The 57,671-nt window shown below is 39.1% G+C and carries 66 protein-coding genes and 2 pseudogenes (1 of these 68 running past the window's edge); 19 read left to right on the forward strand and 49 right to left on the reverse strand.

The features are described from left to right. On the forward strand, window positions 1-91 hold a 91-nt coding region (locus GK047_RS30560), incomplete at its 5' end, for an IS3 family transposase (RefSeq protein WP_163943857.1). A 60-nt stretch (window positions 92-151) separates the two neighbouring features. Here GK047_RS30560 and GK047_RS07860 read toward each other — a convergent pair. Both GK047_RS07860 and GK047_RS07865 read right to left on the reverse strand, forming a co-directional pair. After that, a complete protein-coding gene (locus GK047_RS07860) occupies window positions 152-382 on the reverse strand; it encodes a hypothetical protein (protein ID WP_163943860.1) in 231 nt (76 codons plus the stop codon). Window positions 383-436: 54 nt separating this feature from the next. Next, entirely contained in the window at window positions 437-889 is a 453-nt protein-coding gene (locus GK047_RS07865) for an ArpU family phage packaging/lysis transcriptional regulator (protein WP_240343854.1), read from the reverse strand. Window positions 890-988: 99 nt separating this feature from the next. On the opposite strand from GK047_RS07865, the gene GK047_RS07870 reads away from it, so the two are divergent. Next, window positions 989-1,507, forward strand: coding sequence for a DUF3231 family protein (locus tag GK047_RS07870; protein WP_163943865.1), 519 nt, complete (start codon window positions 989-991; stop codon window positions 1,505-1,507). A gap of 78 nt (window positions 1,508-1,585) precedes the next feature. Here the strand turns inward: GK047_RS07870 and GK047_RS07875 are convergent, their stop codons facing one another. Then, a complete protein-coding gene (locus GK047_RS07875; protein WP_163943868.1) occupies window positions 1,586-1,885 on the reverse strand; it encodes a hypothetical protein in 300 nt (99 codons plus the stop codon). Window positions 1,886-2,131: 246 nt separating this feature from the next. On the opposite strand from GK047_RS07875, the gene GK047_RS29175 reads away from it, so the two are divergent. Beyond that, window positions 2,132-2,896, forward strand: a complete 765-nt coding sequence (locus tag GK047_RS29175; protein ID WP_205516556.1) for a hypothetical protein — start codon at window positions 2,132-2,134, stop codon at window positions 2,894-2,896. Between the two features lie 109 nt (window positions 2,897-3,005). On the opposite strand, the gene GK047_RS07890 is transcribed toward GK047_RS29175, so the two are convergent. The 11 genes and pseudogenes from GK047_RS07890 to GK047_RS07940 form a co-directional block, all read right to left on the reverse strand. Then, a complete protein-coding gene (locus GK047_RS07890; protein WP_240343855.1) occupies window positions 3,006-3,236 on the reverse strand; it encodes a hypothetical protein in 231 nt (76 codons plus the stop codon). 39 nt (window positions 3,237-3,275) lie between these two features. Then, window positions 3,276-3,650: a hypothetical protein gene (locus GK047_RS07895; protein ID WP_163943871.1), complete on the reverse strand. Its 375-nt coding sequence runs from the start codon at window positions 3,648-3,650 to the stop codon at window positions 3,276-3,278. Window positions 3,651-3,759: 109 nt separating this feature from the next. Then, the gene (gene ltrA, locus GK047_RS07900; protein ID WP_163943875.1) at window positions 3,760-5,529 is read right to left on the reverse strand and encodes a group II intron reverse transcriptase/maturase; all 1,770 of its coding nucleotides are present in this window, start codon (window positions 5,527-5,529) and stop codon (window positions 3,760-3,762) included. Between the two features lie 750 nt (window positions 5,530-6,279). After that, a complete protein-coding gene (locus tag GK047_RS07905) occupies window positions 6,280-6,876 on the reverse strand; it encodes a DNA methyltransferase (protein ID WP_163943879.1) in 597 nt (198 codons plus the stop codon). Window positions 6,877-6,888: 12 nt separating this feature from the next. Then, window positions 6,889-7,431, reverse strand: coding sequence for a tyrosine-type recombinase/integrase (locus tag GK047_RS07910; RefSeq protein ID WP_163945214.1), 543 nt, complete (start codon window positions 7,429-7,431; stop codon window positions 6,889-6,891). A gap of 105 nt (window positions 7,432-7,536) precedes the next feature. Beyond that, a complete protein-coding gene (locus tag GK047_RS07915) occupies window positions 7,537-7,689 on the reverse strand; it encodes a hypothetical protein (RefSeq protein WP_163943882.1) in 153 nt (50 codons plus the stop codon). A 144-nt stretch (window positions 7,690-7,833) separates the two neighbouring features. Further along, window positions 7,834-8,142: a hypothetical protein gene (locus tag GK047_RS07920; RefSeq protein ID WP_163943885.1), complete on the reverse strand. Its 309-nt coding sequence runs from the start codon at window positions 8,140-8,142 to the stop codon at window positions 7,834-7,836. A 15-nt stretch (window positions 8,143-8,157) separates the two neighbouring features. Further along, a pseudogene (locus GK047_RS07925) lies at window positions 8,158-8,455 on the reverse strand (HNH endonuclease signature motif containing protein). A gap of 655 nt (window positions 8,456-9,110) precedes the next feature. Beyond that, window positions 9,111-9,461: a hypothetical protein gene (locus GK047_RS07930; RefSeq protein ID WP_163943887.1), complete on the reverse strand. Its 351-nt coding sequence runs from the start codon at window positions 9,459-9,461 to the stop codon at window positions 9,111-9,113. A 10-nt stretch (window positions 9,462-9,471) separates the two neighbouring features. Further along, the gene (locus GK047_RS07935) at window positions 9,472-9,711 is read right to left on the reverse strand and encodes a hypothetical protein (RefSeq protein WP_205516702.1); all 240 of its coding nucleotides are present in this window, start codon (window positions 9,709-9,711) and stop codon (window positions 9,472-9,474) included. A gap of 410 nt (window positions 9,712-10,121) precedes the next feature. After that, window positions 10,122-10,802: an RES family NAD+ phosphorylase gene (locus tag GK047_RS07940; RefSeq protein WP_163943891.1), complete on the reverse strand. Its 681-nt coding sequence runs from the start codon at window positions 10,800-10,802 to the stop codon at window positions 10,122-10,124. 374 nt (window positions 10,803-11,176) lie between these two features. On the opposite strand from GK047_RS07940, the gene GK047_RS07945 reads away from it, so the two are divergent. After that, window positions 11,177-11,449: a hypothetical protein gene (locus GK047_RS07945; RefSeq protein ID WP_205516564.1), complete on the forward strand. Its 273-nt coding sequence runs from the start codon at window positions 11,177-11,179 to the stop codon at window positions 11,447-11,449. 94 nt (window positions 11,450-11,543) lie between these two features. Here the strand turns inward: GK047_RS07945 and GK047_RS07950 are convergent, their stop codons facing one another. After that, the gene (locus tag GK047_RS07950) at window positions 11,544-11,708 is read right to left on the reverse strand and encodes a DUF255 domain-containing protein (protein ID WP_163943897.1); all 165 of its coding nucleotides are present in this window, start codon (window positions 11,706-11,708) and stop codon (window positions 11,544-11,546) included. 57 nt (window positions 11,709-11,765) lie between these two features. Further along, on the reverse strand, window positions 11,766-12,701 hold the full coding sequence (locus tag GK047_RS07955) for a CapA family protein (protein WP_163943901.1): 936 nt from the start codon (window positions 12,699-12,701) through the stop codon (window positions 11,766-11,768). A 903-nt stretch (window positions 12,702-13,604) separates the two neighbouring features. Between GK047_RS07955 and GK047_RS07960 the strand changes: the two genes are divergently transcribed. The 3 genes from GK047_RS07960 (at window position 13,605) to GK047_RS07970 (ending at window position 15,174) form a co-directional block, all read left to right on the forward strand. Continuing rightward, on the forward strand, window positions 13,605-13,802 hold the full coding sequence (locus GK047_RS07960; protein ID WP_163943904.1) for a hypothetical protein: 198 nt from the start codon (window positions 13,605-13,607) through the stop codon (window positions 13,800-13,802). 223 nt (window positions 13,803-14,025) lie between these two features. After that, window positions 14,026-14,418, forward strand: coding sequence for a hypothetical protein (locus tag GK047_RS07965; protein ID WP_163943907.1), 393 nt, complete (start codon window positions 14,026-14,028; stop codon window positions 14,416-14,418). Between the two features lie 27 nt (window positions 14,419-14,445). Then, window positions 14,446-15,174, forward strand: coding sequence for a YheC/YheD family protein (locus GK047_RS07970; protein ID WP_163943910.1), 729 nt, complete (start codon window positions 14,446-14,448; stop codon window positions 15,172-15,174). Between the two features lie 882 nt (window positions 15,175-16,056). Here GK047_RS07970 and GK047_RS07975 read toward each other — a convergent pair. The 9 genes from GK047_RS07975 to GK047_RS08015 all read right to left on the reverse strand — a co-directional run bounded on the left by GK047_RS07975 (window position 16,057) and on the right by GK047_RS08015 (window position 21,329). After that, complete coding sequence (locus GK047_RS07975; RefSeq protein ID WP_163943913.1) at window positions 16,057-16,218, reverse strand: DUF255 domain-containing protein; 162 nt, start codon at window positions 16,216-16,218, stop codon at window positions 16,057-16,059. Between the two features lie 154 nt (window positions 16,219-16,372). Then, entirely contained in the window at window positions 16,373-16,894 is a 522-nt protein-coding gene (locus GK047_RS07980) for a hypothetical protein (protein WP_163943916.1), read from the reverse strand. Between the two features lie 12 nt (window positions 16,895-16,906). Next, window positions 16,907-17,023 carry a DUF255 domain-containing protein gene (locus tag GK047_RS07985; protein WP_163943918.1) on the reverse strand — a complete coding sequence of 39 codons (117 nt, stop codon included), beginning with the start codon at window positions 17,021-17,023 and terminating at the stop codon, window positions 16,907-16,909. Between the two features lie 220 nt (window positions 17,024-17,243). Beyond that, complete coding sequence (locus GK047_RS07990; protein WP_205516653.1) at window positions 17,244-17,888, reverse strand: formylglycine-generating enzyme family protein; 645 nt, start codon at window positions 17,886-17,888, stop codon at window positions 17,244-17,246. 63 nt (window positions 17,889-17,951) lie between these two features. Then, window positions 17,952-18,317, reverse strand: coding sequence for a DUF4180 domain-containing protein (locus tag GK047_RS07995; protein ID WP_163943924.1), 366 nt, complete (start codon window positions 18,315-18,317; stop codon window positions 17,952-17,954). A gap of 20 nt (window positions 18,318-18,337) precedes the next feature. Continuing rightward, window positions 18,338-18,991, reverse strand: a complete 654-nt coding sequence (locus tag GK047_RS08000) for a TetR/AcrR family transcriptional regulator (RefSeq protein WP_163943927.1) — start codon at window positions 18,989-18,991, stop codon at window positions 18,338-18,340. A 411-nt stretch (window positions 18,992-19,402) separates the two neighbouring features. Continuing rightward, complete coding sequence (locus GK047_RS08005) at window positions 19,403-20,191, reverse strand: ABC transporter permease subunit (protein ID WP_163943931.1); 789 nt, start codon at window positions 20,189-20,191, stop codon at window positions 19,403-19,405. Continuing rightward, window positions 20,188-21,093 carry an ABC transporter ATP-binding protein gene (locus GK047_RS08010; protein ID WP_163943934.1) on the reverse strand — a complete coding sequence of 302 codons (906 nt, stop codon included), beginning with the start codon at window positions 21,091-21,093 and terminating at the stop codon, window positions 20,188-20,190. Before GK047_RS08010 ends, GK047_RS08005 begins: the two co-directional genes overlap by 4 nt. Beyond that, window positions 21,090-21,329 (reverse strand): PLD nuclease N-terminal domain-containing protein, encoded by a 240-nt coding sequence (locus tag GK047_RS08015; RefSeq protein WP_163945220.1) that lies wholly within the window; start codon window positions 21,327-21,329, stop codon window positions 21,090-21,092. Before GK047_RS08015 ends, GK047_RS08010 begins: the two co-directional genes overlap by 4 nt. Window positions 21,330-21,512: 183 nt before the next feature. On the opposite strand from GK047_RS08015, the gene GK047_RS08020 reads away from it, so the two are divergent. Further along, on the forward strand, window positions 21,513-22,058 hold the full coding sequence (locus tag GK047_RS08020; protein ID WP_163943939.1) for a helix-turn-helix domain-containing protein: 546 nt from the start codon (window positions 21,513-21,515) through the stop codon (window positions 22,056-22,058). A 266-nt stretch (window positions 22,059-22,324) separates the two neighbouring features. After that, complete coding sequence (locus GK047_RS08025; RefSeq protein ID WP_163943941.1) at window positions 22,325-22,951, forward strand: LysE family translocator; 627 nt, start codon at window positions 22,325-22,327, stop codon at window positions 22,949-22,951. Between the two features lie 467 nt (window positions 22,952-23,418). On the opposite strand, the gene GK047_RS08030 is transcribed toward GK047_RS08025, so the two are convergent. Further along, window positions 23,419-23,943 carry a stalk domain-containing protein gene (locus tag GK047_RS08030; protein WP_163943944.1) on the reverse strand — a complete coding sequence of 175 codons (525 nt, stop codon included), beginning with the start codon at window positions 23,941-23,943 and terminating at the stop codon, window positions 23,419-23,421. A gap of 674 nt (window positions 23,944-24,617) precedes the next feature. On the opposite strand from GK047_RS08030, the gene GK047_RS08035 reads away from it, so the two are divergent. Then, entirely contained in the window at window positions 24,618-25,892 is a 1,275-nt protein-coding gene (locus GK047_RS08035) for a chitinase (protein WP_163943947.1), read from the forward strand. Window positions 25,893-26,244: 352 nt separating this feature from the next. On the opposite strand, the gene GK047_RS08040 is transcribed toward GK047_RS08035, so the two are convergent. Next, window positions 26,245-26,820 (reverse strand): TetR/AcrR family transcriptional regulator, encoded by a 576-nt coding sequence (locus tag GK047_RS08040; RefSeq protein WP_163943950.1) that lies wholly within the window; start codon window positions 26,818-26,820, stop codon window positions 26,245-26,247. Window positions 26,821-26,966: 146 nt separating this feature from the next. Here GK047_RS08040 and GK047_RS08045 point away from each other — a divergent pair, with 146 nt between their 5' ends. Beyond that, complete coding sequence (locus GK047_RS08045) at window positions 26,967-28,079, forward strand: alpha/beta fold hydrolase (RefSeq protein ID WP_163943953.1); 1,113 nt, start codon at window positions 26,967-26,969, stop codon at window positions 28,077-28,079. A 26-nt stretch (window positions 28,080-28,105) separates the two neighbouring features. On the opposite strand, the pseudogene GK047_RS08050 reads toward GK047_RS08045, so the two are convergent. Continuing rightward, window positions 28,106-28,258: pseudogene (locus tag GK047_RS08050) on the reverse strand (transposase); the annotation flags it as partial. Between the two features lie 5 nt (window positions 28,259-28,263). Continuing rightward, window positions 28,264-28,419, reverse strand: a complete 156-nt coding sequence (locus GK047_RS30565; protein ID WP_481855948.1) for a DUF255 domain-containing protein — start codon at window positions 28,417-28,419, stop codon at window positions 28,264-28,266. 186 nt (window positions 28,420-28,605) lie between these two features. On the opposite strand from GK047_RS30565, the gene GK047_RS08060 reads away from it, so the two are divergent. Together GK047_RS08060 and GK047_RS08065 are read left to right on the forward strand one after the other, a co-directional pair. Then, window positions 28,606-28,770, forward strand: a complete 165-nt coding sequence (locus GK047_RS08060) for a hypothetical protein (protein WP_163943956.1) — start codon at window positions 28,606-28,608, stop codon at window positions 28,768-28,770. A gap of 1,529 nt (window positions 28,771-30,299) precedes the next feature. Further along, window positions 30,300-30,728 (forward strand): VOC family protein, encoded by a 429-nt coding sequence (locus GK047_RS08065; protein WP_163943959.1) that lies wholly within the window; start codon window positions 30,300-30,302, stop codon window positions 30,726-30,728. Between the two features lie 432 nt (window positions 30,729-31,160). On the opposite strand, the gene GK047_RS08070 is transcribed toward GK047_RS08065, so the two are convergent. Continuing rightward, a complete protein-coding gene (locus tag GK047_RS08070) occupies window positions 31,161-31,394 on the reverse strand; it encodes a sensor histidine kinase (RefSeq protein ID WP_346010316.1) in 234 nt (77 codons plus the stop codon). A 364-nt stretch (window positions 31,395-31,758) separates the two neighbouring features. Between GK047_RS08070 and GK047_RS08075 the strand changes: the two genes are divergently transcribed. Then, window positions 31,759-32,493 (forward strand): class I SAM-dependent methyltransferase, encoded by a 735-nt coding sequence (locus GK047_RS08075; protein ID WP_163943965.1) that lies wholly within the window; start codon window positions 31,759-31,761, stop codon window positions 32,491-32,493. A gap of 151 nt (window positions 32,494-32,644) precedes the next feature. Here the strand turns inward: GK047_RS08075 and GK047_RS08080 are convergent, their stop codons facing one another. From GK047_RS08080 to GK047_RS08105, 6 genes are all read right to left on the reverse strand, one after another. Next, window positions 32,645-33,082, reverse strand: a complete 438-nt coding sequence (locus GK047_RS08080) for a NucA/NucB deoxyribonuclease domain-containing protein (RefSeq protein ID WP_163943969.1) — start codon at window positions 33,080-33,082, stop codon at window positions 32,645-32,647. Between the two features lie 353 nt (window positions 33,083-33,435). After that, window positions 33,436-34,119: a DUF7002 family protein gene (locus GK047_RS08085; protein ID WP_163943971.1), complete on the reverse strand. Its 684-nt coding sequence runs from the start codon at window positions 34,117-34,119 to the stop codon at window positions 33,436-33,438. Between the two features lie 765 nt (window positions 34,120-34,884). Further along, on the reverse strand, window positions 34,885-36,558 hold the full coding sequence (locus GK047_RS08090; protein ID WP_163943976.1) for a methyl-accepting chemotaxis protein: 1,674 nt from the start codon (window positions 36,556-36,558) through the stop codon (window positions 34,885-34,887). 552 nt (window positions 36,559-37,110) lie between these two features. Continuing rightward, entirely contained in the window at window positions 37,111-37,242 is a 132-nt protein-coding gene (locus GK047_RS30125) for a cyclic lactone autoinducer peptide (RefSeq protein WP_346010304.1), read from the reverse strand. A gap of 8 nt (window positions 37,243-37,250) precedes the next feature. Beyond that, window positions 37,251-37,793, reverse strand: coding sequence for an accessory gene regulator B family protein (locus tag GK047_RS08100; protein WP_163943981.1), 543 nt, complete (start codon window positions 37,791-37,793; stop codon window positions 37,251-37,253). Window positions 37,794-38,479: 686 nt separating this feature from the next. Continuing rightward, on the reverse strand, window positions 38,480-38,671 hold the full coding sequence (locus tag GK047_RS08105) for a hypothetical protein (protein ID WP_163943984.1): 192 nt from the start codon (window positions 38,669-38,671) through the stop codon (window positions 38,480-38,482). A 356-nt stretch (window positions 38,672-39,027) separates the two neighbouring features. Between GK047_RS08105 and GK047_RS08110 the strand changes: the two genes are divergently transcribed. Beyond that, window positions 39,028-39,489 carry a CPBP family intramembrane glutamic endopeptidase gene (locus tag GK047_RS08110; RefSeq protein ID WP_163943987.1) on the forward strand — a complete coding sequence of 154 codons (462 nt, stop codon included), beginning with the start codon at window positions 39,028-39,030 and terminating at the stop codon, window positions 39,487-39,489. Window positions 39,490-39,869: 380 nt separating this feature from the next. On the opposite strand, the gene GK047_RS08115 is transcribed toward GK047_RS08110, so the two are convergent. Beyond that, a complete protein-coding gene (locus tag GK047_RS08115; RefSeq protein WP_163943991.1) occupies window positions 39,870-40,910 on the reverse strand; it encodes a YeiH family protein in 1,041 nt (346 codons plus the stop codon). 177 nt (window positions 40,911-41,087) lie between these two features. On the opposite strand from GK047_RS08115, the gene GK047_RS08120 reads away from it, so the two are divergent. Continuing rightward, a complete protein-coding gene (locus GK047_RS08120) occupies window positions 41,088-41,972 on the forward strand; it encodes a LysR family transcriptional regulator (protein ID WP_163943994.1) in 885 nt (294 codons plus the stop codon). Window positions 41,973-42,065: 93 nt separating this feature from the next. On the opposite strand, the gene GK047_RS08125 is transcribed toward GK047_RS08120, so the two are convergent. From GK047_RS08125 to GK047_RS08135, 3 genes are all read right to left on the reverse strand, one after another. Then, window positions 42,066-42,941, reverse strand: coding sequence for a hypothetical protein (locus GK047_RS08125; RefSeq protein ID WP_163943997.1), 876 nt, complete (start codon window positions 42,939-42,941; stop codon window positions 42,066-42,068). A gap of 71 nt (window positions 42,942-43,012) precedes the next feature. Continuing rightward, complete coding sequence (locus GK047_RS08130) at window positions 43,013-44,086, reverse strand: sensor histidine kinase (RefSeq protein ID WP_163944000.1); 1,074 nt, start codon at window positions 44,084-44,086, stop codon at window positions 43,013-43,015. After that, window positions 44,083-44,778, reverse strand: coding sequence for a response regulator transcription factor (locus GK047_RS08135; protein WP_163944003.1), 696 nt, complete (start codon window positions 44,776-44,778; stop codon window positions 44,083-44,085). The genes GK047_RS08130 and GK047_RS08135 overlap by 4 nt, the downstream gene beginning before the upstream one ends. 249 nt (window positions 44,779-45,027) lie before the next feature. Between GK047_RS08135 and GK047_RS08140 the strand changes: the two genes are divergently transcribed. The 3 genes from GK047_RS08140 to GK047_RS08150 all read left to right on the forward strand — a co-directional run bounded on the left by GK047_RS08140 (window position 45,028) and on the right by GK047_RS08150 (window position 48,229). Then, window positions 45,028-46,029 (forward strand): ABC transporter substrate-binding protein, encoded by a 1,002-nt coding sequence (locus tag GK047_RS08140; protein ID WP_163944005.1) that lies wholly within the window; start codon window positions 45,028-45,030, stop codon window positions 46,027-46,029. Between the two features lie 124 nt (window positions 46,030-46,153). Next, window positions 46,154-47,818 carry a helix-turn-helix domain-containing protein gene (locus tag GK047_RS08145; RefSeq protein WP_163944008.1) on the forward strand — a complete coding sequence of 555 codons (1,665 nt, stop codon included), beginning with the start codon at window positions 46,154-46,156 and terminating at the stop codon, window positions 47,816-47,818. Window positions 47,819-48,007: 189 nt separating this feature from the next. Then, on the forward strand, window positions 48,008-48,229 hold the full coding sequence (locus GK047_RS08150; RefSeq protein WP_163944011.1) for a hypothetical protein: 222 nt from the start codon (window positions 48,008-48,010) through the stop codon (window positions 48,227-48,229). A gap of 298 nt (window positions 48,230-48,527) precedes the next feature. On the opposite strand, the gene GK047_RS08155 is transcribed toward GK047_RS08150, so the two are convergent. The 9 genes from GK047_RS08155 to glgB all read right to left on the reverse strand — a co-directional run. Next, window positions 48,528-48,971: a NucA/NucB deoxyribonuclease domain-containing protein gene (locus GK047_RS08155; RefSeq protein WP_163944014.1), complete on the reverse strand. Its 444-nt coding sequence runs from the start codon at window positions 48,969-48,971 to the stop codon at window positions 48,528-48,530. 616 nt (window positions 48,972-49,587) lie between these two features. After that, window positions 49,588-50,649 (reverse strand): glycoside hydrolase family 113, encoded by a 1,062-nt coding sequence (locus GK047_RS08160; RefSeq protein WP_205516567.1) that lies wholly within the window; start codon window positions 50,647-50,649, stop codon window positions 49,588-49,590. A gap of 200 nt (window positions 50,650-50,849) precedes the next feature. Further along, window positions 50,850-51,503 (reverse strand): hypothetical protein, encoded by a 654-nt coding sequence (locus tag GK047_RS08165; RefSeq protein ID WP_163944017.1) that lies wholly within the window; start codon window positions 51,501-51,503, stop codon window positions 50,850-50,852. Between the two features lie 127 nt (window positions 51,504-51,630). Then, on the reverse strand, window positions 51,631-53,085 hold the full coding sequence (gene cls, locus GK047_RS08170; protein ID WP_163944020.1) for a cardiolipin synthase: 1,455 nt from the start codon (window positions 53,083-53,085) through the stop codon (window positions 51,631-51,633). Between the two features lie 78 nt (window positions 53,086-53,163). Beyond that, window positions 53,164-53,361 (reverse strand): hypothetical protein, encoded by a 198-nt coding sequence (locus tag GK047_RS08175; protein WP_163944023.1) that lies wholly within the window; start codon window positions 53,359-53,361, stop codon window positions 53,164-53,166. A 124-nt stretch (window positions 53,362-53,485) separates the two neighbouring features. After that, window positions 53,486-54,919 (reverse strand): glycogen synthase GlgA, encoded by a 1,434-nt coding sequence (glgA, locus tag GK047_RS08180; RefSeq protein ID WP_163945228.1) that lies wholly within the window; start codon window positions 54,917-54,919, stop codon window positions 53,486-53,488. Between the two features lie 180 nt (window positions 54,920-55,099). Beyond that, window positions 55,100-56,209, reverse strand: a complete 1,110-nt coding sequence (gene glgD / locus GK047_RS08185) for a glucose-1-phosphate adenylyltransferase subunit GlgD (RefSeq protein ID WP_163944026.1) — start codon at window positions 56,207-56,209, stop codon at window positions 55,100-55,102. After that, a complete protein-coding gene (locus tag GK047_RS08190) occupies window positions 56,206-57,363 on the reverse strand; it encodes a glucose-1-phosphate adenylyltransferase (RefSeq protein WP_163944029.1) in 1,158 nt (385 codons plus the stop codon). Before GK047_RS08190 ends, glgD begins: the two co-directional genes overlap by 4 nt. Continuing rightward, window positions 57,306-57,671, reverse strand: partial view of a 1,4-alpha-glucan branching protein GlgB gene (gene glgB / locus GK047_RS08195; protein ID WP_346010305.1) — the 3' portion only. It continues 1,638 nt past the right edge of the window; the window shows 366 of its 2,004 coding nt (coding positions 1,639-2,004); its start codon lies off the right edge, out of view — the gene reads right to left on this strand; the stop codon is at window positions 57,306-57,308. Before glgB ends, GK047_RS08190 begins: the two co-directional genes overlap by 58 nt.

Here is a 57,671-nt window from a genome sequence, read left to right on the forward strand (position 1 = left end):
AGATTATATTTACTTTTATAACTACCAGCGGTTTCAATCCAAACTGAAACAGCGCGCACCGATTGAGTATCGGTGCGCGCTGGCAGCGTAGCTTTTTTCATCTGTCTACTTGACAGGGGTATGACCAGAGCTTACTCTCGGCTGGTCTTTTTCATTTATTAAAATCATGGAAATATCTATTATATGTTTGATTGCATTTGTCTAAAACTGACTCTGATGGTTCATTCAAATATGTCGCGGTAATGTTAAGTTTTCCTAACCGAAGTTTCCACACTCTATGCCCTTCATTATCAATAAAGCGATCAATAGTTTCTGGTTTGCCAGTACTATCTATATCATCGGATATTATTTCATTTGTCTCATCTTCTTCTATCCGAATCACCACCCCGTTTTGTCGCCACTTTATTTAAAACACACTTACTAGCTTGTATAATTGCTATTCTTTCTCCACCCCAATACCCAACGCCCGCGCAAGCTTCTCTATCGCCTTCCACCTAATCTTGTCATACGTCTTAGAGCTGATCGGATTATCAAACGTTAGGTCATACGCTATGTTGTCGTACTCGAAATGATCTCTATTTAGATACCTTTTTTCCATAAGCGTCTTTTCTTTTGGCTTCATCCGGCTCACAATGCCGTCGATCCTGTCTACGTAGGTTTTCATTGCAGCAGGCCGATCAACGTTGTACGTGGCAATGTCGGCCGTTTGGTCACTTGTTACATTCGTCGGGCTGCTACGTGGCATATCAGAATACACTGCCGTTATCCTGGCTTCTTTCTCTTCGAATACAAGAAACTTGTACATCCGATAGGTTTCCAACGCTTCCTCGACCGCTTTTTTTGTCTCCCATTTATCAAGATCGGGCAGGATTTTAAAGCTCAGCTGCATCAATGATCACTCCTTTACTCGGAGCATTTTGTTGAATAAATCTACAATTTCAGGGAATCTTAACAAACGGTAAAAATCTAACTAACAGGAGATGAGACTATGGGTATATTAAGTGGTAATCCAAAAGATGAACCGATGCACTATGGTGAAATTCATGCCGTGTGGATGGCCTCAACGGTAGCAAAAGGAGCAATATCCTTCTATCAAGCATACTTAAACCATTGTGGTGACAAGGACCTTAAAAAGGTATTGAACGATCTAATTGATCAAGCAAAGCTGGAGAGCAAAGAATGCGATATTCTACTCACCGATAACGGAATTGCACCTGCTCCTACGATGCCCGAAAGACCACCAGTAAAACTCGAAGATATTCCTGCCGGTGCTAGATTTGCAGATCCTGAGATAGCTGCTAAAATTTCAGCAGATACATCGATCGGACTGGTTTCTTGTAGCCAGGCAATGGGCCAATCAATTAGAGTGGATATTGGGGCTTTATTTGCTAAATACCATCTTACTAAAACAGCTTTTGGACTTCGCTTACTCAACTTGAGCAAGGAAAAGGGGTGGCTCATCCCTCCTCCACTTCAAATCAAAAGACCAGAACTTGTTGAAGCGTAGAAACCTTACTTTTATGGAGCCCTGCAATGATGCGGGGCTTTCTTTTTCTTTTATGAACTCCTTTGCTGGAGCTTTCCGTTAAGTTTCTTTACTCTCAAATTCCTCTTGCTTCAAACCCTGTCCCATTACAGCTAACTCCACGTCCACAAGTCGATATTTTAGGACTTCCGTTTCGTCAATCCCACAGCATATACAAGAAACAACCGGAACTAATTTACCGTGTAGCACTTCTGTTCTCGGAATCTTCACCGGTATGTCTACATAGCAGTTGGACTCAAAACGGCCAATCACTTTATGCAGATACATTTCATTCGGGACGCCGAATCTCTTTTGCTCGATTTTCACATAGCTACCGAAATTGATTTCATCTCTGGTCATCTCTCTACTTCCTTCCCTTGTAAGATCTGGTTCGGCCTCCGCTGCGTTAAACGATTTCGGTCGTTTCGGTGGCCTTCGGCGCAGCCCCTGAAGTCACATTGCAGCATGTACATTCCTCCCGTTTATTTCTGTATATTTCTGGTTGCTGGGAAAATATTTTTTAATACTTTGATTTTGAATAATAAATCAAGCCCTCCATTAATATAATGAGAGTGTTAAAATTAACCATGAAAGAGGTGCTATATTATGTCAGACGAAAAACCAGAAAACAATAACGATTCTTTTACCCCAAAAAGTGGTGCGTTACGTCCAGTAGAAGGATTTTTTGATGTTAGGAATAACAATGGTTCCGTACATGCTTCTCTCGAAGGTGTTCCAAAATTAATTTCTGTCTCCGATTCAATTCCTTTAACAACTATTTCGAATCAAGAACCAGTAAATCCAAATGATGAGCAGGTAATTGACGGGAATAACCAAGACATAGAAGGGGTGCAAATTCATATAGAATATCCTCCTTACAACCCCGGTGATAGAATAGAAATTTTTTGGAGAGGTCCAGTGATGACTGAAGAAGAGTATAAAGCACACAGAGAGTGGATAAAAAATGGATGCACTAGGAATACGACGAGCATCTCAGGGGCACCTTCTATAGGTGCCCCTATTTCAGACGAAAAACCAAACTATAGGGAAGGATATGACCCAATAGCCGACCAGTTTAGTACATTAAGGGTACAATTTGATACTAAGAATACTGATGGCTCCATACATGCTTATATCGAAGGTGGTCCTGCTTCCCTTTTCAATGGTAGGGATTCAATATCCATAACCAATACTTTTAATGGCATTACGTTGACAGCTACTCCGCAAGAAGTTGTCGATGATCCGCAGTCAACACCAGGTACGCAGGCAGATTTAGTTGTTACACCTGCGAAACCAATAGACACCCAGAATGGTCTGTATACTGCGAATTATACAGTGATTTTTGATGCCGTTCCCCGAGTAACACCTTAAAACGATGAGAAGTAAAAGTCTTTAAACTACTGAAAGAGGGGGATTCACTGACAATGTATCTCCTTTTTTCTGTTCCCTCCCCAAGTTCGTCCGTATTCAAACCTGTCCGTCATCCCCAGTGACCGTGCCGTTTCATCATTTCGATTACTTCGTCGGCATAAGGCTCGTCAGTGTTGATGACGATATACCGATTTGGTTTCTTTCCTTCTGCATGACGATTTATTGCAATTTCCTCGAATGCTCCGTGAAGCTCACTTCTTTTCTCATCCGTCAAATATCTTTGGATATCATAATTTTTCATGACAGCGAATTTCATTGCCATTCCTTCAGTGTTTGCCAACCCTAACCCCTCCCATGTATTTGAATATTCAAATGGTGTTCATCCTTCGATATGACTGAAATCATGTTCTTCTGCCGTGAACTTTTCCCAAGCCTTTGCTTCTACTTCCTGTGCATCCGTGATGATTTTTTGATAGGCCACTTTGTCCGATTCCGAACCCTTAACTAATTCGCAATCCATGAAGTTCTCGAATTCGTTTCCAAACAAGTGATAGACGCTTTCTGGCTCGTCGCTACCTTCCTCCAACATGCCTGGACATTCCTGTTCCTCACAATACAAACCGTTATCATATTCAAACCATTGTGGTGTCATCATGACGGTTTTTCCGATCAAGTGTTTACTGTGATTTTCTTTACACCACTCTTTGCCGAATTTAACGCTGTCGCCACGTTCAAACTTTATCTTTTGTTCCATATTCGCAACCTCCGCATGATAGGAATAGGTAAGGCTTTGATGTGATCTCTACCTTTTCCCCTCCGCCACACCGTGCGGGCTACTTTCGCAGCACACGGCGTTCCATCTTCTATAGATTTGTGTTAATAGCTTCCAAGTTACTCATTTTGCGATATTGGTTTACCTTAGATAGCATTGCCTCGGTTATGCCAAGGTTTGCAATGAGTTGTTCAATCAATTCATTAGATTTTGCATGTATGAGTACATGGACATCTTTATGAAGAATTCGAAGATTATCAAATCTATCGCCCCCACCCAGATGAATAGGAAGGTAATGATGACAATGGACATATGATGCGAACAGGAACATTCCTGTAATCTCACAGCACCCCATTTTCATGCTGTATCTGCTAATTCTGTTGTCTAAGTACTCAATACTGCGATTGGGAATATTGGATTTCATAAGTTTGACGATTTCTGACCTAATGCCATCCTGTAACTTTTTGTAGACCATTCTTCGCCCCGACTCCGTAAAAGGATTTAACCCGCGACCAAAGCACATATTATTTGTGGTCTTAACATCGCATAAGGGGAAAAGATATGTGTCTTTTATCCGAAATGTTCTATAGGTTGTGCTGTAGAATTTTCGGTAAGTCGGAGGAGCTTTAGTCGGATATTCATACTTCCCAACAAGTCTAAGCCGATTGTAAATGAACGCCCTAAGATCATGAGCAAGACGTGAGAACTCCGGATTTACCTGTGTTGCTTTACAGAAATAATTGTGTATCCCTAACACGAAACTGTTATAAGATTCAGCATTTAGATTGGTTTGCGATTTTTGCATTTTTCTTATATGCTTTTTCGCTTCCAATTTAATTCCAAGCTTTTTCTTTTCGCTAATACCAGTTTGCGCCACTCTCTTTTTGCCCTTTTTAGTTGTGTAAATCGTAAAACCCAAGAAATCGGAGATTCGTTTTCTAAGATTTACTATCTGTGACTTTTCAGGCGAAATATCGAGGTGAAGACGATCTTTGAGATAGAGTCTAACGGCATGGTACCACTTCTGGGCTGTTCTCCAATCACGACAAAGGATTTTGAAATCGTCCGCGTAGCGTACAATGTATCCTTCTTTGAGATTAGTCCTTTTCAATGCGGTCTTAACCCAACTTGTTGAGTAGGAGAAATTCGTCGGGAATGTTTCCCATTGCCTTGCAACCCAATGATCTAAATCGTTTAGAACGATATTCGAGAGTAACGGCGATAAGATGCCCCCTTGCGGAGTCCCTTTTGAGGGAATACCCTCGCCAGAGATTTCAGCCTTTAGCATTTTACTGATAATGCGTAAGACCTTTCTATCTCTGATTCCCATATTCCATAATTGTTTGATTAGAAGGGTATGGTTTACATTGTCAAAGAAACCTTTAACGTCTATATCTACTACGTAGTGTAGACCGACAATGTTGACCAAATGCTGCACTCGGGCTACTGCATGGTGCGTAGATCGCAGCGGTCTGAATCCATAACTGTGTTTGAAGAAATGGGCTTCAGCTATGGGTTCAAGCACTTGTTTAAAGCATTGTTGAGTAATACGATCAATCATACAAGGAATTCCAAGCGGCCGTTTCTTACCATTTGGCTTGGGAATAAGGACTCGTCGTACTTGCTTGGGTTGGTAGTTAGCCAGCTTGTGTTGGATTGTGGATACAATTTCTTCTTCACTCAGAGTTTTAAAGTTCTCTATTGTCTTGCCGTCTGTTCCTGGTGTGGTAGAGCCTTGGTTGGACTTAATCATCCTGAACGCCAGACGAATATTTTCCTTCGAGGAAATTGTGTCGTATAGACGCGTGAAATTTTCTCCGCGTATGGCTCTTGAATGCAAGTCTGTAAAAGTCTCCGTCATGTTGTAATAATCCCAATATCGGATAGCTTGCACTGTGGACTCCTCCTTTAATGGAGCAGTGTTCCCACATTCCTACCTGATCGGTGCAATTCACTTTTGGAAAATTAACTAATTCTATAGAAGACTCAGGGCTATTCCTCCACCCTCATTACAAAGGCTTCATCGGTCATGCCCTTACTCTCACAAGGACTAATGCATTTTGGCTATGCCTTATAGCAACCGTCTAGGTTGACAGACCATTAAATTCGACGTTCCTTGCTTTCCTTGTTCCCTGTATCCTAGCTTTGCGTAGAAATTTTAGGTGTTACCTCTGAGCCTGTGAGTTGGACACCGCCATTGTTCGATGTAATGAATTTCCTAGAAAAAATTTGTACTCTTCATCGCCCACATCAGCTTCTGCTGACACATATGTTTCCATATGTTATACTTTTAGACCCGTACATTCGGTAGTTCGTCAGATCCTAGTGGATCATTCTCACCATGATTTCTTTTTCAGCCATCCGGCATATCCGTTGGCATACCTTCTCTTTCGAGTGGCTGTAGCCTTCGTTCTGCCGACTTTACCTAGCTTCTCACGGAGTAAGCTGTCACTATCGTCAGCAAGTAGGAGCTTAATGGAATGGTTTTGGTATACATGGTTACCTCATTCCCATCCTCGGTTACAGAGTTAGGTTCAGTTGAACCCCTGCCTTTCCTACTGGGTAGCAGTTATGGCAGAACAAGTCGCACATCCTCAGTATTCAGCTGTGTTCATAAGCCTTTTCGAAAAACCCACAAATAACTATGATTTTTCCTTGCATGTTGCTGCTTATAAAGTGGTTTTGGTTTTTTAGTGTTTATAAGTATGAATAAATCTTCTGCAATCAATCCTAATTCTTGGGCTATTTGATAAATTTCGAAATGACTCCATTTTTGCTTGCCACCATAAATCGCATCCTGACATTTACAAAAAATGAATCCACTCTTTTTAGTAATCCTGTTTAGTTCTTCAAGACCTTCTTTGTACATTTGAATAATGTCTGCATGTGTTATATGGCGTGTCGTGTTATAGCATTCAACCATGCCCTTTAGATTACTAATTCGTGCATATGGAGGATCAATAACACTATTATCAAAAGATATGTCGGGGTAAGGTAATTTTCTAAAATCAACCCCTGTTTGGATATCGGTACCTACAACATTGTACTGAGTTCTATCAATATCTTTCCAAAATACACCCCTACCATAAGTAACATCTGCGATAGACTCTCCTGGATTAAAATAAAGTTCTACAGCATTTTTTATTAATCCTGAATTGCAACCCTGGTGAACCGTGTATATTACTTCTTTTTCCTCAACACTCGACATTTATAATCCACCTCACAAGTGAAAACCTCCTACGGCCTGATCTATGATATCTTGATTTATTCCGATGTAGCGCATTGTGATGCTTGGGGCAGAATGATTGAAAATCTCCTGCAGCAATGCCACATCCTTGTATTGCTTGTAAAAGTGATAGCCGAATGTCTTACGCAGCGTATGAGTGCCTATTTCAATCAGTCCGACTTCTGCAGCCGCTTTGTTCAATATTCGGTATGCCTGGACCCTGCCTATGTTTTGTTTGGTGCGGTAACTCTTAAACAATGGATCGCTGTCACGCATGCCCTTTGTGTATGTGTTGATGATTTCGCGGAGCTCAGAGTTGATGGGGAACTTCTTCCTTTTCTTGGTCTTACCCTCGATGATTCGAATGTGTGATTTATTCCGCACATCTCGGACATGCAACTTAAGCAAGTCTCCGATCCGCAGCCCCACATTAATCCCCATGACTAGCAGAAACCAATCTCTATCTGAGTAGCCTTTTAAAACTGCTTTCATCTGCGTCAACTTCTCTACACTTCTTATTGGCTGCACAACCTCTATGGCTCTCCACTCCTTTGTCTATTAGGAACACTAGATATTCATTGAATGACTTGACCTAGCTCGGTTCCTAAAAAAGAGCGAATTCTGTCATTTCTTTTTTTTTCATCATGAAATGAACTCACCAAGCAGCTTTTCAACCTGAGCGACATAATCATTAAAGTTCTTTCCGATCCGTTCTTTCGCCAATTTTACCGCCACCTTGTAACGGTCTGAACGTGTAACTGCTCTGCCTATTGCCACATCGGATACAATCCACAATCAGTCATCATACCGAATAAAGAAGTCGTAGCCTTTATGATTGAAGACTTTCTCTCCGATAACCTTTTGATTGCCTTCACAACGAGTTTGGTCCCCATGACTACTAGGCTTCGAAATTTGGGGCAGGGGGGGCATTCTCGATCATTAGACGAGTGTTTGCTCATCCCGACATTTCAACGCCTCCGAAACGCTTCTAGCATCATTAATCACTGTGACCAAAGCTGCGTACTCTTCAAGGAATTGATAGACATAACAATCTTTTGATTGATTCAACCAATGCTCCCCACATAGTATAATTGCCATATCCTTAGGGTTAAGTCCGTCCCATTTATAGCGGGTGCTTACAAAAATAACTCGTTTAAATTTATTTCTATCAAACTTTCCCTTCATTAGCCGCCATAGTATATCAGCCTGGTTGGTATCCTTTGCTATTATATACAGGTCCAGATCCATTTCCCTCACCACCTCTCACTCGTTCGCCTTGGCTTTAACAATGCATGCCTTACGCTGCTTAACTTCCTTCTTACCGCTGCCCTTCTCTGGATGCTCCTTGTTATGACACGATGCACAGACGCCCTCAAGATTGTCAGCATCAAGCGCAAGCTCTGGGTAATCCTCTAAGGGGTTTTATGTGATGGACAATCGTTGCAAATATCAGCCTCTTCTTTCTAAAGCATTGTTGGCATAGAAAGATATCTTGTTCTAATACATAAGCCCTACACTTTAACCAGGCTGTGCTTTTATAGAATGGCTTGACCTGTTTCATACTTCCACCTCACAACAAAAAAACCTATTCTCGAAAGAAGAGGCTTAAATAAGCATATGCGTTTCTTTAATAGCACCAATGTAACTGAGGTGCTGTTTAAACATACAGCCTCGGTGTCAAATTTCGCCACCAAAGAAAGAAATGGGGCTCGTAGCCGCCCCTCTGACCATTCGGGCATTCACCTGTCCTAGTCCTAATGCTGAAAACCGCATTACGACCGCATATTTTCCAATCTTATAATTTATGACATATAGACCATAGAAGAAGGATATGTGTATATGCAAGCTCGGTGATCCTCGCAAAAAAAAAACATCCAGTGATCTCATCTAGCGCATTGACTGCGGCCCGAGATTAAGGAGGTTTTTATCTTTCGTGAATGAGGTTTAAGGTCAAAAGCACACAATTGCTGCGCTCTGTGTTTAAAGCTCGTTGTACTTAGTTACTAGAGAGATACAAGACGATTATACAAATCAGGTCAAACCTTGTCCAATCCCATATTCAGCCGTTTATGGCTTAATCTAATGTTTTTCCATACGATTACTCGTTCGCATACAAATATTTCATCGACTCTCGTATTTTTGCCTTAACCTTGTCATAGCCTCGTCTAGCTCTTTAGTGTTTAGCACAATCTGATTCCTGATTTCGCTTACTTTTGCTAACTTAGCACACTTGAGTTTGTCTTGAAGGTTTCGAGTTTCTTGCTGTTTCTTCCGTATTTCCTTTGAATATAATCGAGTAAAGGAAGTAGCTCTACTTTAGCATCTACCTTATTCCAATATCCCTTTATATTTCTTTTTGTAATCAATGGGATCGCATAGTGCATTACACTTATTGCGACAATCAAGGCACAAAAAAACACCAATACAATTATTTTAAACCCGACCAAAAATAGTAAAATAAGTAAAATCAAACTTATGATAAAGAGATTTACTGAAAATACCCATAGTAGCGACTTTTCTTTTATCGCAATTAGTTTAGATCCTATAGCGACAATTGTGGTTTCCAAATCCCGCTTGCTATGGACTCAACAACCTCTCCTGCCGCTCAACAACCTTCTGCTTCACACACTCCAGATACACCAACTTATCCACGCATTCTTGCTGTGTATGCTCAATCCATCCTACGAGCGAGTACGAATCCAGATTGACCAGTTCGCCGTATTTCTCCAAACCTTTCTCCTGCTGGTCCACGAATAGTTTTACGACCTCGGAGAGAATGGGATTGGCTGATAGAGCGGCTAATTGTTCGTTATTCATTGTTATAGCACCTCTTCCAAGAATAATAAAAAAAACCACTCTTAATAGAATGACTTGATGAATAGAACAACATTTCCAGTTTTTTTCAGAAAGTTAATTCAAAATAATGTCGAATAATTAAGGAAAACAATTCCAAATATAAGGGAGTTACCACAATGTCTACAGATAACAAATCTCAATACATAACAGATGCAGTAATAAAGCCATCTGCTAGAGTGATTTCCTCAAGTTCCGAACAACGATCTATTGGTAAGCCCTCTGCTAGAATTACTCCACCAAATCCGCCAAAAAAATAAATCAAATAGGAGCGAATCAAATGTCCAATAATAACAACAATTCGATTCCTACACAGTGGGAGGCTTGTCTAATCAAGTTTTGATAAAGAAAAAGCACCTCATTGGTGCTCACTTCTAAATACTATTGAAATCAAAATTAATTGAATTTACCTTAATTTGATTACGTATTTTAACTTTAAAATCTTTATTAGGATTGAAAAACACATAATTAATTCCTTCTTCGTGTGTTGCACTACTGTACTTGATACCGTCATATCCACGACGTTTAAAATACTCCGCAATATATTGAGTGGGTACATAACTAAGTTCTTTTTCATGAGGAGCAATAGGTTTTGAAAACTTAGCACTTATTACTCTTCTGAAACTGTTAAGTGTATCGGCATCTGAACTATTTGGTACCAAGCTAATCAATTTTAGCTCGCGCAATACCTCACATGTGGCAATCGTGATTTCAGCACCTATCCATGGCCTTAATTCTGAAACAACTGTTTTTTCTTCTTCGGCAACATAAAGAAATGAGATACCTTTAGGGTTTAGTCTCCCCGCATTTGCTTTGTCCTGTGGGGGGGCAAACAGATCTTTATCTTCATAAGCTTCCTTTCCATTAATCCTTCCTCGCAAAAATACTTTTTCTGTTGTCATTTCTAAGCAACTTTGTTCGTATTCCGACAAAAAATGTTTGAAAAAATCATGTTCTTCATCTACACGAAAATGGTTATCTTTGAACATTTCTGCAAAACTGTCATAAACTTTTTCTGTATGTTTATCATTGGTCACATATAGAGACATATCCATAAGTCACACCTCTCTTCTCTATTAACCCTTATATCGGAAAAACGAAGGGAATAATTAACAATAAAAAAGCACCCGCAATGGGTGCTTATCGAATCTTAATTGTTTCAACTATCTCCGGTTGCGCCATATTTGCGAAATTCTTGATCTTAAGATAGACGCCATTTTTATTTTTGACGATCTTGAATCTGAATATCCCATAGAAAATATCCACTAATAAACGTTTGATCATTCGACTCATTTCCGCTCTTTCTGGATTAGTATTTTGTCGAAAGTGCAAAAAATGCATCCCATTTAAGACTAAACCCAATGGCAAAGTTTTTACCCGTTATTGTCAAAAGACAGATATGTTCGGAGAACATCGATGCAACAACAGGATGCTAATGGCTGACGTTATATTCACTCTATTAGAAGATGAACTGACGAGGTTTGAGGAAAGAATTCTTTCAGAAAACTACGCTAGCTTTGATAAAAAAGAAAACTTAAAAATCGCTATAATCGAAAAAGAATCCGAATTATCAAAGGTTAAAAAAGCACTATTAAACGCCAAAATAATGAAAGAACGAGATAGCTCCAAACAAGTAATCCACCGTATTGATTATATACGTGATGACAAAGACAACTTAAGTATTACATTCAGCTTTCACTAAAATCTCATTACGTACAAGAAAAAGCTGTTTATGAGAGGCTTTTTCTTTTGGGGTCATAAGCGGACATGGCACCAATGACAAGTTGACATAAGCCTCAATACGAATACCCAATAGATAAGAAAATAGGATTATTTTCTCGTTTCGCTTTGTCAAATGCTTCTTGGTTCCAAGGGAACCATTCCACTGGATTGTGAGCATGTTGCAGTAAGTATGGTGATTTCTCAGCGATTAATCTATTGGGTTTGTTGTTCGTTGTCATGAGGCATCACCTCTTTAGTTGTGTTCTCTGATTAAATTACTAAAGACTTGGACAGCTTCATTTTGCTCGAATCGGGATTACTTCTGTTGCTTTACGATCGTTTTTAAGCTTTCGCTGCACCAACGTTGGGATACAACGATAGCTTTTTATACTTATTTTTCCTTCTTCATCTTTTTTGACAGTGATATTAAGAATAACACTTCTTTGCGTATGAGGGTTATTTTTTAGTTTTGTGGAAATAAAATTACCCAATGAATAAATAACGAATTGCTTCTTTCCCCGTTGAACTGATGGTTGAAGAACATGCGGGTGAGACCCCAAAATAATGTTGGCTCCATGTTTAAACAATAAGTTGACTATTTGCTTTTGTCTCAAATCTGGAGTATGACTGTATTCTTTTCCGAAATGCATATAAATGATCACTAGATCGACCTTTTTTTTCAAATTATGAATATCTTGTAAGAGGTTTTTAATTTGAACCAGATTGACCATCCATGGTTTACTTTTTGGTAAAGCAATACCATTGACCCCTGTTGTATAGGAAAGGATCCCGATTTTTATACCTTTAATCTCCTTGACAAGATATTCCTTGGATGCTTCTAAGGAGTTAAATGTACCCGTATGGTCAATCCCATTTTGATTTAAGATCCGTAACGTACGAAATAAGCCTGCGGCACCATAATCCATGCAATGGTTATTTGCAGTAATTAATACATCGAACCCGGCTCTCTTAAGAGCTGGTGCAAGTTCATCCGGACAATTGAACAATGGACCACGCGATTTTCGGAATATATCCCTTTTTTTACGTGTTCTTCCGGCGAAGGTGGTTTCAAGATTTCCAATTGTCAAATCCGCTCGCTTCAAGTAGGGCGTTACTTTTGTAAAAAGTGAGTCAAACGAATATCTTCCGTTAGGCAGTTTGGCATCAGAAATGATGTAACGTTTAACCATAAGATCCCCAACAGCAGCTATCTGAATTTCAGCCAAAGTCATCCATCACCTTCCTATTTTTTACACAAAATTAATCTTTCTGGTAAAATGAGGCTTTTTGTCTAATTCTTGATCAAGTCTTTTCGAACGGGAACAAATCATTGTGCGATACTCCTTTAGCACACTTTTAGAATACTCGATCACATCATATGCAATGAGTTTCCTGCAAGTATGGGCTGCGATTTGACAATACTAAAGAATTCGTCCAATTTATTTCCAAGTTTAGGACATAAAATCGGTGTTCATTATTTTTTTATTAAAGGTGGTTTTTCCGTGATTCATACAAAAAGCATTGAAAAGCTCGTTAAAGAAAAAAATGTCATTGGATCGGGCGCTAGACGAATTGTTTAAAACCTCGGAAATGGCAATGTTTTAAAAGTTGCTAAAACAAAATATGGAATTAAAAGCAACAACAGAGAAGTAATCACATATAATTCATCTCCATCTCTAATAAGAAAACATCTAGCCAAAATTATCAATCATGGGAATTAATGGTGTTAGCTAATCATGGAAAAACACATTCGGAATTTCCTCAAAACTCTAAAATATATGCGGAAACTGTACAAACTTAGAATTATATTTAGGGAGAATGGAATCATTCGCAATCCCGCTGGTGTCTTTGCGATGTTTTTGAACTGTGACGTTTGAAAGGTCTTCTTAGTCTTTTTAACAATTATCCTTTCATGTCGCACACCCACTCAAATTCCCTAAAAAAAGCATACCATATTCTAAACCCTTTCCAAGGAGATGAATTGTTTTGACAATTTTTAAATTAACGACCAGCTACGGGGGATTCGTCAAACTCCACTTACTCTCCAACAGAGGTTAGCTCAACTCATCGGTGCAAAATTAAATATTCTTATCAATCCTTTTGGGCTTATTGAAGATGCCACGATTCGTAAGGTATTGAAATCAGGCATTGTTGTCGGACAAAAACCAGGAATTATTCTTTCTCCGTTAGGTCTTCAAAAAATGGATATTACTCGAAGAGCACAAAACCCAACAATAAAAAAGTTCAGCATCGGTTTAAATGCAATAGTGGAAGAAGGAAAACCGAATACCCCTACGATTTTGAATAATCTACGGATCGTGCAGATCGGTTAAAGATTTTCTCGAAGTAACAAGTAATGGACGTGGTATCTCACTTATACCTCTATCAAATGTCACAATTATCTTCCCAACTCCAAAAAGCAAAAAAGCAAAAAAAATTGATATTGATTCTTGAATTTTTGAACATGATTTTACTTAGCCGTGCTCATTTCATTGACCTAAATACCGTTAAATGAATATGATAATTTGAATTTGATGACGAAAGGGTGGATTACAAGTGGGTATCGTAACGGCATGTCCAAGTCCTAAACCAATAACGCTTCAACAACGTCTTACATCTATTCAAGACATACACCTCCGAGTTAAAATAACCGGTTTGTCTGGAAATACACTTAGTGAAGGTTTTATAACTAACGTAGGAAAAACATTTGTTAACATTGGGACAAAACGAATTCTATTTTCCAACATATCCCGAATTACTGTACTTTCAGATACATCTTCCACCGACACACCTGTAACAGTCAAGACCAAGCAGGGAACTTTATCTGGAACTTTGGTTGTTATCGGTATTGATTTCGTTGAAATTGCTTTTGTAAATCCAGACGGGATCGTTACTCCAGAGATAATACCTCTCAGTCAAGTCATCAAAATAACATGCAGAAAAAAATAAATCCCTCGATTGTCGTCATCGTGAACAATGCGAAGAGATAAATGGACTAAATATAAAATAATGAGGATTTCCCATAAGCTTGATTCTTTTTTACCAGATACTCAATATATGACGAATAAATCTTTATGGAGCTTTGTAAAAAAATATAAAGCAGTGATGTTAAAACCCTGCAATGGAAGCTTAGGTAAAGGTGTAGTACAAGTCACATCAATTGCGAGGAATAAGTTTGCAATACGTTCCCAGAAAAGAGTAATTACTCTAAGTAGGAAAAAAGTAACATATGCGTACCTAAAAAAGATAACAGGATTCAGGAGGTATATTGTCCAACGCTATATCCCCTTAGCTACAATAAACGGCCTTCCCTTTGATTTGCGAATAATGGTACAACGTCGAAAAAATTCCCCTTGGAAAGTAACTGGCAGGCTAGCGAAAGTTGCCAAACCAGGATATATCGTTACCAATGTTACCAAAACTATTCTCCCAGTGAGAAAAGCGATACTATTATCTACTATAAAACCACTGCAATTAGATAGAATAATTTCTAAAATTGATAATATTTCCTTGCTGACGGTTAAACAAATTGGCCCTTATTATCAAGACTTTCAAACAGTTGGACTCGATATCGGGTTGGATAACAAAGGAAGAGTTTGGGTTATAGAAGCGAATCTTAAGCCTAATATATTCCCGTTTCTTCTTTTAGAGGATAAAACAATGTACCAGCGGATTATGTTGTATAATAATAAAATTAAAACATAAAATTAATTATTTATATTTTCGCGACGTGAGCAATCACGTCTTTTTTATAAGTTAACGCTAGGATATCTCGGCGATTAATCCATAGGTTCGTTGTCATGGAGTGTTTGCTTGAATATTTTTGTTATGTATCGAGTTTAGCATACCCATAATATGAAATAAAACGCACCTTAGGTACGTTTTGAGTTAAAACTTATGTTTACTTTTCGTATAGCAATCGATAATCAATCAATCTCATAGTTATCCCATCCACATTGTCATATTCTGTTACTTCAGAAACTACTTGCTCGATCTAATGATCAGTATCGAAGTATGGAGCATAGCAAGAAAATACAAGAAGTTTTGTACAATCCTCGTAACCTCAAAATTTTTCTTTCGAATCCGAAATGTGTTTTGCTATCTGTTGACGTAGATTTTGGATTTCGGCTGCGGGTGTTCTAAGGCCAGAATACTCTCTGCCAACGAACTGTACCGAAAAGGGTTTGGCTTCCTCACCATCTTCTTGTGAAGCATCCTTACCAAATGCCCATCGAATCGGTATCTCGGTAAAACCACTAAAAAATTTGTAAAATTTACCATATTACATTATATCTTACAAGCAGGAATATGAATATACTTATTTCGTCATTTTAAAATCAAATAAGAGTCTGCGGTATTAAGCAGCCTCTTCGCTTTCTTTGTTATAGAGATTGAATCCAGACTAATTATATAGATGTTCCTATATTTCCATATTACTTTCAATCAAAACTTTCCCTGTGACCTTCTGGGAAACTGAGAGACCATAATAATTGATAATCGTTTATTTTTAAATCAATCAGCATTTATTCGACAGAAATTAATGATTCACACGAACATCTCACCAATGACAAGTTGACATAAGCCTCTCTACGAATACCCAATAGATAAGAAAATAGGCTTATTTTCTCGTTTCGCTTTATCAAATGCTTCTTCGTTCCAAGGGAACCATTCCACTGGATTGTGAGCATGTTGCAGTAAGTATGGTGATTTCTCAGCGATTAATCTATTGGTTTTTTTGTTCGTTGCCATGGGGCATCACCTCCTTAGTTTTGGATTTATTAGCTTGAAACTTAAGAATATTTTATCCAAATGTGCAGAAAAACCCAAATAAATTTACAAAAAAACTAAGTATAATTCGGACAACTTGCTTTGTGATAAATATCCAACAACCCATTTATGGAAGTTAATCATAACCACAGCCAAATTCACAAATAAAAAATACTTTTTCTGTTTCGCCAAAACAGTGATGACACGCATATAAATCAATTACTTCTATTAAGCTTGCCAGGCTATGTTGAGTTTTAAATAGCTCAATTTGTGCTTTAGGAAACTCATTATGATCTAACCAAGCTGCTACCTCATTGATAAATTCCAAAGGACTATACTGCTTTATGTTTACATTTTTGTGATGTCTGGGAATCCAAATAGTTTTTAAAAGCTCAGCCCATCTTTCTTCTGCTATTGACTCCTCATCCAGATTCCATTCATTTTCGGAATAAAGCCATTTTATAAACAATACGCTATATGCTTGCTGATAATCATTAACATAAGACTTATTAATAGATAGATAATTCACACCAACTGGATATATAAATGAATCTATCTCATCAAACACATACTTTCTTAAATCAACTGCTGAAGCTATTTCAGAAAAATAATCAACATCATTTAATAACTCTGTAATACTATCAATTATTTTATTCATTCTTCGGTCACCTCAAAACTTCAATGCTTCTTCGCTCCAAGGAACCCAGTCCACTTGATTATAAGCATGTTGAAGTAAGTATGGCGATTTCTCAGCAATTAATCTATTGGTTTTTTTGTTCGTTGTCATGGGGCATCACTCCTTGGTTTTTTGGATATTTTTGTCGATAAATTGAGATTAGCATACCTTACAACAAAAAGAAAAACCCATGTCTGTTGACATAAGTTTTGATTATGAGCTTGACAACCCATCTCTGTTGTTTTGGTTGCCGATCTCGGCGGACTTTGGGTGGGAAACAATCTCCTGACCTCATCGCGCCTTCGCAGCGCTCTCCTGCACTTGTCACCACTTATATAGACTTGGCAAGTCGGAATCCAAGGTCCTCGATGGTAAATGTCGGGTGACTGCGACGACGACACGAAGCCCCACAACCTCTGGCCTCTTCAGCCCAACTACCACCGCGAAAAATTCGGTAGGAGCCATATACGTTCTGATCGTATAAATCCCAACACCACTCCCAAACATTCCCTAACATATCATACAGCCCCCATGCATTCGGTTCCTTTCTTCCTACTTCATGGATCGTGCCATCAGAATTTTCATTATACCAGGCAATCTTATCAAGCTCTCCGTATCTATATCCTGTAGTTCCTGCTTTACATGCGTACTGCCATTCCGCTTCGGAAGGGAGGCGATAGCCATCTGATTCCCAATCACAGATGATATTTTCACCATCATTACTTATCGAATAACACTCCTTCAAACCAACTTTCTGAGAAAGTAGATTACAAAAAGAAATTGCATCATTCCATGATATATTCACAACCGGATTTTGATCTCCGTCATAAGAAGTAGATGATTTTTGTGAAATGGCAAAATAAAGTTCCTTAGTGACAGGATACCGGGCAAGAAGAAACGGTTGTATGTCAACCTTCCATTTAGATGTTGTTCGATCGTCCCTTAAATCTATTTCTCCACCAGGAACTTTTACCATCGGATAATCAACAAGACTCTGTAATACATTGGACACTCCATCTTCCTCCTAGTCTGTCTTGTGTTAACCGCTGCTCAATTTATCAATAGCTTCTTGTTCATTTGACAAGAAAAAGATATCCTTCCCTTTGTTACACTCATAGATGAAATCCTTCAAGCTTTGACTTGAAAAGACAGTAAAATCACCAACTATTGCAACTTTCATACGATAATTTATAAATTTTTGTAATATTTCTCCTGCAAGTCGTGTTTTTAAATCGAAAAAGTCCTCACTTAATGCCGATTGATTTAAAATTATACAATCACATCCTGCTTCATATTGTACAGTTGCCATTAGATCTAATGCCGACTGAACATCCGTTATCAATATTTCGTTGCTTTCAACGACGGCAATTTCTACATCGTTCTTTTTGATTGTAATTAATTTCATATTCGTCCTCCATCCGTCGTTCAACCTTTAGTTAATCTTCTGACATAATCCTCACAGATATATCGATTATCCTCATTATTTAATGGAGGGATATTCGCTACTCTAAAGAAGCTTAGTCCAACCACCATCGCCAGAAGGCCGTAAGCGGCGCTTTTGGAATCGTCCACCCTCATATGCCCCGACATGTTGCCGTAATCAAAGATCCTCGCAATGCCGTGAAGATCTTCCGTATAGCTCTTGGATACTACTTCTTGTAAATTGCGATCCAATACAGCTTTGGAGAAGAACTGAAGAAAAAGCTTGGCTTGATCTTCATGCGGGATAAACATCCTCTCAATCCCATCAAGTTCCGAGACATTGACCGTCTTTTGCCTATCATCGCTATATGGCGGGAGGATGTGCTTCAGCGTGACATCGATCATCTCCTCAGCTGGCATTATTTTCTGGATTTCTGACTGGATCTTTAAACCATAATAGGCTAAGAACGACTTGAAAGCTTCTATGATCAAGTTATTTTTATTCTTAAAATAATAAGTGACAACGCCCTTTGAGCAGTCCGCATACTCAGCGACCTTATCTAGCGTCATGCCATCAATCCCGTGTCTACTGATACAAATTAGTGTGGCGTTAATTACGTCTGCTCGACGCTTTGGCTCCATTCCTACTTTAGGCATTTTTCTCCTCCTCGTTCATCCGATTTTTTTATACTGAACAGTCGGAATAAATAAAATATATACATAATTCCCCTTTATGTCAAACCAGGATTCGATTAATACGATAAAAGGGTAGAAAAGGGAGTAAATCAGTTCTCCTTGATTTTACTGATTTTTTCTCTGCTCAATGGCCTTTTACCCATGACAACCTTCATCATTTCTTCTTCTACTGCCGAGAGCTCATTCGTCCCCATCTTCCAAAAAGAGATCGCGCTAAATAAACCCAGTACCGCATCGGTGCTGGGTATGTTGTTTATTTGAAAAAATAAAATGAGTTGAGTGGATTATTATGATTTTTGACAATTCAAATTTAGCATTACAAATATGAAAATGAAAAACTCATACCAGACGGGCCTGTGCTCGCTAACACAATTATTCATTGTTAAATTTTTTATTGGAAATCCAAAAGATCGTTATAATGAAGCTTAGTACAATCCATATAAGTACCACTAAAACATTCCATGTTACGTTGGGGTTGACTGCTCCTGTAATTAAAACTTCCATGGCTTGTTTACTCATACTTGCTGGATTCATAAAATCTGTAAGAGAACTCAAACCTAGTACAATTCTACAGCCCAGTAAGAATACAATTGAAATTAATGCAATCATACCTTGGCTATTAATAATAGTGCTTATCATCGTAGTGAAAGTTACCATAAACAGAACCCAAAACAAATAGAACAACGAAGCTATTATCGCGTCCACAAAATTAACATTTGTAAACAACAAATTAACATACACATATGAAATCAAATAACCTAACACTACACTACAAGCAACAAATATGTAATTGGCAATTATTTTCCCACCTATGTACGATACTACAGTGACCGGTCTTGTAAGAATAAAAGCCAACATACCATTGACTTTATCTGTCTGTAAGACCCCCATCATCGAAATTGCAAGTATTATAACCCCTAACTGATCAAATTGAGCAGCTAAAGTACTTGCGAGTACTTCCCCACCTTTCTGAGCAGCCATACTAGGATCAATTGTGATACCTTGTGCTCCACCGAGTGATTTTAATATGGAGGGTAAATAATGACTAACAACTGGTTGAGTTACTCCTAAAAATATAAATACTAGAGGCAGCCAAACAACTTTAAATTCACGTACCATTTGAACAAATTCTTTTTTCATTAGCACATTAAAATTATTCATTTTTCCACCACCAATTTCATGAATATCTCTTCTAATGTATCGTTATTGACTTCAAACTTTACGAGGTCAACCTGATGTTCCAGAGCATTTCTTAGTAACTTATTCTTGTTAAAGGCTATATGTTCAACTTGTATTTTTATTTTATTTCCTACTACCTCTACATCCTTTACATAGTTCAGATTTTTCAACACTTCCATCCATTCTTGATCGATAGATGTAACTTCAAAAATTATTTTATTTTCGCTATTACGGTTTAACAAGTCGGAGATAGTTGTATCTTCAATTTTTTGCCCATTTTTGATTATAATAAATCTTTCACATATTTCTTCTGCATCACTTAATATATGCGTCGACAATAAAATCGTCGTCTCTCTCTTGATTTCTTCGATTAGATTCAGTACTTCTCTTCGACCAATTGGGTCTAATGCCGATACCGGCTCATCCATTACAATCAATGATGGTTTGTGTAACAACGCCTGTGCAATGCCAAGTCTCTGTTTCATTCCACCTGAAAATGTTCCAACTTTTGAATTCTCTTCTCCACTTAACCCTACTTTCGATAATATTTCTGGGATAGCCTTTGTTAATTCTTCTTTTCTTAATCCTGATAGTTCCCCCATAAAAGCAAGTGTTTCTTGTGCAGTCATCCAATGATAAAAGTTAGGGTATTGTGGTAAGTAGCCAATTTCCTTTTTCATTTGCGAAATTTTCTTTCCGTTAAGCAATACTTCTCCCCTTGTAGGATTAGTAATATCTGAAATAACTTTGATGAGTGTCGATTTACCAGCCCCATTCGGCCCTATCAATCCCACACATTCTCCAGATTGTAAAACCATTGAAAAGTTAGTTACAGCCGTTCTTGCTTTATATGTTTTAGTAACATTTTTGACTTCTAATTTCATATTCTTTCACGGTCCTTTCTACCAATAACAAAGTACATAATCGGACCAAACATGTTTAGAAAAATAATAATGAGACTCCATAGCCAAACATTTTTCCTCGTTTTTCTATGCTTGTATAAATCCATTAATGCGATTAGGATCAAAATCATTCCTATAGCAAAGACCGGTAAAATAACCGGTAACAAGGGCATGAAATCAATTTTTTTTAATTCGTTCCACCCGTAATGCATTTGCAAATCAACCAGCTCCCCTAAAGTCATTGTTAATCATATTATGTTATCATTATCGATAATGATAACATACAAACGTAGAATGTTACACTTTTTTTCGAATATTGTTTTTATTCTTATTGTTATTTACAATGATAATATTATCATTATAGATAATTACGAGATATTTTTATGATTGGGGAGATAAAAATGGTTAATAAAGCTGAAATTATCCTGCACCCCGTAAGGATGAAGATTTCTCAAGTTTTAATGAGAAACAAAGAAAATGGACTGACTCCACTAGAAATGGTAAAAATCATTAACGATGTGCCTCAGGCAACTCTATATAGACATATACAAGTTATGTTAGATGCTGGAGTTATCCGCATTTTGAAAGAAAAAAAAGTGAGATCCATTTCCGAAAAATACTACACTTTAAATCAAGAAGCAGCCCGAATTAGTGCAGCTGAATGGAGAAATTCTTCAAGTAAGGAAAAGATGGATTATATTTCGTATTACCAATTATCGCTTATGACTCAATATCAAAACTATCTTACCAAATTAGAAGAACAAGATCGCTCAGATGATGGTTCAACTTTCTCACTTGTAGAATTGAAGCTTGATAATGAAAATTTTATAAAGTTTCAAAATGAATTAAACGACCTAATGATAAAATACTACAACACTTCTAACAAAAGTAATGATCTAGATGTACAAATTCGAACGATTGCCGTTACCATTATTCCAGAATCCTAAAATAGAAAATTCAAAAAACATGATGCCACTCTACTTGAATTTGGGATACATCATGTTTTTTCAATTATTTTCACATTCATAACAGAAATTTTGGTTTGCTTTTTTATTCTTCCGATCATCTTTTTCAGTAAGCGTCAAATAGTATGTAAAGTCCTAATGAATAGAAAACCATGTCTGAAGAACTGGGTTGTCCTTTAGAACAACCCTCAAGTATAATTGTTATAAACATAGATCAAACATAATAACATCAGGGGGGAGGAATATACATGTTTGAGATATCTAGTTTAGTTTCGTTCGTGGTAGTCGTATTCGGTTTGTTTTTGATACCTGGTCCTGCTGTGCTTCTTACAGCTACACGTTCCATTCAGGGCGGTCGTAAAGCAGGCATAATGGCTGGACTTGGAATAGCAACAGGAGATTTAATTCATACTCTGTTTGCCGCTGCGGGACTTTCAGCCATTCTTATGACTTCCGCTGTCGCTTTCAATATCGTCAAGTTTTTGGGAGCAGCCTACTTGTTGTATTTGGGAATCCGTGCGATTTTGGAAAAACCAACAGATCCTCAGCTGCCAAAGATCTCTCAGGTTTCACCATTAAAGTCATACAAACTAGCTATATTTGTGGAAATGCTTAACCCGAAAACAGCTCTTTTCTTTTTGGCATTTTTACCGCAGTTCGTCCACGCAGAACGAGGCGCGACCTTTGTTCAATTCTTAATTCTTGGATTGATCTTTGTATTTCTCGGCATCATCTATACCACCATGATTGCATTAGGTGTACGTGTACTCGGACGTGTTGTTAAGCGTATCGCTTGGATTGGTCGATGGAGTGGCAAGATTATCGGTTCGATCTATATTGCGCTTGGCCTGAAGGTAGCTTTTCAACAGAAGTGACAGGGGAAATATATGAAGAAGTTACTAAGACAAAAAACGCCCACACTAACCATATAAGGTTGGCGTGGGTTTCATCATTTTTATGGACTACGTAAACCAAACAATAACTACCTCCATCTGTAAACAACCCAAGTTTACATAAAACATATTGTCTAGCAACTCGACAATATCGCATTTTTATACAATAAATGTAAATGATAGCAAACAAATTAATAGGAAGGATCTAGAGCCTAAAGGTGTATTTATTAAAGAAGGCTTCGAAGAGACTGCTAAACAGTTGTAGGTTATAGATATCAAATTCTTAGTGATGGTTCGAAAAATGCGATTATAAATGATGAATACAGCTCCTATGAAGTAATTTACTCATTCGGCTCTACTATGTGGAGTGTTAATCAACAAAAACCATCATAAATCCAGAGTGCAAAAACGAGTACCTACATAAAGGTACTCGTTTTTATTGTGAAACATTAATTTTGAGAATAAACAAAGCTGACCTCCTTATTCATCGACCAAACACATATAGTAATCTCTTTTTCAGAATCATCTACTCCTTTTACAAAATAATATACGGGGATTCCATCCTTAGCCTCATCAGGAATTTGTTTTTTCTCATCATCGGTTAGAACTCTTATACTTGTGTCTGAATCAACATGTTTCAACTGGTACTTCTCATAAGCGACAATTTTCGCTTGATCACGGGAAACATTTCGATGTCCAACTCCTGTAGTAGGAGGGGAATCAAATATTAAGGTATTCGTTTCAGAACTATAATCAACTCGGGAACCTAAATTATTGGCAACAAAACGGATCGGAGCATACATATGTCCATTATAGTTAAGTGAAGTATATTCCTCATCTAATAGGATCTCGGCTCCATTAAAAACATACTTTACTGGAGAGTTAAAAACCTCTAATGTACTTGTTGAGGCAGATGAAACTGATGTAAATGTTAATGAAATTCCTAAAAACAAACCACCTATAACTCTTTTCATTTTAGCAACCCTTTCTTTTTATATCATACTATTAGACTGTTATTTCCCTCCTTTTGTTACATTCAGTTACCAAATAATATGATATTTCTCAATTCTTATGCATTTAGGCCATTCAGGACCCCAAGAGGTACATATTCAGTTCCGTCAATCGTCTTGTACCCCATTGCAAGGACTGTGTGTCTGCCAAGTGATACTCCGTGTCTCTGTTTGGCATCGGTACAATTCCTGTACGAGCCACACCTGTTCTTGCTTCTGCTTCTGTTGAAGGTTTGTTAGTGAATGTCCCCTAATCGAATGGGAAATACGCTTGAGTGCAGCACCCGATCTTTTGCAATACTTTAAGACCATCCCGAATGTACGCTCCAGAATCATATTCAGTGGTCCCTTCAAGCTCATACCATCTACTATGTTCTACCTGCCATAAGCCATATCTACCATCTGATTGTTACCGTATTCCGTTCCCAATAGGCATCTTATTATCTTAAATTTCTATTCATCTGGATATAACTACTTTTCCTTTGTTAAGATAACCTATCTATTCAACACTCTGTTTTGCGGATATTTGGTTTCCTTCTCTATCATTAACGATAAAAATTAAGTTTGTATGCAAATTAAACATGATTTCGAACAAGAAAGAATAAACTTGAATAATTCCAAATAAAGGAGAATGTTACATGGCTGAATGGAAACATCTTATTTCAAACAAATTAATGAATCGTGCAATGTGCTTAACGCTGGGCACCGCGCTGCTCGTCACACCACTTACAGCCTTTGCTTCACCTACCGCATCAAGTGTGCCTGGCTCAACATCTTTGCAAATGAAACCTAGTTCCGATCAGAATGATAACGCTTACTCCTACTATTATGATGTAGATAGTACGTTGGAAGTCGGTGAAAGCCGCGTCCTAAGCAAGAGAGAGATTGGAAAAGAGTGGGATGGGATCGATCCAGACTATAGTCCAGATCATGCTGTTGAAGCAGTTAAAGCGGCCCTGCCGCAGAAAGATTACGAAGACCTATTCCCTTATCGACTTGGATCAGAAGAATGGCATAAAGCAGCCAAAGGGAAAGAGTATTATAAAGAAAATCAAAGTGATTATTACTCTTATGAGAACTTAATTAACGCAGTAATTGAAGTCGCTAACATTAAATATAAAGTTAGAATCCGTGAAGGCAGCAATACGATACAAGAAGTGTATAGACTGGATAAGGAAGCCAAAGTAGAAACGCTCGTTGCACGTTCGACCGATTTCTACTCAGATAAGAACCGGAAACAAGCTGTTATAACCCAGATCGTGGATTATGGTACTTTCCTAAAAGAAGGTACCAAGATCAATCGGAAAAGAGAGCTGGCTGCGTTACTAGCAAATCTTGCACATGAAACCGGTGGTGGATGGGACGCAGCACCCGGGGGTCCACTAAAGTGGGGATTGTTTTGGAATGAGAATATTGCCGGAAGAACTGGAAAGAACCTAGATGCTTTCGTTGACCCAGCTAGCAGTGAGCTATATCCTGGTATCAAGGAAAAACGGTACTACGGTCGCGGACCCATTATGCTAAGTTGGAATTTCAACTATGGATTGTTCAGCTCCATTATTTATGGCGATAAGAACGTGTTGCTAAAAAATCCTGAACAGCTCGCCGTGAACGGAAAAACTGGTTTTATGACCGCCATTCTGTTCTGGATGACACCACAATCTCCTAAACCTTCCGCTCATGATGTTATGGTAGGCAAGTGGAAACCAACAAAAGATCAAGCCGCCAAAGGACTTAAGCCAGCTGGATTTGGTATTACGATCATGGTTCTTAACGGCCTGGAAGCCAACCTTGGGGAGACTGAAGGAACAGGAGTCAAGCGCCGTGTCGGACATTACCGCGATATTACAGCTATAATGGGTGTGGACATTACTGGCGAGAAGGTCGACACTTTAGGAATGCAACCATTCTAGCATACAACTTCTAAAAGTACACAATAGGGGCGGGCTAGCCCCTGACCTCTCACACTACCGTACATGCGGAACGTATGCGGCGGTTACTGTTACTAAAGGTTAACAAAGTTCGAAATACCGATTCGCAAGACTGCATAGTCCTTGATCTTTCCAATAGGAGAGGTTAAGGGCGTTGTTTATGTTTCAGGACATTTCCCAATAACCTCGACGTGAGTTCGCCATCCCCCGCTCGGACTTTCCCCCTAGGGATGACGCCCTAGGCTTACAAAAAAATAGTGACGTTACCATACTAATCCCAATCCATATAAAAAGTGATGATCAGCTTTTCTTTGTTTGTCCTCTTTACTATAAATTAACCTTTATACAAATTAGACTTTAACTGGTTAAACATATACTCTTGCAGTTGATTTGAAAGAAGAATTATATTCGTATCTTTACCATTTTTCAAAACCCAATGAAGAAACACCATCGAGTTAGCTGCATATAATTCTGCTAAATATTCCAATGCGATAGAACTTGAAGATATCTGATGGTTTAAATAATCTAAGCAAGTACTAAACAAAATTTGTTCAAATTCTTTACGTAAATCAGCTGATACTTCATGAACTGCTAACAATGTTGAAATCTCGAACTTATTTTTAATCATTTTATCTGTTACGAGTTCTATGGCATTTGCCACCTTACCATCACCCATTGAATCAAACCGCTGCTCAATCTCATATTTAAAATCAGAAGCGTACTGTTTAACTATTTTTTCCAGCAAGTCGTACTTATCCAAATAATGACTATAAAAAGTAGAGCGTCCTATAAGAGATTGATCGCAAATTTTTTTGATCGTAATATCTTTAAAATCATTTTGTTTGAGTAATTCAATGAGTGCTCGTTCAATAGCTATTTTTGTTTTATAAATTCTGATATCTTCATTCATTTAACCACTTGCTCCTTATTTGTAAGTTTACGAACACTTCATGTTTAACATGTAAGATATCGTACAGATTATACAATATTATTTATTTTTTTAGTAGTAACGATGCTTTATAGTAAGCACATACCCACATTGAAGGAGGAATATATATGTTTAAACAATATGTAAATAATGAACAATTTAATCTTCAAATTAATCGTTTTATTAATGATTATTATCAAGAAGATGATCGAGCAGAAGCTGACTTGGAACAAATTATCCCTAAACTAAACGATGCAAATAGCTGGTATGAAGCTTGGCTAGATTTTGCAAAGAAACGCGAAGATAGCAAGGACTTTGACTTAGCCTCAGTCTACTATCAAGCTGCCGAATTTTATCTTGAACCCACAGACCCAAATAAAGAAAAAATGTATCAAAAGTATAGAGAAACATTCTATAAAGGCTTTAATGACTTTGATTATGAATCCTACAAGATTCCCTATGAAGGCTCCTATCTTCCTGCTGTAAAATTATTGACACCTGGAGCTGAAAAAACATTACTTGTCTTTGGTGGTTATGATTCTTACATGGAAGAGATGCTTAAAATGATGAAATTTATGAAAGGAATTGATTACAATATTATTGTATTTGATGGTCCGGGCCAAGGAACAGCCTTAAAAACCGGTCTTACATTTATTCACAACTGGGAAAAGCCGATATCATCTGTGATTGATTATTTCAAATTAGATCGTGTAAGCCTCGTAGGTGCTTCTTGGGGAGGATATTTAGCTATGCGTGCTGCAGCTTTCGAAAAGAGAATAGATAAAGTAGTTGCCTTTAACATTTTCTATTGTGGTTTAGATGCATTAAAAATTGGTATGCCAGAAGAAACTTATCATCGTATTATGCAACAAGTCGATAGCAATGAAGTAGATAAAGTTAATTCATTACTTGAAAAGATGATGGCTAACAATATTGATTTGAATTGGAAGATTACTAAAGGAATGGAAAATACCGGTGAATCAACGCCTTTTGATCTAATTAAAAATTTTGAAAAGCACACGATGCACGGAATTGGAGCATTCATTAATCAAGATGTTCTTTTATTAGCTGGACAAGATGATCAATACGTACCTATTAGCCGACTAGCACAAATTCAGCAAGAATTAATCAATGCTGCTTCAATTACAACCAAAGTATTTACGAAAGAAACTGGCGGTGAACAACACTGTCAAGCCGGTCATAGGGAGTTAGCATTTAATGAAATGAAGAAATTCCTTTAACTAAAATGGATAAATATTGGTTTTTTTACGTCCATGGTAGCTAGATAGAGCATCTTGAGCAGCGCTTCGTCGCTTGAGAAAACACCCTTTCTTTTCGTTACTTCGTGAAGCTGAGGGTGGTAACTCTCAATGATGTTGCTGGTGTAGATGAGCTTGCGGATCTCGGGCGGGTACTTGAACTGATCTAGTTCGGCAAGAGCAGCTTTCTTCTGTAGCTAAGAATGACCTTTGGACAAAAACACTGGCTTGCCTTTTTTCGCGGCTCTAGAAAGGCTTCTTCTCCCCATGGAAACCATTCAACTTGATTGTGTATGCGCTGGAACAGATATGGACTTTTCACATTTGCCTAACGATTCGTGTATTGATGCTTAATAATATCGTCTCTCATTTTGGTTTTACACTCCCCTTAATTTTGATTTATCTGTAGAATACTCAATCTAAAATAACAAAACAAAAAAAGACACGACATAGTGAGTGAAATTCTGGAATTTGGTAAACCTACCTTTAATAAGAAGGGAGGAATCTTATGTTCGAAGAAAAAAATGAGTCTAAAAACAATAAGGTGTTAAATGCTGAAATAGCGAATGAGAACATTTCATGCAGAGATCTGACATTAGTTGCTGATAATCAATTTTCACAAAATGAACAGGTTGAACTTGTAGATAAAGAAGAGTACATTGATGAGCCTTAATTACGAGGATTTACACACCTTTTCTTTGTTTGCATGGACGCTAGTCACTTAAGTACAAAAGTTGAGTTGTTAATATTAAAAGCCCTAGATAGTGCTCATTCTATGTTTCAAATGAGCACTATTTAGGGCTTATCTTAGTATTACTTAAAGAGAATTACAATGTAGTTGAACCGCTAACTTTAACATCAGAGGAAGATGAGTTTTTAATAAAGAATCTAATTTCCGATGCTTATGCTAGAAGCTACGCTAGTTAATATAACCATAATTGATAAAACCAGTTCTAAATTTATTTCATAATCCAGATCCGTTGATAAGTAATTGGTCGAAAACTCATCCAATAGAATAGGATCAAATCGCTTTTTTATAATTTACGGATACACTTCTTAATTTGTTTGCAATGAAAGTAACATTTTTTTGTAAAACACAAGATATTTGCGAAAAACTTATCGCCCGTGTTAGAATAATTTATTTCGACTTAAGTATGCACTCTGATATGATTAATCAATATTCTTAAAGGAGAAACAGTAATATGAATCAACTATTTTTTATTCTTCATTCTAGTATGACCTTTTCAGGAATTGCATTCTTATCCATTACGTTATTTAGGATCAGAGTAAAACTAACTGAAATAATCAGAACAATCGTTTTTTGTATTTTCTTATCTACTTTATCATTGCTCATGCACACGACGCTATCTAGCTTCAATCCGTTCATCTTAATATTAATTTATGTGTTTGGGTTCCACTATGTGATAAGGAAAAAATTCTTTCAAGGTTTGTTCTCTGCCTTCAGTGCTTATCTATTGTTCTTTGGTGTTCAAATTGGAATTCTTGCTTTATTCAAGTTGTATAACATCATAGATAGCACTAAAATAAAGTTGTATTCATTTGAAGGCTACTTAATAGATGCCTCTACCCTTATAATTATTCTAATGATATGTTTCGTTACAAGATATTTTAGAGAAGGTTTCACATTTAACCCAGATAAGCCAAGAGGAATCAAGAGTATATTAAACAATAGAGTATTTCTCATATTTGTATTATCATCAGTGATTATTTTGTGTTATTGGTTTGAACTGGTCAATGAAGCCGATTCGTTTGAGTTTATGTATTACATGATGGTATTCTTAGTTTTTTTGATTACGATATTGTTATACTTTACAAGTAAACGCGACAAAGAAGAATTGGAAGAAGAACTTAAATAATTATATCCTGCGCAATGTAATTTGAAACCTTAGTTTCTGTTTGTTTTTTATAGTCACGCATTCTCATGGTAATCGATTTCATCTGAATTGTTGCCTTACAAACGTTGTTAGAATGAATCAACTTTTCAGCAGTAGTAACAATATTAAACTCATTGTTTTACGTGAACCCACACCAGATGCTCGACCGTTATAACAAGTGATAAACGCGTTATCGTTACACGTTAGATTATCCATGAACTTACCGTGTATTTTTTTATTTACTGGTAAATGATACAATAGGGAAATACAGCATGTCTCACTAATTAAAAATTTAGGAGTGAAGCAAATGTCAGTTGATGTCTATCTTAATTTTAATGGAAATTGTCGTGAAGCAGCAGAATTTTACGCAGAGGTTTTCGGTACTGAGAAGCCACAAATTATGACATTTGGTCAAACGCCGCCTAACCCAGACTACCCGCTTCCAGAAGAAGCAAAAAATTTAGTCATGCACACGCGGCTTAACATCGATGGAAGCAATGTTATGTTTTCTGATGTTTTTCCTGGTATGCCTTTTGTTGCTGGGAACAACATAAGCCTCACAATCGTCAATAAGGACGAAGAGAAAATCAAATCTCTATTTCATAAATTAAAAGAAGGAGGCCAAGTAGGCATGGAACTTCAGGAAACATTCTGGAGCAAATGCTACGGCAGTCTTGAAGATAAGTTTGGAATTCATTGGCAATTCAACTATGACAATGGCGAAATGGTTCTGTAATTCCTCCAAAAACATAATAAAACAAAAGGATATGGAACTTTTCTATTAAAGAATAGTTCCATATCTTTTTTTAAAAACGGATCGTTACTTATATCCCTAACCTTTGCATAATTTATGTTTTTTATAGAATACTAGGTCCCTATCGTATGAAGTTTTTTAGCTCGTTTGACTTTCATTTCATTCATCCTTGTCTAATTTGAATATTTTGTTTTAATACTTCCAATTCCTCTTTGAACCCTGATAAATAACCATTATCTACATCTAATTGGAATAGAGGGACCACCTCCTTGTTTTCCGAAATATTTTATTTTTTGACAATTCAAGCTGGCTTAGTCCCATTAAAAAGAAAAACCTCAGCTGTAATAGCTAAGGTTTGGAAGACTGATTTACTAGCTCACGATAGTGTTCTTCGATTTTGACTTCCTCTCACATTCATTTCGATACGACAAAGGCAACTGTTGTACCTTGATCGGGATGACTTCGAATTTGCAGTCCCTGTACATACATTTGTTTTAAGCTCCGATCCACATTGGACAGACCTGTTCCCTGCCTAATGCCCGATCGCCTTTCAAGTATTCGTTCCAGCGTTTCTTCATCCATCCCAATACTGTTATTCATAGTTGTTATTTCCACTCGATCTTTATGATCAATGATTCTAATGCAGATCTCTCAGCCAATTACACGCATCAATATAATCTTTATTTCGACGATCGGTTACTTGGATTATGACGCCCTGGGCGTTTCGTTTAAATATGGATCTGTTATCGGAAATGAATGTTACTATTATTTGTAGTCCAACAGGAGGAAGGCTGCGCGTTGGTTAATCTGGGCTTCTCTTGTAGGAAAGACTACGCATGCTCAGCAAAAATGCTTCGAATGTTTATTTAAACGAAACTTTCAATAGATATTTTTTATAGTGTGGTGGTATTGTAAAGAGGAACAATTTCCTTGATCAAAGTGGAAATATTCAGAAAAACTTAACATTTGGCAAAGTGAAAAAACAAGATCAAGTTAGGAGACTTCGTTTACTATGAAACAGAACAAATATGATGATCTCGGATTCTTCGAAAAATACAGTCAGATGCCTCGTTCGATTGGTGGATTAAACGCTGCTGGGGAATGGCACGAACTCCGTGCGTTGCTTCCCGAGCTTGGCGATAAAAATGTTCTTGATCTTGGATGCGGCTTCGGCTGGCATTGCCAATATGCTCGCGAACAACAGGCCCGGTCGGTGGTGGGTGTAGATCTCTCAGAGAAAATGTTAGCACATGCCAGAGTGATAACCAACGATTCCGCGATCGACTATCGTCGGCTCGCGATTGAAGACATCGACTTTACAGCAGGGGAATTCGATGTCGTGATAAGTTCCCTTGCCCTTCATTATGTTGAGCGCTTCGACATCGTTTGCGGTAAAATCCATCATTGTCTTGTTCCAGGGGGTACATTCATACTCTCGGTCGAACATCCGGTCTTTACCGCACTCGCTGCACAAGACTGGCATTATGGTCCGCAAGGCGAGAGACTACATTGGCCTGTCGATGACTACCAGAATGAAGGTCTGCGTCAGACAAAATTTCTGGACAATGATGTTATCAAATATCATCGAACAATCGCCACTTATGTTAATGCGTTAATTGACGCTGGATTTAGCATTATGAAGCTATCTGAACCTCAGCCGTCGCAAGAACTGCTGGCTAAGCATTCCGATATGCGAGACGAAACCCGCCGTCCTATTTTCCTCTTGATCGCAGCGGTCAAGAATTAGAAATTTCAATTTGAAACAACGGAGCTTTGATTATCTTTCAATTCATCTACAAATTATTCTTTTACTTATAGTCATGCAACACAAGGCCCCCACCGACCATAAATGGTTAGTGAGGGCTTTACTTTAATCGTTTACTTAGTATTACGTTTCCTTAATTAATATAAAACTTAATTCTCGTTCCATTCGAGTAGCGGGTTAATTGATGTCCCACCCATGAACCTGCCCCGCGATTGTCCGAAAACGGTACATAGCGTACATCCGCACCACGCCCGCCTTCCTGACACATTGCCATCGGCCACTCATCACGATCATAGCCTGGTTTCGTAGGAATACCTCTTAAGGCCTCTTTACGATTCTCAGCAGCTCCCTCACGGTCAATCGTACAAATTGATGAATGTCCGGCTGCTATTGCGTCGCGCATGTGTGCTCCTGTTAGCGGATACCTACTTAGCGGAAAGGTAATGGTTGCGTCGTAGGCAGCGGCTGCATCCGTCTTAACTGGTACAGCCAAACAAAAAAACAGTGTAAAGGCAATTGCAACCGTTAGAAATAATGAAAATGCCAATGACTTATTCTTCAAAAATCTCATATTAATTGTCACCCCCTTTCTATTTGGTAATTATTGGATTATACAATCCAGACATATTATATCAAACCAAATGTTAAAATATGGTTTTATTTTCAAGCTTGAACATGCGCCTCTTCGCTTTTATAAACAACAAAAAAGCTCCCATCGACCATAAGAGGTCAGTGAGAGCTACATGTTAAGTATAATAGAAAGTTGATCGTTAATGATTTTCTTATAAGTTGGATATCAATTATTTCATCAAAAAATCGATCCCCTTTTGAATCATAAAATACTCCATTGCAATAATTCCTAAGCAAAAGAAAATATAAAAAAATACTTTCATCTGACGATATGCGCTTCAATCATTTTACACTCTAAATTTGCAAATCTGTCAAAGGCTTCTCCAGACCGCCCCAGGACTCAGGCAGTACTTTACTATTGTCGACGTAAACAAATTGTAAATACTTTGACACGTTGTTAACCCGCTCTTCTATTAGAAACTCCCGAATTTCAGACGCTTTTGCAGGCACTGTGTTATTCACTACGCTCTTAAAACTCTTTAAGGGTAGAAATATATCCGGACTCTTCTTGTAAGAACAGCGAGATGGAAACCGCGGTGAACTCCCTGAATCGTATTTGGACAGCTTTACTGCTGAATAATGCTCCAATAGTAAGGAATACGCATCGAACGCCAGTACAGCAAACCCTTCGTCCGGTTCTCTTCGAGCATAGGTGTTCATCATCTTCTGGCAATCCTTTAATGTAGGCCAAAAAAATACATGCCTGTCCAGGCATGCCCGAAAATGTTCCTGTGTGATTGCTGCATCTATCACACTGTCAGCAATTCTTAGATGAGCATTTAATGTAATACAATAATCATCATAATACACTTCCTTGGCCTCTGATCGACGCTTACCCGCGAGCTGGGGATTCATAATAAAACTTGATAAGAGAGCATCGAAATGAGCAATAGACGGCAAATTCCTAACTCTTGTAAAATGATATAAAGACTTTCTTCCTTTTGCTTTAGTTATTTCAGTTATAAGTGCTTCTCTCATTATCCCCATCCTTCACGTCTATTTTTTGGTTTTGCCTGTTTTGCAATTTGAGCGAATTGCTGGTTTGTTACCTATCCTTCAATCCATTAACATTAAAGCTTATTGCATTCGATACCACAATTATATTATATCCATTATTTGGAATTAATTCCAAACTTATATCTAATCACTGCAATAGTTTCGGATACTTCATTTACGTCACGAACATGTTTGGGGGAACACCATCTTAGGTTGTTTGTGTCAAGTTGATAGGAGCCAATGTACCGCGGAGTGTTTCATAAAGCCAGTCGTTAACCCATTCGAGTATGTCCATAAATCTAAATTTCAAATTAAAAGATGTATCGTCTGTACAAAGCGATAAATGAAAACCAAAAAAGCCCTCAACAGCCTATAAAGCTGAATGAGGACTATACCTATCATCGTTTCTTCGACAGCGTTTTTCTTTCTCAATCGATTTTACACCACTTTATGACTATTTCAATAATTACCAAATAAACTATTCATATTCCCATTGATGATAAATTGTACGAAGTTTTAGAGACATTCGACTTGGAAGTACGACCTTGGGTCACCACTAATGTTGTGGCAGGGAACTAGCAAAACGAGTGTTAGCGATCTGGCAGATTTGCAGCCTTGATCTTCTGCATCCACTTTCATTGAAATAGGTGGACGGTTAGCTCTGACGCTTCCCAGTACCCGCCTTCACTGATTCATAAGAGTGCGCGATTGCACTTTCGGCAACTACCTATGTTTATGAATGTTTCTTTAAATCGTAAACTTCCCGACTTCTCGCTTTAATAATAAAGATACATTGCTCAATTCTTTCAGTTTGGATATCATTTCGTCGACAGTAGCATGCTGTTCCTCTGTAGAAGCAACAACTTCCTGCGATGCAGATGCCGACTCATCAATGAGCTTCGAAGATTGCATCAGAGCTTCCATTGATTCCTGAGACGTAGTCGACAGTTCATTGAATATATGCTGGATACGCAGCGTACTTTCTACTGTTAAGTCAACCTTCATTACAATCATTTCAAGCGATTCTTGGCCTTGCATCACTAAATCGTTCTGTAAGATTACCACCCGTTGGTTAGCCTCCATCAGCTTAACAGCTGCATTCGTTTCCGCTTGAATCTTACGAATGAGCTCGGTTATTTGTTCCGCCGCTCTTCCTGAGCCTTCAGCAAGCTTACGAACCTCACCTGCAACTACTGCAAATCCTGCCCCATGTTCGCCAGCGCGGGCTGCTTCAATTGCAGCATTAAGCGCGAGTAAATTTGTCTGACTGGCTAATTCAGAAATCACAGTAATAATCTCGCCGATTTCATTGGACCGATAGTTCAGCTCGCCAATTGTTTCAGTCGAACGGCGAATTGAACTAACCATCTCTTCTAAATTATCAACAGACGCACGATTAGCACTCTGGCCGGTTTGTACGGCTTGTAATAAATGCTGGGAATCGCCAACTGTTTTTTCCGTTTCCCTCTTAACTTCTGCGGAGATTTCCTCTGTCCGCTCCATCATCGTGAGAACTTGCCGCACATGTTCCGCTTGCTGTGTCGATCGATCGGCCATATCAGCAATAATCGTTGTCACCTGCTTTGAGCTTTCGTCCATCTGCTCTGCGGCAGCTTGAAGCAGGCTCGTGTTCTCATTCACGTGGTTTGCTCCATTCATGACATTACCAACAATTCCCCGTAAGTTGTCTAAAAACTGATTAATTGAATAGGCAAGCATGCCAATCTCATCTTGTCTCTTCATATTTAGCTTCTGCGTCAAATCGCCGCCTTGTTCAACGAGCTCCATAACATGCTTATTTATCGTACGCAGCGGTCGAACAACATAACGAGTTAATATAATAAAAAGCAGGACAGCAAATATAGCCATTGCGAAAACAAATCCTCCAATAATTAAATACAGGTTTTCCATCATTGGGTTATAAATTTGATTTAAAGGCATGGACAAAACTAACTTATAACCTGTATCACCAATCGAGGTGAATGCATAAACATTCTCAGAGTCACCCATACCATTGGTTCCCTCGGTACTAGCAATTACTTGCCCGATTTTGCTCAACTGTCTATCCGACTCTTCACTCATTGCTTTGCCTACGATGAACTTTGGATTCTCACTTGCAGCGAATCGTCCTTCTTTATCTAAGATAAAATAGTGTTCTTCGCCACTTCCTTTCATTTTCGTCAATACCTCTTTAACCTCTTTACTCTTCAAAGCTTGATTCGTATCACTGCTCTTGAATATTAAATTGTTTAGTTTCGTGGAAGTAAGTTCCACTTTGTAATTTAGCTTTTGTTCAACTTCATTCTTAATAATTTCATTAAAATTAGAAAGCGTAAATTTGCATAGACTTGCAAAAATAAACATCATGTACACTACAGCGACGGTCATAACGATAGTTCGAATTGTTCTTTTCAGTTTCATGTAGGAGTGTTCCTTCCAATCTTCTCATGAGATGTGTTGTAGCAGTTCTGCTCTATTGATCATCCTACGCACCTACTTGTCATATCGCCAAGTGACATAATGTAATCAGTTATTTTAGCACTGCAACTACGATGATTATCCATAGTCGCATCCTCGAGTAAATTCGCACTAATGATCATATAAGGACAGAAGCCCGAGAGGCGTTCTCCCGAGCTTCGACAAATGTTCTCGTACTTGCATATCCAATAGCACTTTTTTATCTTCATCAATTGTTATTCATTTACGATTTTCCATAAACACCCTATCATTAAATTATGGTCGCATCAACGTCCGCCCTATTTACACGATAAGTAGTTAACGAATCCGCATTTTGAAATGGCGTAGCATTCATACCGTGTCCTGAATAACTTTGTCCACTCCACTTTGTAATTTGGCTCCGAATTTTTGATATTGCCCCCTTCAATAAGTATATCCTTTTTGGGTACACACTGAAGTCCAGGACATAAAAAAGAAGCCAACGAAAGGCTTCCTTCTTAATTGATGCTTATGTAATTACTTAAACAATTCATCTGGAGCTTCCGGACGATGACAACCAATCCAACAACCAGTTATTACAAGCTTACTTGCAATAAAGGTCAACGCATCATGCGCAAATCTAGCAACCAATGTTTTCAATTTTATCACCTCATCCCCTAGTCAAGATATTCAACTAATTTGTTAAAAGACTTCGTTGTTGTTAAAGATTGAATGAAGAAAACAACTGACAAGATGTGAGAATGGAACAAAAAGTTAGTACACACAATACAAATTGAAAGTAGCTTTAATACTGGATAATATTTCTTATCTAATCTACTTCTCTTTATGCCACTGGGTGCATTAATTGCTAGTATCATTATCGAAAGCACATTTAAAACAAAACCATTATACCAATATTCAATTGGTGTGTATATCGCTATCAACATAAAAGTAGCTGTAATAAAATTACAGAGATTCGATGATTTTAAGTGCAAACCGCCGCTCACATAACGCAGTACTGGAAAAGCTATTATAGCGGTAAAACCAGCCCTTATATCCCCAGTTACTGCGCTGATTACTAAAACCGATATTATTGTTATAATTAAATTTATTACTGCAATTAAAGCATATCTCAGAACTGGAAGAGAGGACGAGGAATCGGGATAATTTTTTAGTATAGAGGCAGACAGATTATCCGCCATTCTCTCAATACTAACCATCCTTCTCCTCCTGTCTATTGTAACGGGATTCTACATGTTTTTTATTCTGAACCCAGGCATAACAAATGCCTCCAACTAGTGAAACAGCGATGAAAATAATTATGTATGTGTGTAATGAATACACAACGAAGCTTCTTGAGCCGAAGTAGGAGGCTATCATACTCATAGCTAGTATGAGTACCCAAACTACGTTAATTAAGTTGAACGAATAAACGCCTGAAAATCTATGTTTAATAAAAGAAAATCTGATGTTTGTCTTTATTAATATGTACGCCACTATTAAGCACACCGTGGATGAAATAAAATGAGTTACAACGAAGTGCACTATGTTAGTATTCATTTTTTCCATTGAACTCAAATGGAATCTCAAGGCAATTATTGTTACTACTGCGTCAATGGCAGAAACTGCTACACTTCCGGTTAGGCAGACGATTATCGCGTAAAATACTGGATATAGTCTTACTATTGTTAAAGTGATAATGTAGGCTATAATTTGAAGTAACAAATATGGGGAATCTACGGCAATGAACTTAAAATAAAAATTAACGAATCCGACTACTAAAGTAATAATTGTGATTTGCTTGTCGTTACCTTTTATCGGAATTTGAAAAATTGCAAAATTTAGTATTACCATTGAAGCGATGAAAATCAAGTTAACTACTAATTCAATGATTAAAGTCATTGTATTATTCCCCTTTTGTAATTCTTTTTTTCTTATAGATCTTGTTGTCTTTAATTAATTCGCGAATATAGGCTGATATTGACGAATGGGATTGTTCAATTTCAAACCATTCTTCTTCGGTAAGGGTTAACGAAACTGTTTTAGACCTACCGATAGATTTTCTTCCTGATCCTTCACGTTTTCCGCCCCTTGCCATCACAGAACGCCCCAGTCTATCGTTTGAATTATATTTTATTTATCATATATCAAGCTAGTATTTAGGTCAATTGAAAAACATGATATTTATCAATCGATTAGAGGTGTAATTTGAATTTATTACTGATTATTCTAGCACTTGTCTTTATGTCACTAATAAACATTGTGGCAGTTAGAGGAATAAAGTCTTCCTCCAATCATAACCGTGCCAAGGAATTAGGTTACTGGTTAATTTACATTGTTTACTGGTCTTTCACACTTCCTATCTTGATAACGAAACAGTCCTACTTTTACTCAAATGGAAGTCCAATAAATTATACCCTACACGTTACAATATGGCTTCTTATTGTTTACTTAATGATTACAGTACTGATTCCTTTAATAATTCTTCCCTTTAGTAGTATTTTAAAAGAGAAAGTTGCAGAGAAGTACAACACCAATCTATATCCCATTACGGATAAACAACAATTCATGTTCGTATTTGTAACGATCACGGTAGGCATCTGTGAGGAAATTATTTTTCGTGGCTTCATGCAGCATTACGTAAAGGAATTTGGTGTTTCAACCTTATGGAGCTTTCTAATTATATCAGTAGTGTTTGGTGCTGGTCATTTTATGCAGGGGCTCACTGGAGTAATCTCTTCAACCCTGCTTGGTCTGATATTAGGCTATTTGTATTACACAACAGGCAGCCTGCTAATACCAATCCTTGTTCATATCCTTTATGACGCTAAGGCGATATATATCTCAAGAGTTCTCACAAAATCACACAAAAGCTTATTACTTAAAGAAATACAAGACGAATTACATCGCAACTAAAAGCAAAACAAAATCCTAGGCTTTTGTTACATTTTACTTCGTTCGTAATCGTACACTAAATATCTCTATAATCCTACAACAGGTTTAATTTAATCTTCTCCCCATGAGACCCGTCAATTAGAACAAAAAAGACACTAACATAGCGTTAGTGCCTAAGACTTGCACTTGAAATATAAGTTAATTTAAGGATACACGTTGATCTTTCGCAGTATGTTATTGTCATAAATAAGAACATTACCCTTATTATCCACAGCAAACCGTGTGTCTGATCCGATGGAATTGGAAAAGGGTTCTTTTTCCCCCGGAAATAAATTAAAGTTATATTTTCCCCCAATAGCCCATCTGCCAGCGGGGGATTCATCGTTTATATAGATTAGCTCTTAATTGAATCCGAATAAAATAACTAATGCATATCCCAGAAGCGAAAGTAATACAGATCCAATAAGCCCCGCAGCAAACGACTTCATTCCCAATCGTCGAAAAGTCACGATGTCAACGTTAAGTCCAAGTCCCGCCATTGCCATAGCAATCAATAAATAAGCAATAACAATCAATTGGTTAGATACGCTTATTGGTATAATGCCAAGTGTATTTATCCCGCTCATAGCGAGAAACCCAAAGATAAACCATGGAATCGGAATCGATTTCCAACTTGTTTTCTGCGCATCGGGATTATCCTTGCGCTCCATACGATTCGCCCATATCCCAATCACGATTGCGACCGGAACCAAAAGAGCAACGCGCGAGAGTTTGACGATGACAGCCAAATCAACAGAATCTTGTCCTCCCGGTGCTGCCGCGGCGATTACATGGGCAACTTCGTGAAGTGTTGCACCTGAGTAAATACCGTATCCCTTAGCTGTTAACCCAAGCACCGGGTACAGGAAGGTATAAAGAAGTGTAAAAATGGTACCTAGAATAGCGACTGTTGCAGCCCCAATCGCAGTCTCGTCATCACTGGCCTTGATTTGCGGCGAAATAGCTACAACTGCAGCTGCTCCGCAAATCGCTGTCCCACAAGCTGTTAAGATGCCTAACCGTTTTTCTACTTTGAATAGCTTCGTGATGCCATACACAACAAAAAGGGTAAACACAATATTAATGACGGCAATCGCTAAAACCTTGGGACCCGCATGATAGATATCAATCAAATTTAATCTCATACCTAGCAAAATAATACCGTATCTCAGAAGCTTCTTAGTGGAAAATGCAATACCCGTCATTGCACGCTGCGGTACGCCAATAACGGCTCTCCAAATGATGCCCAGCATGATTGCAATGACAAGCTGACCCATAATACTAAGAAGCGGAAAACCCGTCAAATAGTTAGCTATAATAGCAAGGAATAGCGTTAATCCAATCCCTTGTGTAAATCCGAAACCCTTATTCTGTTTCATTGGTAACACGTATGCCTGTTCCATTGTCTTCACTCCCAGCCTTGTCGTAAGAACTACATTGTTCGTTGTAGTTTCACTATAAGGCTATTTAAATCATAAGTGAAATAACGATATCCTATCTGTATCATGAGAAAAACTTATGATAGAATTGATCTGTTTCCCTGCGTGCATTTACTATGTGGATAAAAGGAGGTATTAAACATGATCGTAGAGACACTTAAGGTCTTTGTTACTGTAGCCGAACAAAGTAACTTTTCCAGGGCCGCGGAGCTGCTAAACTTATCCCAGCCGGGCGTCTCTTTACATATACGTAATCTGGAAAATGAACATGGCGCGAAGCTCATGCATCGCTCACCTAAACATGTCAAACTAACCGAGGCAGGAGAAATTCTTTATAGTCGAGCGAAACAAATCTTATCGCTTTATGAAGAAGCCAAGCACGAAATCCATTTATTAACTGAAAAAGTGTCCGGATCGATCCACATTGGGGCTAGTTTCACCATCGGGGAGTACATCCTACCACGAGTGCTTGCCGAATACGCAAATCAATTTCCTGAAGTCGAAATATCAGTGACGATAGCCAATACAGAGGAGATTACTCAAGCTCTGAAAGCTAACAAACTTGACCTTGCCCTAGTTGAAGGAAATGTATCCTCCCATGGAATGCTCATTACTCCTTATATGAAAGATGAAATGATTCTAATCGCCTCATCAGACCATCCATTAGCGGCGAACAGAGCTGTAAAAACGGAAAGGCTCCAAGATCAAATCTGGATACTTAGAGAAAGCGGATCCGGTACTCGATCTTTCTGCGATCAGTTTATCCAAGCCGCAGGCCTCACGATGAAACGATCTTACGTCTTTAACAGCAGTCAAGGAGTGAAAGAGGCGGTCTATGCTGGCCTAGGAATTACTATCCTCTCTCGTTGGATCGTAAGGAAAGAACTTGAATTGGGGGAGATCAGTCAAATTCCAGTTACCCCCAAACTCTTGGAAAGAAACTTTTGGATCATTCGAAATCACGATCATTCTTCTACGATGGCTGTGAACGTTTTCGTCCAGAAGCTTTTACAAAGAAAAACATAATCGGTCTGATCTCCCATCAAACGGACGAATCTTAGATCAATCCAGCATTTACACCCTATGCGTAGCCCCAGCCTAAGCAGCTTTATCTTTTATTTATGGAACATTAATGACAAAAGGCACAGTAAACACTTTTCCATTTTGTTGAAATTGACCCCAAATTTTAAATACACCACTATGCGGGAAGGTAGCCATAAACTTGGCATCCGGTCCAGAGGCTTTTTCCTCTAAAGGATGGACATGCAAATATTCTCCACCTTCTTGATTAAGAATAACTACATGTCCTACGGCTCCAAGGTAAGGCTGTAAATCCGCCACAGGTTGTTTCGTTTGAGCGTCCTTCATATTGAAATTCAAATTGAGTTCCATTCCTGCCATGAGATGATCGAAGGTGAGGGTCACTTCTTTGCCATCAACGATTTGGGTCAAGGATGCATCGGGTAAAATAGCTTTTTGCTCGGGGACACTCCCTTGCGTCGTTACCCATTCTGTTTTGGTCATTGCTCCTAATCCCGAAGGTACGAAGTCTGCAATCAATTCAAACTCTCCCGCATTTGGAAATTGCGTAGTTACTGTAAATTCTCCCTTACCTTTATAATCCGGATGTATGTGATTAAAGAAAGATAGATCTTTACTTACAACAATAAAATGCATCTTTTTTTCATGTTGGACATCAAACTTGTCGATCGACATTCCGTCCTTATCTTGAATATGAACAGTGATGGTCGTATCTTGGTTTGGCAGGGGCTTAGCATTTGAAAGTGTAAAAGTTGCTTTTACAAGCTCCGCCTTCGTTTTATCCGCTTCTGTTACCATCGCCTTGTGATCCATTCCTCCCTTATCGCTATGATTTGCACTTTCCGTTGCTCCTGGTGTTCCGCCTTTCATCGTTTGATCCATGGAACCGACTGATTTTCCACAAGCTGTTAATACTGCAGTAGTTAATAAAATCGAAAATATCATTTTTTTCATAATTTCCTCCTAGACCTGATCTCCCTATTATTGTAAAGGAGACTTATGTATATCTTGTGTAGATCAGATCGTTAATTCAGAGGAAATCTTATTGTTACCGTTGTACCTTCTTCTACGGCGCTCTGAAGATGGACTGTCCCACTGTGGGCCTCGACTAATCTTTTCACGATGGTTAAGCCAATTCCACTGCCTCCCGTTTTACGGTCACGAGACTTGTCCGCACGATAAAAACGTTCGAATACATAGGGAATATCCTTATCACAAATGCCAATTCCCGTATCTCTGATACAAAAAACTGCTAGTTGGTCTTCATTATGCAAGTCAATCGTAACCTCACCGCCATGAGGGGTAAATTTTAATGCATTCATTAACAAATTAACGAATACTTGCCCAATACGCTGCTTATCCACTCTAACTTGAACGAGTGCGTCACTGTACACATTAAGTCCAACACCTTTTTGTTCAAAGGCCGCTCGGCTTGCCTCAACGTGATGTTCTAAGATTGCGGACATATTTTCTTTATTTAATACTAGCGTAAAATGGGAAGACTCCATTTCGGTTAGCTTTTCCAAATCTCCTACGAGATAGCGCAGTCGCTCGATTTCTTCATAACAAGATGCTAGTCGCTTAGGCGTAGGTTCCCAAACACCTTCAATCATAGCTTCAACATGGCTTTTAAGTGTTGCTAGCGGTGTTCTTAACTCATGTGCCACATCCGCAGTCAGTGTTTTCCGTAATTGCTCCTGTGAATGGAGCTGCTCGGCCAAATAATTAAGAGAAGCACCTAGCTGAGCGAGTTCATCATTGCCCTTAATCGTAGTTCTTGCCGTAAATTCCCCTCCTGCCATTCGCTCCGCGATTCTTTTCATATGAATAAGAGGACTTGTAACTTTTTTAGCAATAACAAGACTTATTACAATAGAAAATACAATGCCTAGGATAGCTGACCACAGAACAGACTGCACAAGCGCTTGCTCAAAATGGTTATCAAATGCCGGTGAGCTCATCCCGCTATCCGTCGCTTGCTGCTTGTAGAGAGAAAAATGGTAGTGGGTCTCCACAATAAATGCAATCGTCGAAATAAGTATGACGCCAGAAGCAATACCAATAAAGGCAATCGCGAACCGTGCATATAATCCTCTCATGAAGACAATCCTCCCCCAAATCGATACCCGACAGCAAAGACAGTTAGAATATAAACAGGATTTTTCAGATCAGATTCTATTTTCTGCCTAAGATTCTTCACATGCTGATCAATTGCCCTGACATCACCTTCAAAATCATAACCTAGCACCTTCTGAATGAGATCCTCACGCGTAAAAATTCGTCCAGGGTGACGTGCTAGCGTAAAGAGCAATTTATGTTCGCTAGGGGTTAAAGCAACAAATTCTCCCTTCTTCACGACTTCACGTGATGTCGTATGAATAACAAGATCACCAGATTGAAAGGATATCGTTTCAGCCAAAAGTGCATCTTCCTGTGAACGACGAATATTTGCCTTTACTCTAGCTATTAATTCACGTGGGCTAAAAGGCTTTAACACATAATCATCCGCTCCCATGGTCAGTCCCCGAACGCGGTCATCCTCTGTGACTTTTGCTGTCAGCATAATAATTGGAACTGCCGAATATTGCCGAATAGATTGACATACTTCTTCACCAGATCGATCAGGGAGCATCAAATCCAAAATAACTAGATCCACTCTTTCACCGTGAACTAGCTCCAATGCGCGCTTGCCATTCGCAGCTTCTAGTGTGCGAAAACCCTCTTTTTGCAAGTAGGATACGACCACTTCTCTAATTTTTTCCTCATCATCCACCATGAGTACAGTTCTCAAACTGGATCACCTCCGTTACTTGCATGTACAAAAAATTATAGCTGAACCCACTAGGAAACACTATTCCTAGCCTACAAGAATCAACACAAAGATTAGCGATTACTGCTATCTCCGAGTATTTTATACAAAATAAAATCAGTATATTTAATTTGTCCATTGCCTACAATTCTTCAATTATATATGATGATATTTATCTACATTGAGAATCATTATCAATATTTTCAGAGTAAAAGAAAGAAGGTAGACAGCATGATGCAAAGACGAAATCTCCTCGCATTGCTATGCATATTAACCCTTATAGGGTCATTCTTAGCGGCATGCAGCAAACAAACAGAAGGAACAGGGAGTTCAAAGATAGCGCAGAACCATATAGCAGCTTCTAGCAGCCCACCCACATCTAACGCAAAGGAAAACACCCCCACGACACACAGCTATACCGATTATAAAGGACACCAGGTGACAATTCCCGTTAAACCTCAGCGATTCGTCTTTCAGGGGGAAACGTTTGGTGACTTGCTCACTTTGGACTTAATGCCTGTCGGAGGCGGGAAAACGTTTGTAGATGGCATGGTGTTCGAAGACAAAGTTAAGAAAATGGAGGATACTGGCTTCCCAATGAACCTTGAGAAGATACTTGAGCTGCAGCCTGATCTCATCATTACCGGAAGTACGGACGATAAAGAATTCGAAGCATTATCCAAAATAGCTCCTACAATCATGTTTGACACCTTTGCGTCATTGGATGATCGCATGCATCTTTTAGGTGATTTATTCGGTAAGAAAGAGCAGGCCGAACAATGGCTGGCGGCTCATCATGTCCAGGAACAATCGATGTGGAAACTTCTTAAAGAACAAGGCATGAAGCCTGGAGAAACGGCTAGTGTTTTAACCTATTACCCTGGAAATCGTTTATTCGTCATGGCGACGACTGGCCTTTCTCAAGTCTTATATCATCAGGATGGGTTCAAACCTACCAAGAGAATCCAGAGCGTTCTAGATGAAAAAAAGGGGTTTCAGGAAATTTCCATGGAGCTGCTTCCAGAAGTAGTAGGAGATCGTATTTTCATACTGACGCCTGTTGCAGATGAAGCTGTTAAATTCACTGCTGAAATGATGCAAAGCGAAATATGGAAAGCATTACCTGCTGTAAAAAACAATAAGGTTTATCAAATTGATATTCGCAAATCAGCAAGTGACGCGACGACTAGGGAGTCTCTTCTTATCGAACTGCCAAAACTGCTAAATCATTAAACGTTTTGGTTCATCATACAGGATCTTGTCGATAGCTTTTCAACTAACCGTTGAAAAGCTTATTTATTTTTTATACAATAGAGAAAGTGATAATCATTCTCAATTAAAAAAGGGGACTCAGCAGGTGACTCAACCCATTGTAACTACTCTTCCACTTCGTTCCTTGCTGTTCCAATTGTTAGAAGTTGCCCACAAGGAACACCCAGCTAACTGGAAGTCTGAACGCATTGTTTGCAAGAGGCATCATTTATTCGTATTCAAAATTGGAACAGGCGTTCTATATATCGATAACAACCAATATCATTTTGCGCCTGGTAAGAGTTACATCGTCCCCCCTGGATCTTCGCTATGTGTCCAGAGCGACTTCGATTGTGAGACAAGTTATTTTCTCATCACTTTTACTACTTTACAATCTAAGCCCAATGATGAAACTGTCGTTTATACCCACCCTATTATTCCTAACCGTTATGAGCTATCCGCTTATCCTTTCTCTCGTCTGATTCGGTTAATCGAGGAATTGTATGCAGGCAGAGATTGCAGCTCGGACATAGAATGGTATACCCAGCAACTACGCTTCATGCAGCTAATGGGCTTTGTGCTCGAGCATAATCTGCGTTCGGATCATTCACTCAGCGCCACGCATTCTGTTGAGAATACGATTCAATATTTGAATCGTCATTATATGGAGAATATCACTGTCAAGCAGCTTGTCCAGCTTGCTAATGTATCTCAATGGCAATTCACGCCCATCTTTCAAGAGCTGACCGGCAAGAAACCTCTTGACTACTTGACGGACCTCCGAATTAACCACGCCAAAGAATTACTTAGAAGCTCAGACGAACCCCTTCGTGAAATTGCTGCAAAAGTCGGGTTTGCGGATGAATATTATTTTAATCGACGCTTTCGCAACACAGCAGGCATCACGCCTAAGCAATATGCACGAAGAATGCGTGGAAAAGTTCGTGTCATGGATTGGACCGGTCATGAGGTCGACATTCCTGTCATGCCACAGAGGGTGATCTATCATGGGGAAACCTTCGGCGATCTGATTGCCCTTGGAGTTGAGGCGATCGGCAGTGCTTCGACCTTCATACGAGGAACGATCTATGAGGATCATCTGGATGATATCCACGATATCGGCCATCCTTTTAATTCGGATAAGTCACGTATGCTTGAACCTGATTTAATCATAGTGGCCAATGAGGACGAGAACCTATACAGTACAATATCTCAAATTGCACCCACGGTTACTTTTAATTCTTTTGCTCCTTTGGAGCGGCGCCTTCATACGCTGGGAGATCTACTTGGTAAGCAAAAAGAAGCCAAACTGTGGCTTGACGCTTATACCGCCAAAGAATCCACCATGTGGCTCGATCTCCAATCCCATATGAAGACTGACGAAACAGCCTCCGTATTCATTTTTGATCATGGTAATCGGTTATTTGTAATGGGCACAACGGGGCTTTCTTCAGCACTCTATCACCCCTTTGGCTTCAAGCCGGGTGATAAAATTCAAGAACTATTAGCTTCAGGGCAAGCCTTTATGGAAATTACCACGGATCAGCTATCCGCTTATGCAGGTGATCGAATCTTTATGCTCTTAGGCCATAATGAGATTTCCAGGCAAGCTACGCATGCTCTTATGCAAAGTTCGTTATGGCGTAAACTACCAGCAGTTCGCAACGGCTATGTCTATCAAGTAAATGCGTTGCATTGGAATCTAGGCGATGCACTAACAAGAGAGAGGCTGCTCCAAGCACTCCCCCTACTGCTAGCCAGGACGTCATAGTTGTTATGAAACGATTGGTTTATCCCTAGAATGGATGGATAATGCCCTTCTTCTCGATTCAAAATCAGCCGCTGCATGAAATCAAAAGTTTGAAACCTGACAGAGGGTTTATTTTATTTTTTTGTAAATGTCTAAATATGACGAACACATGTGTTAAATTGGTTGAATATCAATCGGGGGGCCGAATCATTGAACCATGTTACTGAAATTTATATCAAAAAACATCAACAATATGTATCTGAGAATCCTCAAGAACTTAAAAACTACGATACGATCTACGATCACATGATCGTTTACTTCACTGAAATTTTAGGCATGGATGAGCAAGATGCATTAAGATGTATCCATGATTTCAAAAAAGATATGACTTGCGATCTAACGAGCATCATCATTCAGAGTGAACTCCTGTGAATCTCCCATTGGGAGGGCTATAGTTCCTTTTCCAGGTTTCGATTAAAAAAATTGTTGCATTTTTCGACCTAAACTTACATTTTTGTTTGTTTTCAGACAGAATTTTTATTCTATTTCTGCTAAACTGAGCTCATCTTAGTAAAGAGGTGGGGATAATTATGATCCAGATGCTATGGTTACTAATTTTAATTTTGTTTTTATTTGGAGCTTCCGTTCATGATGGGGATAATGATCCTCCTGAACGGATTCCAAATACGGCCGATTCATAGTTTTGCCTATCGCTTTTGCATTGACAATTTCATTTAACTACAACTTCAACCTTTGTACCATTTGGATATTTTTCGAGCTGATTAGATATCCACGAGCCTGCGCCTCGATTATCTGCAGGAGTAACGTACCTAATATCAGCACCAGTCCCGCCTTCCGCACACATGGCCATCGGCCATTCGTCTCGATCATACCCTTTTTTGGTAGGAATTCCCTTGAGAGATTCGCCGCGATTTTGCTCAGCTCCTTCTCTATTAATCGTACACACTGCGGACTCTCCGTGTGCGATAGCAGATTTAATATGCGCAGCCGTTTCTGGATAGCGATCACTAGGGAAAACAATTGTTGCCACGGATCCAGGATGCGTTTTACTCGTGCTGCTCTTGAAGATATCTGTGCCGGAGGCATACGAGGCCCCTGCAATTAAGATTACTACAACTAAAAACCATAGGATTTTCTTAGTTGACTTTCTCATCGTTCTCGCCTCCTCTGATTCAAGACTTAATTATAAGAGATGGGAACGTATTTTTGAAGAGGTTGATGTAAATGTGAAAATAAGCCTACCAGTTGGTAGACTCACCCTAAGATTAATGAAATTGCAGGTGGTTATTCAAAGAAATAAACGAGAGCAGAGTTGATCCTTCTTGGCTCTGTTCTCGTTTATTAGGGAAGTTAAAGCTTACCCGATTGAGTCGCCAGTTCGATGATCATAACCATCAACACGAGCAGTTGAATGAGTGAGTTTTTACTCATTTTTCTTCGCCTCCATGAACAGAATAGAAGCTCCTCGCTTTGGTTCCCCTCTCCCACGGAAAATACTATTCACTTCCCACTATCATTTATATGGACATCTATAAGAAAATATAACGGTTTTCCACTCCAAACATTTAACTAGCTTCAAGGTAATTAGCAGGAATATCTTCAAGCTCTGAATGTGGGTCAAACGTTGTGTAGACCAAAACCTTTTCCGGTTCTATATTTACGATATTCCCTTTCACAAAAACGATCTCTTGACCATCTATCGTTGCTTGCTAATTCATCGGGCTGCCCACTTTGAAATCGCTAACTACTTCGCAATGATTTAACAATGGTCACTTAAACCATTTCTTAATAACCGCGGCGCTCTCCTCAGAAGGATAATAATGCTTATCGTCCCCAGTTTCCCCGATAGCGAACACCGAAAATCCTAGAAACCAATCCTGCGTAAATACCTGCCGATAAGCTTCGAACCCTCTTGCTTGCTCCTCTCCGTTGTACACGTCAGAAGGCGAGGGATTCCAAGGATGTTTAGCAGCATAATTCCTTTTAGGAAAGCCAAGCTCACCCAGAAAGATCGGTTTATTCCAACGCTGATGCAACTGTTCAATCTCTTCAACAATAGGTTGTCGCCTATTGTATACTTTAGATGCATAAAGAGCTTCTTTTAATTGCTCCACAGTATTAACGGGTTGATCCGATAATTCAAAATAAGAGCCGATTGATATGTAGTCCATCATCGATAAAAACTGACTATTCAGCTTGTAACGATATTCCCGTTTACTTGATTCGTCGCCCTCTGCAGTGAACCACCAGTTGGTCTTATAGGTAAGGAATCCTTGATAGTGCTTCCTTACCTCATCGGCGGTTTTTACCCATTGTTCATCATAAGGCTCTAAGTATCTTAGATTAGAGGCCATCATTAACACGTCTACCCGTTCTGGAACAGCCACTTTATCGATCAGTTCCTTCAATACCATATGCGTCCAATTGTCAAAAAATCGGTTCACATCGGAAGGGTTCCAATCCGTCTCGTACTTTTCACCCGCTGCTATCCATGGATAGGGCTCTAAAATGACGGCTATTTTGCGCTTTTTGAGTTTTTTTATTACTGCTTTGGCTTTCTGCAAGCTCCCTTGATCCACTTTCATCGTGCTTGCGTCCAGATTGTCAACCAAGATCATCACAGGAACATTAACTGCATTCAGAGAAAGTCGATCCACATCAAGTAACGCTTGATCGATGGAATAATCAACTGACAAATTACCCGATTTTATTTTTTTTTGCATGAAATCAGAGGGAGTATACGTGTTCCATTGAACAAAAATGGCAGCGGCAATTACGATGATAACAGCGCTTGTCGCCCAAACAAAAATCTTGATTTTGCGAATCGGCACCTCCCTTACCTCCTTCTATATTTAGACAAATACCCTTAACTATTAAGTTTATTATATCTGTTTCCATTCTCGACAAATAGTTACTTTTAGTCATATTTCGTATAATTATAAAAATTATTTGTAAACAAAAAATCCCGACCCATGATCAAGAATAAGTGAATCTTCTATTCTTGATCATGAGTCGGGACACTATGTTGCCCTCACTCGTCGCGCAGCTCTCTCTTATTTGCCCAATGCAATAAAGCAAATAAGACAGCACCCAGAGAAATCGGAATAAGGAAAAATAATTGATCCGCTTGCATATTAAATAATAGATATATCAAACCTAGTGGAAATAGTGAAAACATGGCGATGCCTATAGCCATTCGATTACTTGCTGTAAAAGCAATGGTGCTATAACTGCTTTTGGGCACGAACGTGAAACCAAGCCTCTTCTTTTGAATAAAATAGCTTGTTAAAAAAACACAACCTGCCGTTAAAACTTGTAGCATGTAACCACTTGGTGAGTGACTCCCTGGGATATCCTGCATGAACCCCATTAGCTTCAATGCCATCAAGAGAATGGTCTGAATAATCGACAGCGTAATAAAACCTGTAACACTTAAGAGAGCTGAATAGAACACATGCACTTTAAACAACTGCCATATAAACAAAAAAACCAAAATTAGCTGAACGAAAATGTCTAATCCAGCATAGCCATAAATCTCTCTTAACGAGAAGGAAATGAAACTGGCGATTACACATGCAAATACGATGGAAACAACATCAATTTCAAATCTAAAAAAACGAAACGCTAAAAGGTAGATCGCGTATGTTTCAAGAATGCCAAAGAACATAAAAAGAAGGAAGTCCATTTACCCATGCTCCCATAAATCGATATCTGCTACTAACATTTACTATACTATTTCCAACTATTGAAAACAATATGATAACGACTTCCCTCACAGTAAAGACATTCAAGCGTTTTTGGGACAAACAAATCTAAAGAATTGGGGAAATGAGCTTTGATATGGATTCCAAAAATCGGATGCGCAGAGACCGCTTTTCATATTCTTCTAATGTCAATTCCAGACACCCCTCCATATCTTTCCAGAAGGTATGCTCCAGTTTTTTAGCCGTTTCAGCATGATAGATGAGCGCATTCGTTTCAAAATTGAGACGCAGACTCCGTATATCGAAATTTGCTGTGCCAACCGACGCCAGTTTCCCATCGACTACAATCGTCTTGGCATGAAGAAAACCTTGATCATATAAGTAGCATTTCACACCGGCCCTAAGCAACTCCCCCACATAGTACAGGGAAGCCCAATGAACAAAGAGATGATCTGCTTTCTGAGGAATCATAATTCTCACATCAATTCCTGACAGCGCAGCGATACGTAAAGCGTTCAGCATACTTTCTTCTGGAATGAAATAAGGAGTTTGAAGCAATATCCGACTCTTCGCTGTATGAATCATTTTCAGAAATGTGTAAACGAAGTGCGGCCACGCCTCGTTAGGACCGCTAGCAACAATTTGCATGGGCACAGTCCCTTGTCCTTCCCTTTCCATCCGTTCTGGGAAAAACTCTGGCAAAACATCCATTGGCGATGAGGAGGCTAAGTTCCAATCCAGGATAAACCGGGATTGCATCGCAAGCACAACACTCCCAGTTAACCTCAAATGTGTATCTCGCCAAAAACCGAACCGAGGATTTAAACCCAAATATTCGTTGCCAATATTAAAGCCACCCATGTAACCAATGTTGCCGTCAATAATGACCATTTTACGATGATTTCGATAGTTAACTCGGTAATTCAGAAACGGGATACGTGATGGAAAAAATGCGGCGACTTCTCCCCCGGCTTGAACAAATTCCCGAAAAAATGCTTCTTTCAGCGAGCGAGAACCGATGTCATCATAAAGGAATCTAACTTGTAACCCCATCTTAGCCTTACGAGTCAAAGCCTCTATGACTCTGTGCCCCAACTCATCGCTCTTAACGATGTAGTATTGAATATGGATATGTGTTTGCGCGGCGTCGATTTTCGCTATCAAGTCGTCGAATTTGGAAACACCTTCAGTGAAGATGTGAACATCGTTGTCCTGTGTCAAGAAAGAATCATTTGTCGCAACATTCAAATAGATGAGATCGCGGTATTGACTGACCATCGGGTCGACATAAGGTAATGTGCCATCAGTTAACTGCTGCCTTTGCTCCGTGGTAATCATTTTAACCCTCTCTAGCATTTGCCGATTCCATTTATAGAGCTTTCTGCGGCTCAAGTTTTGACCGAGCATCACATAGAGTAAGAAACCGAGAATCGGAATAAATAAGAGCACCATGAGCCATGACCAAGTAGCAGCTACATTACGACGTTCAAGAAAAACGACTGTCAACGCAAGTAAAATATTAATGACGAATAAACCTGTAAGTAAATTAGAAATCCAACTCATAACAACACTCCATATTCATTGTTGATATGGCTATTATACCTAAATATAGCCGCATTACCTATGAGCCTTCGCCGTTGGTTAGGCTATTTTTTTAATTAGGCAAAGTTTTCGCAAATAATACACCCCGCCTACTTTAATAACATCGTCGGTATAAGCCTCCACCAATGCACCTGAATCTTCCAACTCACCATCAAACCACACCTCAACTGGTGTATGAAAAAGCATGCAATGATACAAATCGACATCTGTGAAATAATTTTCTATCCGGCTCATCATAAACAACTGCCTCTCAGGTATAGTTCATCTGGTATTGTTTTTATCGACAACTGGAGATGGATTCTAAAGAGAGATCATATAGAAAAGACTGGAAACCCTTGGGCCTCCAGTCTTTTCTATATGATCAATCATTCATCGTTTCTTTATAAAGAGCGACGTATTGCTGAGCTGATTTTTTCCAACTAAAGTCGCCTTTTTTCATATTTTGCTGAATCCGAAGCCAAGCTTCCCGATCATTCTTATAGAAAAATAAAGCACGGCGTAATGTATGCAACATGTCATGAGCATTATAATGGCTGAACGTAAATCCAGTTCCATCACCAACAAATTCATTGTAAGGCTGAACGGTATCTTTAAGTCCTCCAGTTTCTCTGACGATAGGCACCGAACGATAGCGAAGTGCGATCAATTGACCGATTCCGCAAGGCTCGAACTGGGAAGGCATCAGAAACAAATCTGAAGCCGCGTAAATTTGATGAGCCAATGCTTCATTAAAGGTCAGTTGAGCGGATACTTTATCAGGATGTGTCCGGGCTGCCTCACGAAACATTTGCTCATAGCTAGCCTCTCCAGTCCCTAGAACAACAAGTTGGATATCCAGAGACAAGATTTCTGAAAGTACATGTTGGATCAGATCCAGTCCCTTCTGCTGTACCAACCGGGTAACCAATGCAATCATCGGCACATGGCCATCTATAGGTAAACCAAAACGTTCTTGCAACGCCAGCTTGTTCTCCTGCTTCTTAGGCAGTGAATCCCGATAATTCACAACTAAATACGGATCCGTCAGTGGATCGAACACTTCATAGTCAATACCGTTAACAATTCCCGTTAACTGGTGGCTGCGATGACGCAACAGGCTGTCCAAGTATTCTCCATAATAAGGCGTTTGGATCTCCTCGGCATAGGTTTGACTTACCGTGGTAATGCGATCTGCATAGAGCAGCCCACCTTTAAGAAAACTAGCGCCCCCATGCAGCTCGAGCGCAAGACCTGTGAAATGATCTTCGCTCAATCCGAGCAAATCTTTCAATACCGTTTGACTGAAAACACCCTGATACTTCAGGTTGTGGATGGTTGCAATTGTTCTAATCTGATGAAAAAATGGCAGATGACTGTAATGCGCCTTTAACAAAACAGGAATCATACCTGTTTGCCAATCGTGACAGTGTATCACATCAGGCTGAAAATCAAGAATGGGCAGCGCCTCGATTACCCCCCTGCAGAAGAAAGCAAAGCGCTCCGCTTCGTCTCCAAAACCGTAAAGACCCGTCCGTTTAAAGTAATATTCATTATCTACGAAGTAGAATGTTACGCCATCGTGCTGCAGCACTTCGATCCCAATGTACTGTCTCCTCCAGCCTACATACACATCAAATACAGCCACAGAAGTCATCGCTTCTTGATATACCGCTGGAATGTCACCATACTTAGGCAGAATCACTCGCACATCAAGTCCTTGACGGATGAGTTCCTTTGGCAGCGAGCCAATGACGTCGGCAAGGCCTCCTGTTTTGGCAAATGGTACGGCTTCAGATGCAGCAAACAAGATCCTCATCATCCCACTCCCTCTCCCCTTATTTCGAAAATCATCATTGAGAACGAAGCTTGTCGAATGACGCCTCGTCTTCAAATCTTGAACTAAAAAAGGGGAACTTCGGTACTGACTTAGATTACCTAAGCTCGGTTCCTCGTTCTCCATTTGCCGGTCAACCTCCTAGATTGTGAGGCTGATTTTTTAAATTACCTTCGTCTTCGCAGCGATGAAAGGTGCTTTGTTGTCGCCTGTGAGCACGCGACCGCGGCTTATGAAGACATCTTTGTCAAGGATGGCATTTTCAATGATAACATTTTCCTCGATCTCGCAATTTTGCAAAATGATGCTGTTCTTTACATAAGCACCCTTACGAATTTTCACACCGCGGAACAGGATGCTATTCTCAACTTTCCCCTCGATCGTGCACCCGTTGGCAATCAGAGCGTTTTTGGCAGCTGCGCTGTCCAAATATTTAGCTGGCGGCTCATCCTTGACTTTCGTATAAACCAGATTTTTCTGGAAGAATAGCTCTCTCCAAATCACTGGATTTAGAAGCTGCATGCTGTGCTTGTAATAGCCTTGAATGGAATTTACAACACCCACATGCCCCTCGAAATGATAGCCATAAACGCTAAGCTTATCAATATTTTTCATAATACCGTCACGGACCAAATGATCATAGCCTTGAGCCAAGCAGGATTCAACCATGTCGAGCAAGAGCGCTTTGCTCATGATGTACATTTCCATCGAAATATTATTTGTGCGAAGGCGTCCTGTATGATCTTCCATGACCGTCACTTGACCGCTATCCTTTACCGCGAGACGACGGAATTTACCGTGAATCTCCTCATCCGTCTGCTTATAAATGATTGTAATGTCCGCTTGCGTATCCTCATGATAACGCACCGCATCCTTCAAATCGATGTTGCAAACCATATGGCTGCGCGAAATAATGACGAATTCTTCCTTACCCCGGTAGAAATAATCCCTGTGACTGTAGAATTGGTACAAGTCTCCGCGGGATATGCCTGTGGGCTCATCCGTAACAGAAGGAAGTACGAATAATCCGCCTCGCTTCCTGTCCAAATCCCACTCTTTTCCCGAACCCAAATGGTCCATCAGAGAACGATACTTATGCTGAGTGAATACAGCGACATTATCGATTCCAGAGTTCACCATGCTAGAAAGTGTAAAATCAATTAGGCGATAACGCCCCCCGTAAGGTACAGAAGCAGGACAGCGAAAATAAGTCAGTTCCTCCAAATCATCCGGTTCATTCACTAAATTGATGACACCCATCACATGCTTCATTTGAACTCATCCCTTCTGATTTGTATTCCCTCAACTCGTTCATTGCCGCCAATCAATACAATTTCACCTTTTCCATCGATGTTTGCGCCATCTTCTACGATCGTATTTTCGCCAATAATCGCTTTATGAATAGTTACATGACTGCCGATTTTTGCGTTTGGCATAATTACAGAGTCACGAATTACAGTACCCTCTCCCACCTGCACGCCATAAAATAAGACAGAATGATCAACATCGCCAAAAATCGCACAACCCTCGTTCACAAGTGAGCGCCGCACATTTGCCATTGGGGCAATATATTGAGCAGGTTGGTAAGGATTCGGGGAATACACGCGCCAATTTTTATCGTTCAAATTCAGCTCATTTTTATCGTCAAGCAAATCCATATTCGCTTCCCAAAGACTACCGATAGTCCCAACATCCTTCCAGTAACCTTCGAATGGATAGGCAAACATGCGGGCTTCATCCTTCAGCATTAACGGAATAATGTCTTTGCCAAAATCCTTGCTGGAATGCGGATTCTCCTCATCCTTTATTAAATAAGATTTCAACACGCTCCAATTGAAAATATAAATCCCCATTGAAGCTAGATTACTGTTTGCTTCTTTTGGTTTTTCAGCAAATTCCGTAATCTCCTGCTGGTCATTTACACTCATAATTCCGAAACGATTCGTTTCTTCCCATTTGACTTCAATTACAGCAATCGTAGCATCTGCTTTTTTCTGTTTATGGTAATCCAGCATCAAATCATAATTCATTTTATAGATGTGGTCACCTGAGATAACCAATACATATTCAGGGTCATGCTGTTCAATAAATCCAATATTTTGATAAATCGCATTCGCTGTGCCTTTGTACCAGTCACCGCCTTTTTGCTCCATGAAGGGTGGCAATACCGTTACGCCGCCATACTTGCGGTCCAAATCCCATGAACTCCCAATTCCGATATAAGAGTTCAGAACAAGAGGCTGATACTGCGTCAGTACGCCTACGGTATCTATGCCAGAATTCGTACAATTACTAAGAGTAAAATCAATAATTCGGTATTTACCGCCGAAATGAACAGCGGGTTTGGCCAAATTTTTCGTCAATACGCCTAATCTTCGTCCTTCTCCTCCTGCGAGGAGCATGGCAACACATTCTTTGCTGCGCATAGCTGATTTCCCCCTTCAAGTTCCTCAATCTCGGTTTGGCATACGTCAATGCACTTGATATAGATAGCCGCAAGCGGCGGGATACATAGAGCTAGACTATAGGGGAAATCGTGCCAGGATCGTAATTCACTAGAACGAGGCTCAGAATTGCCTTGACCCGAACCGCCGTAAGCTGGTGAATCGCTGTTAAATACTTCTTGATATACGCCATGTTTTGGAACGCCAATCCGGTAATCGGGATGAACGACAGGTGTAAAATTACAAATGAGAATCAGATCATCCTCAGCCTTTTTACCTTTTCGCATAAA

This window comes from Paenibacillus sp. SYP-B3998 (assembly GCF_010820665.1).
Taxonomy (GTDB): domain Bacteria; phylum Bacillota; class Bacilli; order Paenibacillales; family NBRC-103111; genus Paenibacillus_E.

Excerpts from the sequence above, each read along its gene's own strand:
- GK047_RS07865 (WP_240343854.1), bottom strand. The coding sequence starts at position 889 with ATGCAGCTGAGCTTTAAAATCCTGCCCGATCTTGATAAATGGGAGACA.
- GK047_RS07870 (WP_163943865.1), top strand. The coding sequence starts at position 989 with ATGGGTATATTAAGTGGTAATCCAAAAGATGAACCGATGCACTATGGT.
- GK047_RS07875 (WP_163943868.1), bottom strand. The coding sequence starts at position 1,885 with ATGACCAGAGATGAAATCAATTTCGGTAGCTATGTGAAAATCGAGCAA.
- GK047_RS29175 (WP_205516556.1), top strand. The coding sequence starts at position 2,132 with ATGTCAGACGAAAAACCAGAAAACAATAACGATTCTTTTACCCCAAAA.
- GK047_RS07895 (WP_163943871.1), bottom strand. The coding sequence starts at position 3,650 with ATGGAACAAAAGATAAAGTTTGAACGTGGCGACAGCGTTAAATTCGGC.
- ltrA (WP_163943875.1), bottom strand. The coding sequence starts at position 5,529 with ATGACGGAGACTTTTACAGACTTGCATTCAAGAGCCATACGCGGAGAA.
- GK047_RS07905 (WP_163943879.1), bottom strand. The coding sequence starts at position 6,876 with ATGTCGAGTGTTGAGGAAAAAGAAGTAATATACACGGTTCACCAGGGT.
- GK047_RS07920 (WP_163943885.1), bottom strand. The coding sequence starts at position 8,142 with ATGGATCTGGACCTGTATATAATAGCAAAGGATACCAACCAGGCTGAT.
- GK047_RS07935 (WP_205516702.1), bottom strand. The coding sequence starts at position 9,711 with ATGAATAACGAACAATTAGCCGCTCTATCAGCCAATCCCATTCTCTCC.
- GK047_RS07940 (WP_163943891.1), bottom strand. The coding sequence starts at position 10,802 with ATGGATATGTCTCTATATGTGACCAATGATAAACATACAGAAAAAGTT.
- GK047_RS07945 (WP_205516564.1), top strand. The coding sequence starts at position 11,177 with ATGCTAATGGCTGACGTTATATTCACTCTATTAGAAGATGAACTGACG.
- GK047_RS07950 (WP_163943897.1), bottom strand. The coding sequence starts at position 11,708 with ATGACAACGAACAACAAACCCAATAGATTAATCGCTGAGAAATCACCA.
- GK047_RS07955 (WP_163943901.1), bottom strand. The coding sequence starts at position 12,701 with ATGACTTTGGCTGAAATTCAGATAGCTGCTGTTGGGGATCTTATGGTT.
- GK047_RS07970 (WP_163943910.1), top strand. The coding sequence starts at position 14,446 with ATGCGAAGAGATAAATGGACTAAATATAAAATAATGAGGATTTCCCAT.
- GK047_RS07975 (WP_163943913.1), bottom strand. The coding sequence starts at position 16,218 with ATGGCAACGAACAAAAAAACCAATAGATTAATCGCTGAGAAATCACCA.
- GK047_RS07980 (WP_163943916.1), bottom strand. The coding sequence starts at position 16,894 with ATGAATAAAATAATTGATAGTATTACAGAGTTATTAAATGATGTTGAT.
- GK047_RS07985 (WP_163943918.1), bottom strand. The coding sequence starts at position 17,023 with ATGACAACGAACAAAAAAACCAATAGATTAATTGCTGAGAAATCGCCA.
- GK047_RS07990 (WP_205516653.1), bottom strand. The coding sequence starts at position 17,888 with ATGGTAAAAGTTCCTGGTGGAGAAATAGATTTAAGGGACGATCGAACA.
- GK047_RS07995 (WP_163943924.1), bottom strand. The coding sequence starts at position 18,317 with ATGAAATTAATTACAATCAAAAAGAACGATGTAGAAATTGCCGTCGTT.
- GK047_RS08000 (WP_163943927.1), bottom strand. The coding sequence starts at position 18,991 with ATGCCTAAAGTAGGAATGGAGCCAAAGCGTCGAGCAGACGTAATTAAC.
- GK047_RS08005 (WP_163943931.1), bottom strand. The coding sequence starts at position 20,191 with ATGAATAATTTTAATGTGCTAATGAAAAAAGAATTTGTTCAAATGGTA.
- GK047_RS08010 (WP_163943934.1), bottom strand. The coding sequence starts at position 21,093 with ATGAAATTAGAAGTCAAAAATGTTACTAAAACATATAAAGCAAGAACG.
- GK047_RS08020 (WP_163943939.1), top strand. The coding sequence starts at position 21,513 with ATGGTTAATAAAGCTGAAATTATCCTGCACCCCGTAAGGATGAAGATT.
- GK047_RS08025 (WP_163943941.1), top strand. The coding sequence starts at position 22,325 with ATGTTTGAGATATCTAGTTTAGTTTCGTTCGTGGTAGTCGTATTCGGT.
- GK047_RS08030 (WP_163943944.1), bottom strand. The coding sequence starts at position 23,943 with ATGAAAAGAGTTATAGGTGGTTTGTTTTTAGGAATTTCATTAACATTT.
- GK047_RS08035 (WP_163943947.1), top strand. The coding sequence starts at position 24,618 with ATGGCTGAATGGAAACATCTTATTTCAAACAAATTAATGAATCGTGCA.
- GK047_RS08040 (WP_163943950.1), bottom strand. The coding sequence starts at position 26,820 with ATGAATGAAGATATCAGAATTTATAAAACAAAAATAGCTATTGAACGA.
- GK047_RS08045 (WP_163943953.1), top strand. The coding sequence starts at position 26,967 with ATGTTTAAACAATATGTAAATAATGAACAATTTAATCTTCAAATTAAT.
- GK047_RS08060 (WP_163943956.1), top strand. The coding sequence starts at position 28,606 with ATGTTCGAAGAAAAAAATGAGTCTAAAAACAATAAGGTGTTAAATGCT.
- GK047_RS08065 (WP_163943959.1), top strand. The coding sequence starts at position 30,300 with ATGTCAGTTGATGTCTATCTTAATTTTAATGGAAATTGTCGTGAAGCA.
- GK047_RS08075 (WP_163943965.1), top strand. The coding sequence starts at position 31,759 with ATGAAACAGAACAAATATGATGATCTCGGATTCTTCGAAAAATACAGT.
- GK047_RS08080 (WP_163943969.1), bottom strand. The coding sequence starts at position 33,082 with ATGAGATTTTTGAAGAATAAGTCATTGGCATTTTCATTATTTCTAACG.
- GK047_RS08085 (WP_163943971.1), bottom strand. The coding sequence starts at position 34,119 with ATGAGAGAAGCACTTATAACTGAAATAACTAAAGCAAAAGGAAGAAAG.
- GK047_RS08090 (WP_163943976.1), bottom strand. The coding sequence starts at position 36,558 with ATGAAACTGAAAAGAACAATTCGAACTATCGTTATGACCGTCGCTGTA.
- GK047_RS08100 (WP_163943981.1), bottom strand. The coding sequence starts at position 37,793 with ATGGTTAGTATTGAGAGAATGGCGGATAATCTGTCTGCCTCTATACTA.
- GK047_RS08105 (WP_163943984.1), bottom strand. The coding sequence starts at position 38,671 with ATGGCAAGGGGCGGAAAACGTGAAGGATCAGGAAGAAAATCTATCGGT.
- GK047_RS08110 (WP_163943987.1), top strand. The coding sequence starts at position 39,028 with ATGATTACAGTACTGATTCCTTTAATAATTCTTCCCTTTAGTAGTATT.
- GK047_RS08115 (WP_163943991.1), bottom strand. The coding sequence starts at position 40,910 with ATGGAACAGGCATACGTGTTACCAATGAAACAGAATAAGGGTTTCGGA.
- GK047_RS08120 (WP_163943994.1), top strand. The coding sequence starts at position 41,088 with ATGATCGTAGAGACACTTAAGGTCTTTGTTACTGTAGCCGAACAAAGT.
- GK047_RS08125 (WP_163943997.1), bottom strand. The coding sequence starts at position 42,941 with ATGAAAAAAATGATATTTTCGATTTTATTAACTACTGCAGTATTAACA.
- GK047_RS08130 (WP_163944000.1), bottom strand. The coding sequence starts at position 44,086 with ATGAGAGGATTATATGCACGGTTCGCGATTGCCTTTATTGGTATTGCT.
- GK047_RS08140 (WP_163944005.1), top strand. The coding sequence starts at position 45,028 with ATGATGCAAAGACGAAATCTCCTCGCATTGCTATGCATATTAACCCTT.
- GK047_RS08155 (WP_163944014.1), bottom strand. The coding sequence starts at position 48,971 with ATGAGAAAGTCAACTAAGAAAATCCTATGGTTTTTAGTTGTAGTAATC.
- GK047_RS08165 (WP_163944017.1), bottom strand. The coding sequence starts at position 51,503 with ATGGACTTCCTTCTTTTTATGTTCTTTGGCATTCTTGAAACATACGCG.
- cls (WP_163944020.1), bottom strand. The coding sequence starts at position 53,085 with ATGAGTTGGATTTCTAATTTACTTACAGGTTTATTCGTCATTAATATT.
- GK047_RS08175 (WP_163944023.1), bottom strand. The coding sequence starts at position 53,361 with ATGATGAGCCGGATAGAAAATTATTTCACAGATGTCGATTTGTATCAT.
- glgA (WP_163945228.1), bottom strand. The coding sequence starts at position 54,919 with ATGAGGATCTTGTTTGCTGCATCTGAAGCCGTACCATTTGCCAAAACA.
- glgD (WP_163944026.1), bottom strand. The coding sequence starts at position 56,209 with ATGAAGCATGTGATGGGTGTCATCAATTTAGTGAATGAACCGGATGAT.
- GK047_RS08190 (WP_163944029.1), bottom strand. The coding sequence starts at position 57,363 with ATGCGCAGCAAAGAATGTGTTGCCATGCTCCTCGCAGGAGGAGAAGGA.